Source organism: Rhizobacter sp. P5_A1 (assembly GCF_056400745.1).
Genome location: NZ_JBFUKR010000004.1, coordinates 55813 through 111646 on the forward strand (window position 1 = coordinate 55813; position 55834 = coordinate 111646).

53 protein-coding genes (2 of these 53 running past the window's edge) are annotated in these 55834 nt (G+C 68.8%); 22 read left to right on the plus strand and 31 right to left on the minus strand.

Translation table 11 applies throughout. The annotated features are described in order from the left end of the window. Positions 1-652: the 5' portion of a branched-chain amino acid ABC transporter permease gene (locus AC1DTW_RS05490; protein WP_477979975.1), read on the minus strand. It extends 272 nt beyond the left edge of the window; 652 of the gene's 924 nt are visible here — the first part of the coding sequence; the start codon lies at positions 650-652; the stop codon falls past the left edge of the window. Between the two features lie 255 nt (positions 653-907). Next, on the minus strand, positions 908-2221 hold the full coding sequence (locus AC1DTW_RS05495) for a replication-associated recombination protein A (RefSeq protein WP_477979977.1): 1314 nt from the start codon (positions 2219-2221) through the stop codon (positions 908-910). 101 nt (positions 2222-2322) lie between these two features. Between AC1DTW_RS05495 and AC1DTW_RS05500 the strand changes: the two genes are divergently transcribed. Beyond that, a complete protein-coding gene (locus tag AC1DTW_RS05500; RefSeq protein WP_477979979.1) occupies positions 2323-3531 on the plus strand; it encodes a carbohydrate porin in 1209 nt (402 codons plus the stop codon). Positions 3532-3556: 25 nt separating this feature from the next. Here AC1DTW_RS05500 and lolA read toward each other — a convergent pair whose 3' ends face one another. Genes lolA through AC1DTW_RS05515 form a run of 3 tightly spaced genes read right to left on the minus strand, consistent with a single transcriptional unit; the run spans position 3557 to position 7249 of the window. After that, positions 3557-4165 (minus strand): outer membrane lipoprotein periplasmic chaperone LolA, encoded by a 609-nt coding sequence (lolA, locus tag AC1DTW_RS05505; RefSeq protein WP_477979981.1) that lies wholly within the window; start codon positions 4163-4165, stop codon positions 3557-3559. Then, entirely contained in the window at positions 4162-6525 is a 2364-nt protein-coding gene (locus tag AC1DTW_RS05510; protein WP_477979983.1) for a DNA translocase FtsK, read from the minus strand. The genes lolA and AC1DTW_RS05510 overlap by 4 nt, the downstream gene beginning before the upstream one ends. A gap of 58 nt (positions 6526-6583) precedes the next feature. Next, positions 6584-7249, minus strand: a complete 666-nt coding sequence (locus tag AC1DTW_RS05515) for a Crp/Fnr family transcriptional regulator (RefSeq protein WP_477979985.1) — start codon at positions 7247-7249, stop codon at positions 6584-6586. 234 nt (positions 7250-7483) lie between these two features. Between AC1DTW_RS05515 and trxB the strand changes: the two genes are divergently transcribed. The 3 genes from trxB to rpmG all read left to right on the plus strand — a co-directional run bounded on the left by trxB (position 7484) and on the right by rpmG (position 8947). Then, on the plus strand, positions 7484-8449 hold the full coding sequence (gene trxB, locus AC1DTW_RS05520; protein ID WP_477979987.1) for a thioredoxin-disulfide reductase: 966 nt from the start codon (positions 7484-7486) through the stop codon (positions 8447-8449). A gap of 81 nt (positions 8450-8530) precedes the next feature. After that, positions 8531-8764, plus strand: coding sequence for a 50S ribosomal protein L28 (rpmB, locus tag AC1DTW_RS05525; RefSeq protein ID WP_056467531.1), 234 nt, complete (start codon positions 8531-8533; stop codon positions 8762-8764). A gap of 15 nt (positions 8765-8779) precedes the next feature. Further along, positions 8780-8947: a 50S ribosomal protein L33 gene (gene rpmG / locus AC1DTW_RS05530; RefSeq protein ID WP_056467528.1), complete on the plus strand. Its 168-nt coding sequence runs from the start codon at positions 8780-8782 to the stop codon at positions 8945-8947. Between the two features lie 111 nt (positions 8948-9058). Here the strand turns inward: rpmG and AC1DTW_RS05535 are convergent, their stop codons facing one another. Next, positions 9059-10282 (minus strand): DesA family fatty acid desaturase, encoded by a 1224-nt coding sequence (locus tag AC1DTW_RS05535; protein ID WP_477979990.1) that lies wholly within the window; start codon positions 10280-10282, stop codon positions 9059-9061. Between the two features lie 125 nt (positions 10283-10407). Then, the gene (locus AC1DTW_RS05540) at positions 10408-11667 is read right to left on the minus strand and encodes an RsmB/NOP family class I SAM-dependent RNA methyltransferase (RefSeq protein WP_477979992.1); all 1260 of its coding nucleotides are present in this window, start codon (positions 11665-11667) and stop codon (positions 10408-10410) included. A gap of 20 nt (positions 11668-11687) precedes the next feature. Here AC1DTW_RS05540 and AC1DTW_RS05545 point away from each other — a divergent pair, with 20 nt between their 5' ends. Beyond that, entirely contained in the window at positions 11688-11936 is a 249-nt protein-coding gene (locus AC1DTW_RS05545) for a DUF1653 domain-containing protein (protein ID WP_477979994.1), read from the plus strand. After that, complete coding sequence (locus AC1DTW_RS05550) at positions 11933-12586, plus strand: DUF1345 domain-containing protein (RefSeq protein ID WP_477979996.1); 654 nt, start codon at positions 11933-11935, stop codon at positions 12584-12586. The genes AC1DTW_RS05545 and AC1DTW_RS05550 overlap by 4 nt, the downstream gene beginning before the upstream one ends. 6 nt (positions 12587-12592) lie before the next feature. Here the strand turns inward: AC1DTW_RS05550 and purN are convergent, their stop codons facing one another. After that, positions 12593-13219 (minus strand): phosphoribosylglycinamide formyltransferase, encoded by a 627-nt coding sequence (gene purN, locus AC1DTW_RS05555; protein ID WP_477979998.1) that lies wholly within the window; start codon positions 13217-13219, stop codon positions 12593-12595. Between the two features lie 118 nt (positions 13220-13337). On the opposite strand from purN, the gene trpS reads away from it, so the two are divergent. Beyond that, on the plus strand, positions 13338-14345 hold the full coding sequence (trpS, locus tag AC1DTW_RS05560) for a tryptophan--tRNA ligase (protein ID WP_477980000.1): 1008 nt from the start codon (positions 13338-13340) through the stop codon (positions 14343-14345). Here the strand turns inward: trpS and AC1DTW_RS05565 are convergent. The 6 genes from AC1DTW_RS05565 to AC1DTW_RS05590 form a co-directional block, all read right to left on the minus strand. Further along, the gene (locus AC1DTW_RS05565; protein ID WP_477980002.1) at positions 14339-15637 is read right to left on the minus strand and encodes a tryptophan--tRNA ligase; all 1299 of its coding nucleotides are present in this window, start codon (positions 15635-15637) and stop codon (positions 14339-14341) included. The genes trpS and AC1DTW_RS05565 overlap by 7 nt on opposite strands. A 31-nt stretch (positions 15638-15668) precedes the next feature. After that, positions 15669-16040 carry a glutaredoxin family protein gene (locus AC1DTW_RS05570; RefSeq protein ID WP_477980004.1) on the minus strand — a complete coding sequence of 124 codons (372 nt, stop codon included), beginning with the start codon at positions 16038-16040 and terminating at the stop codon, positions 15669-15671. 80 nt (positions 16041-16120) lie between these two features. Next, a complete protein-coding gene (locus AC1DTW_RS05575; protein WP_477980006.1) occupies positions 16121-16474 on the minus strand; it encodes a RidA family protein in 354 nt (117 codons plus the stop codon). After that, a complete protein-coding gene (gene plsY / locus AC1DTW_RS05580) occupies positions 16471-17160 on the minus strand; it encodes a glycerol-3-phosphate 1-O-acyltransferase PlsY (protein ID WP_477980008.1) in 690 nt (229 codons plus the stop codon). The genes AC1DTW_RS05575 and plsY overlap by 4 nt, the downstream gene beginning before the upstream one ends. Before the next feature lie 58 nt (positions 17161-17218). Continuing rightward, complete coding sequence (gene ybaK / locus AC1DTW_RS05585; RefSeq protein ID WP_477980010.1) at positions 17219-17698, minus strand: Cys-tRNA(Pro) deacylase; 480 nt, start codon at positions 17696-17698, stop codon at positions 17219-17221. After that, complete coding sequence (locus AC1DTW_RS05590; protein WP_477980242.1) at positions 17695-18753, minus strand: aldo/keto reductase; 1059 nt, start codon at positions 18751-18753, stop codon at positions 17695-17697. Before AC1DTW_RS05590 ends, ybaK begins: the two co-directional genes overlap by 4 nt. Positions 18754-18882: 129 nt before the next feature. Between AC1DTW_RS05590 and AC1DTW_RS05595 the strand changes: the two genes are divergently transcribed. The 4 genes from AC1DTW_RS05595 (at position 18883) to AC1DTW_RS05610 (ending at position 22149) form a co-directional block, all read left to right on the plus strand. Continuing rightward, positions 18883-19605: a phosphatase PAP2 family protein gene (locus AC1DTW_RS05595; RefSeq protein WP_477980012.1), complete on the plus strand. Its 723-nt coding sequence runs from the start codon at positions 18883-18885 to the stop codon at positions 19603-19605. Next, positions 19602-19841: an acyl carrier protein gene (locus AC1DTW_RS05600; RefSeq protein WP_477980014.1), complete on the plus strand. Its 240-nt coding sequence runs from the start codon at positions 19602-19604 to the stop codon at positions 19839-19841. Before AC1DTW_RS05595 ends, AC1DTW_RS05600 begins: the two co-directional genes overlap by 4 nt. Next, the gene (locus AC1DTW_RS05605; RefSeq protein WP_477980016.1) at positions 19838-21049 is read left to right on the plus strand and encodes a beta-ketoacyl-[acyl-carrier-protein] synthase family protein; all 1212 of its coding nucleotides are present in this window, start codon (positions 19838-19840) and stop codon (positions 21047-21049) included. Before AC1DTW_RS05600 ends, AC1DTW_RS05605 begins: the two co-directional genes overlap by 4 nt. A 68-nt stretch (positions 21050-21117) precedes the next feature. After that, on the plus strand, positions 21118-22149 hold the full coding sequence (locus tag AC1DTW_RS05610) for an isocitrate/isopropylmalate dehydrogenase family protein (RefSeq protein WP_477980018.1): 1032 nt from the start codon (positions 21118-21120) through the stop codon (positions 22147-22149). Positions 22150-22167: 18 nt separating this feature from the next. Here the strand turns inward: AC1DTW_RS05610 and AC1DTW_RS05615 are convergent, their stop codons facing one another. After that, positions 22168-22428 (minus strand): hypothetical protein, encoded by a 261-nt coding sequence (locus AC1DTW_RS05615; RefSeq protein WP_477980020.1) that lies wholly within the window; start codon positions 22426-22428, stop codon positions 22168-22170. A 115-nt stretch (positions 22429-22543) separates the two neighbouring features. Here AC1DTW_RS05615 and AC1DTW_RS05620 point away from each other — a divergent pair, with 115 nt between their 5' ends. Both AC1DTW_RS05620 and AC1DTW_RS05625 read left to right on the plus strand, forming a co-directional pair. Further along, positions 22544-23146, plus strand: coding sequence for a rhomboid family intramembrane serine protease (locus AC1DTW_RS05620; RefSeq protein ID WP_477980022.1), 603 nt, complete (start codon positions 22544-22546; stop codon positions 23144-23146). 117 nt (positions 23147-23263) lie between these two features. Further along, positions 23264-26005 (plus strand): winged helix-turn-helix domain-containing protein, encoded by a 2742-nt coding sequence (locus AC1DTW_RS05625; RefSeq protein ID WP_477980024.1) that lies wholly within the window; start codon positions 23264-23266, stop codon positions 26003-26005. A gap of 15 nt (positions 26006-26020) precedes the next feature. On the opposite strand, the gene gshA is transcribed toward AC1DTW_RS05625, so the two are convergent. Next, complete coding sequence (gene gshA / locus AC1DTW_RS05630) at positions 26021-27574, minus strand: glutamate--cysteine ligase (protein ID WP_477980026.1); 1554 nt, start codon at positions 27572-27574, stop codon at positions 26021-26023. A 145-nt stretch (positions 27575-27719) separates the two neighbouring features. Between gshA and AC1DTW_RS05635 the strand changes: the two genes are divergently transcribed. Further along, on the plus strand, positions 27720-28274 hold the full coding sequence (locus AC1DTW_RS05635; RefSeq protein WP_477980028.1) for a GAF domain-containing protein: 555 nt from the start codon (positions 27720-27722) through the stop codon (positions 28272-28274). A 39-nt stretch (positions 28275-28313) separates the two neighbouring features. On the opposite strand, the gene oiaK is transcribed toward AC1DTW_RS05635, so the two are convergent. Genes oiaK through AC1DTW_RS05655 form a run of 4 tightly spaced genes read right to left on the minus strand, consistent with a single transcriptional unit; the run spans position 28314 to position 33108 of the window. Beyond that, a complete protein-coding gene (gene oiaK, locus AC1DTW_RS05640; RefSeq protein WP_477980030.1) occupies positions 28314-29696 on the minus strand; it encodes a 3-oxo-isoapionate kinase OiaK in 1383 nt (460 codons plus the stop codon). Continuing rightward, on the minus strand, positions 29693-30937 hold the full coding sequence (locus tag AC1DTW_RS05645) for a ribulose-bisphosphate carboxylase large subunit family protein (RefSeq protein WP_477980032.1): 1245 nt from the start codon (positions 30935-30937) through the stop codon (positions 29693-29695). Before AC1DTW_RS05645 ends, oiaK begins: the two co-directional genes overlap by 4 nt. Before the next feature lie 23 nt (positions 30938-30960). Next, complete coding sequence (locus AC1DTW_RS05650) at positions 30961-31791, minus strand: phosphogluconate dehydrogenase C-terminal domain-containing protein (RefSeq protein ID WP_477980034.1); 831 nt, start codon at positions 31789-31791, stop codon at positions 30961-30963. Positions 31792-31830: 39 nt separating this feature from the next. Next, entirely contained in the window at positions 31831-33108 is a 1278-nt protein-coding gene (locus tag AC1DTW_RS05655; protein WP_477980243.1) for an MFS transporter, read from the minus strand. A gap of 287 nt (positions 33109-33395) precedes the next feature. On the opposite strand from AC1DTW_RS05655, the gene nanR reads away from it, so the two are divergent. After that, entirely contained in the window at positions 33396-34106 is a 711-nt protein-coding gene (gene nanR, locus AC1DTW_RS05660) for a transcriptional regulator NanR (protein ID WP_477980036.1), read from the plus strand. A 54-nt stretch (positions 34107-34160) separates the two neighbouring features. On the opposite strand, the gene AC1DTW_RS05665 is transcribed toward nanR, so the two are convergent. Continuing rightward, a complete protein-coding gene (locus AC1DTW_RS05665) occupies positions 34161-36290 on the minus strand; it encodes an ATP-binding protein (RefSeq protein WP_477980244.1) in 2130 nt (709 codons plus the stop codon). 18 nt (positions 36291-36308) lie between these two features. Further along, a complete protein-coding gene (locus AC1DTW_RS05670; protein ID WP_477980038.1) occupies positions 36309-37853 on the minus strand; it encodes a methyl-accepting chemotaxis protein in 1545 nt (514 codons plus the stop codon). Positions 37854-37980: 127 nt separating this feature from the next. On the opposite strand from AC1DTW_RS05670, the gene AC1DTW_RS05675 reads away from it, so the two are divergent. Next, entirely contained in the window at positions 37981-38691 is a 711-nt protein-coding gene (locus tag AC1DTW_RS05675) for a TetR/AcrR family transcriptional regulator (RefSeq protein ID WP_477980040.1), read from the plus strand. Here AC1DTW_RS05675 and AC1DTW_RS05680 read toward each other — a convergent pair. After that, complete coding sequence (locus AC1DTW_RS05680; RefSeq protein ID WP_477980042.1) at positions 38688-39554, minus strand: sterol desaturase family protein; 867 nt, start codon at positions 39552-39554, stop codon at positions 38688-38690. The genes AC1DTW_RS05675 and AC1DTW_RS05680 overlap by 4 nt on opposite strands. A 146-nt stretch (positions 39555-39700) precedes the next feature. Between AC1DTW_RS05680 and AC1DTW_RS05685 the strand changes: the two genes are divergently transcribed. After that, positions 39701-40594: a LysR family transcriptional regulator gene (locus AC1DTW_RS05685; protein WP_477980044.1), complete on the plus strand. Its 894-nt coding sequence runs from the start codon at positions 39701-39703 to the stop codon at positions 40592-40594. Here the strand turns inward: AC1DTW_RS05685 and AC1DTW_RS05690 are convergent. Together AC1DTW_RS05690 and AC1DTW_RS05695 are read right to left on the minus strand one after the other, a co-directional pair. After that, positions 40591-41244: an ATP-dependent endonuclease gene (locus AC1DTW_RS05690; RefSeq protein ID WP_477980046.1), complete on the minus strand. Its 654-nt coding sequence runs from the start codon at positions 41242-41244 to the stop codon at positions 40591-40593. The two genes, AC1DTW_RS05685 and AC1DTW_RS05690, sit on opposite strands and share 4 nt — an antisense overlap. Further along, positions 41241-43049 carry a SulP family inorganic anion transporter gene (locus AC1DTW_RS05695; RefSeq protein ID WP_477980048.1) on the minus strand — a complete coding sequence of 603 codons (1809 nt, stop codon included), beginning with the start codon at positions 43047-43049 and terminating at the stop codon, positions 41241-41243. Before AC1DTW_RS05695 ends, AC1DTW_RS05690 begins: the two co-directional genes overlap by 4 nt. Positions 43050-43206: 157 nt before the next feature. Between AC1DTW_RS05695 and AC1DTW_RS05700 the strand changes: the two genes are divergently transcribed. Together AC1DTW_RS05700 and AC1DTW_RS05705 are read left to right on the plus strand one after the other, a co-directional pair. Next, positions 43207-43875: a class I SAM-dependent methyltransferase gene (locus AC1DTW_RS05700; protein WP_477980050.1), complete on the plus strand. Its 669-nt coding sequence runs from the start codon at positions 43207-43209 to the stop codon at positions 43873-43875. Beyond that, entirely contained in the window at positions 43872-44801 is a 930-nt protein-coding gene (locus tag AC1DTW_RS05705) for an SMP-30/gluconolactonase/LRE family protein (protein ID WP_477980052.1), read from the plus strand. Before AC1DTW_RS05700 ends, AC1DTW_RS05705 begins: the two co-directional genes overlap by 4 nt. On the opposite strand, the gene AC1DTW_RS05710 is transcribed toward AC1DTW_RS05705, so the two are convergent. The 4 genes from AC1DTW_RS05710 to AC1DTW_RS05725 all read right to left on the minus strand — a co-directional run bounded on the left by AC1DTW_RS05710 (position 44789) and on the right by AC1DTW_RS05725 (position 51295). Then, a complete protein-coding gene (locus tag AC1DTW_RS05710) occupies positions 44789-46627 on the minus strand; it encodes a glycoside hydrolase family 15 protein (protein ID WP_477980054.1) in 1839 nt (612 codons plus the stop codon). The two genes, AC1DTW_RS05705 and AC1DTW_RS05710, sit on opposite strands and share 13 nt — an antisense overlap. A 110-nt stretch (positions 46628-46737) precedes the next feature. Continuing rightward, a complete protein-coding gene (locus AC1DTW_RS05715) occupies positions 46738-47661 on the minus strand; it encodes a dimethyl sulfoxide reductase anchor subunit family protein (protein WP_477980056.1) in 924 nt (307 codons plus the stop codon). Further along, positions 47658-48377 carry a 4Fe-4S dicluster domain-containing protein gene (locus AC1DTW_RS05720; RefSeq protein ID WP_477980058.1) on the minus strand — a complete coding sequence of 240 codons (720 nt, stop codon included), beginning with the start codon at positions 48375-48377 and terminating at the stop codon, positions 47658-47660. The genes AC1DTW_RS05715 and AC1DTW_RS05720 overlap by 4 nt, the downstream gene beginning before the upstream one ends. Beyond that, complete coding sequence (locus AC1DTW_RS05725) at positions 48374-51295, minus strand: molybdopterin oxidoreductase family protein (RefSeq protein WP_477980060.1); 2922 nt, start codon at positions 51293-51295, stop codon at positions 48374-48376. Before AC1DTW_RS05725 ends, AC1DTW_RS05720 begins: the two co-directional genes overlap by 4 nt. Before the next feature lie 135 nt (positions 51296-51430). Between AC1DTW_RS05725 and AC1DTW_RS05730 the strand changes: the two genes are divergently transcribed. Together AC1DTW_RS05730 and AC1DTW_RS05735 are read left to right on the plus strand one after the other, a co-directional pair. Continuing rightward, a complete protein-coding gene (locus AC1DTW_RS05730) occupies positions 51431-52357 on the plus strand; it encodes a LysR family transcriptional regulator (RefSeq protein WP_477980062.1) in 927 nt (308 codons plus the stop codon). 107 nt (positions 52358-52464) lie between these two features. Then, positions 52465-53004 carry a DUF1697 domain-containing protein gene (locus AC1DTW_RS05735; protein ID WP_477980064.1) on the plus strand — a complete coding sequence of 180 codons (540 nt, stop codon included), beginning with the start codon at positions 52465-52467 and terminating at the stop codon, positions 53002-53004. Positions 53005-53212: 208 nt separating this feature from the next. Here the strand turns inward: AC1DTW_RS05735 and AC1DTW_RS05740 are convergent, their stop codons facing one another. Both AC1DTW_RS05740 and AC1DTW_RS05745 read right to left on the minus strand, forming a co-directional pair. Next, complete coding sequence (locus AC1DTW_RS05740) at positions 53213-54886, minus strand: acetate--CoA ligase (RefSeq protein WP_477980066.1); 1674 nt, start codon at positions 54884-54886, stop codon at positions 53213-53215. An 84-nt stretch (positions 54887-54970) separates the two neighbouring features. After that, a complete protein-coding gene (locus AC1DTW_RS05745) occupies positions 54971-55459 on the minus strand; it encodes a GNAT family N-acetyltransferase (RefSeq protein ID WP_477980067.1) in 489 nt (162 codons plus the stop codon). Between the two features lie 70 nt (positions 55460-55529). Between AC1DTW_RS05745 and AC1DTW_RS05750 the strand changes: the two genes are divergently transcribed. Beyond that, positions 55530-55834 carry the 5' portion of an alpha/beta fold hydrolase gene (locus AC1DTW_RS05750; RefSeq protein WP_477980068.1) on the plus strand. It continues 637 nt past the right edge of the window, so the window shows 305 of its 942 coding nt (coding positions 1-305); the start codon lies at positions 55530-55532; its stop codon lies beyond the right edge, outside the window.

Genomic DNA, 55834 nt, shown 5'->3' on the forward strand with positions numbered 1-55834 from the left:
AGTTCGCCGCGTACATCACGCCGGCCAGCGCGGCCAGCGCGGCACCGATCACGAAGGTGGCCGAGATCACGTGGTCGGGCCGCACGCCCATCAGGCCGGCGACACGCGGGTTCTCGGCGGTGGCGCGCATCGCGCGCCCGAGCTTGGTCTTGTTGACCAGGTACACCAGACCGCTGAGCGTGATCGTCGTGACGATCAGGATCATGATCTGCACGTTGTTGATCACCGCGCCGCCGACGTTGTAGGGCTCGCTCGGCAGCAAGATCGGGTACGACTTGTAGTTCGGCTTCCAGATGATCATCGCCAGCGTCTGCAGCAGCAGGCTCATGCCCATCGCGGTGATCAGCGGCGCCAGCCGCGGCGCATTGCGCAGCGGCCGGTAGGCGATCTTCTCGATGCTGTAGTTGAGGGCGCAGCAGACGATCACGGCGCAGATCAGCCCGATGAGCAGCAGCAGCCAGCCCGGCAGCCCCGCACCGGCCAGCGCGGTGACGACGGTCCAGCTCGTCAGCGCGCCCACCATCAGCACCTCGCCGTGCGCGAAGTTGATCAGGTTGATGATGCCGTAGACCATCGTGTAGCCCAGTGCCACCAGCGCGTAGACGCTGCCGAGCACGAGGCCGTTGATGATCTGCTGGATGAAGGTGTCCATTCTGTTCTCACTCCTGCGTTGTCGACCCCGTTTCGCCGCCTGGGTGCAGAGCGCGACGACGCAGAGCGCCCGTCGGCGTCGGGCCTGTACTTCCGTGCCTCATCCAGTAGCAATAATCCGGCCACGGCCTGGTTGCGTCGGGGGCTCGCCATGCAGCGCGAGCCGGAGCGCAGCGGATTCTAGGTTCGCGGGCAGCGGCATCCGACCCTGACTTTCCCGATACTGGTGCATCAAACGCGTACCAGGAACTGGGGGTCAGCGCGAAGTGCCGGCGTCCTCGTTCAGACGGCGCAGTTCGCGCAGCCGCTCGCCGATGCGGATTTCGAGCCCGCGCTCGACCGGCTCGTAGAACTGCGGCGCCTTCATGCCGTCCGGCCAGTAGGACTCGCCGGCCGCGAAGCCACCGGCTTCGTCGTGGGCATAGCGATAACCCTTGCCGTAGTCCAGGCCCTTCATCAGCGCGGTGGGCGCGTTGCGCAGCCGCAGCGGCACCGGGCGGGTGCCGTCCTTGCGGATGAAGTCGCGCACCGCGTTGTAGGCGCCGTAGACCGCGTTGCTCTTCGGCGCGATCGCGAGGTAGACGACCGCCTGCGCGAGCGCGAGTTCGCCCTCGGGCGAACCGAGCCGCTCGTAGGTTTCGGCGGCGTCGAGCGTCAGGCGCAGCGCGCGCGGGTCGGCCAGACCGATGTCTTCGCTGGCCATGCGCACCATGCGGCGTGCCGCGTAGCGCGGGTCGACGCCGCCGTCGAGCATGCGCACGAACCAGTAGAGAGCCGCATCGGGGTCGCTGCCGCGCACCGCCTTGTGCAGCGCCGAGATCGTGTCGTAGAACTGCTCGCCGCCCTTGTCGTAGCGGCGCAGCTGCTCGCCGAGCGAGCGTTCGAGCAGCGCCTCGTCGATGCTCGCGACCTGACCGGCCATGCCGATCAGGTTCTCGTAGGCGTTCAGCAGGCGACGCGCATCGCCGTCGGCGTAGGCGACGAGCCGGTCGCGCGCCGCATCGCTCATCGGCGGCGCGGCGAGCAATGCGGCGGCGCGGCCGAGCAGCTCGCCCAAGTCGTCTTCGGTCAACGTCTTCAGCACATGCACGGTCGCGCGCGAGAGCAGCGCCGAATTGACCTCGAACGATGGGTTCTCGGTGGTCGCGCCGATGAAGGTGAACAGGCCCGATTCGACATGCGGCAGGAATGCGTCCTGCTGCGCCTTGTTGAAGCGATGCACCTCGTCGACGAAGACGATCGTGCGGCGCGCGCTGTTGCGCGCGATCTGCGCGCGCTCGACGGCGTCGCGGATGTCCTTCACGCCGCCGAGCACCGCCGAGATCGCGATGAACTGCGCGTCGAAGCCCTGCGCGACGAGCCGCGCCAGCGTCGTCTTGCCGACGCCCGGCGGGCCCCACAGGATCATCGAATGCAGCCGGCCCGAGTCGAAGGCCGCGCGCAGCGGCTTGTCGGGGCCGAGCAGGTGCTGCTGGCCGATGACTTCGTCGAGCGTCTTCGGGCGCAGCCGCTCGGCGAGCGGGGCGTCGAGCTCGTCGTCGAAGGGCAGGCCGGGCGAATCGGTGGGCATGAAACGATTGTCGCAGCGCGCCAACGACGCGCGCTGGCGCTGCGCCAGAATGCCGACGGCACGCGGGGCTGACAGCCGCTCGCCGTACAGCGGGGTTGGCCATGAAGCGCATCAACGACAGGACGAAACAGATCGCCGCCGGCGCGCTGTGTGCCGCACTGGCCGGCTCGCCAGCCCATGCGCAGACCGAGGATCCGCCGCCACGCAGCGCGAGCGTGCCGCCGTGGAGCTGGGACGCGACCTACAAGGCCGACTGGCTGCACAGCCGCGCGGCCGGCAACCCGTGGGTCGGCAACCTGGGTCTGCGCGTCGTCGCCGACGCCGGTGCGCTGCTCGGCTGGGACGGCGTGACGCTGCATGGCGAAGCGCTGCTGAACCATGGCGGCAAGCCGAATCGGCGCATCGGCAGCATCCAGGGGGTCAGCAACCTCGAGGTCGCCGAGAGCGCCGCGCGGCTGTACGCGACCTGGCTCGAGAAGGACTTCGGCAATGGCGCGAGCCTGCTGTTCGGCCTGTACGACCTGAACTCCGAGTTCTACGCCACCCCGGCCTCCGGGCTGCTGATCCACCCGTCCTTCGGCATCGGCATCGACTTCTCGCAAACCGGGCGCAACGGGCCGTCGATCTTCCCGAACCTCGGTCTGGCGCTGCGCGGCAAGATGCAGCTGGGCGCCGACCACTATCTGCAAGTCGCGGTGATCGACGGCGTGCCCGGCGACGCCGAGCATCCGGGTCGAACCGTCGTGCGCTTGAGCCGCGACGACGGGGCGCTGCTGGTCGCCGAAGCCGGCTGGCAAGCGCGCGGCCCCGATGGCCCGATGCCGGACCGCCTCGGCCTGGGCGTGTGGGGCTACACGCGGCGCAGCGAGCGCGTCGACTCGAGCGGCGCCGAGCGGGACCGGGGCATCTACGCGCTCGCGCAGGCGGTGCTGCGCGACGCGCCCGATGCACGCACGACCGGCTTTGTCCGCGCGGGGCTCGCCAACCGGCGCGTCAACGCAGTCGCGTTCGGCTTCGACGGCGGTGTGCTGGTCGAGCGGCCTTTCGGCGACCGCGGGCCGAGCGCGCTCACTGCCGGCATCGCGGTGGCGCGATTCGGTCGGGCGCAGCGCGCTGCGCGCGCGCTCGAAGGCGTGTCGATCGCAGCCCGGGAGACCGCACTCGAGGTCGGTGCGCGCTGGCAGCCGGTGGCCGCGCTGGCGATCCAGCCGCTGGTGCAGCGGGTCTGGAACGTCGGCGGCCGGCCCGGCGCACGCGCGACCATCGCCGGCATGCGGCTCGAATGGACCTTCGAGTCGGCGCCGCGCTGAACCGCGGCCACCGCAGCAGCCGCCGCTACTGCTCGATCACATCGGCGCCGGCCGGTGGCTTGAACTGGAAGGTCTCGGCGCCGAAGCTGACACCGGCCGTGAATTGGCTGAACTGCAGCAGCGAACGCTGGTCGAAGGCGTCGACGATCTCAAGCGCGGCGAGCTCCTTGGCGCGAAAGCCGACGCGTACCGACTTGAATGCGCCGTCCTTCGCCTTCGGTGTCGCGCTGGCCCAGTCGAGGCCGTCGCGCGCGGGCAGCGCGGCGAGATCGAAGTCTTTGTCGAGCGAGCCGCCGGCAAGCAGCGCGGCGGGCGTCGCGCCGAGCGCGGCGCTGAACTTGCGCGAGCTCGCCTGGTTCAGGTCGGCATCGTAGATCCAGACCTTCTGGCCGTCGGCGACGATGACCTGCTCGAACGGCTTCGCGTAGATGAACCGAAAGCGGTTCGGGCGCGAGAACTCGAAGCTGCCGGTCGAGGTCTTTTTCTTCGCGCCGTCGGGCGAGGTCACCGTCTGCGTGAACTGCGCGCGGCCGGTCTTCACGTCGCGGATGAAATCCTTCAGCGTGTCGACGGCATCGGCGTGGGCGGCAATCGCGGCGAGGCTCAGCGACAGCGCAACGAGGAGTCGTTTCATTCGGATCGGTTCGGGGCGATGATGTCCCGGTTGCCGTTGGTAGACATGCTGGATACGAGCCCGGATTTCTCCATTTGTTCCAGCAGCCGCGCGGCGCGGTTGTAGCCGATGCGCAGGTGGCGCTGCACCAGCGAGATCGACGCGCGCTTGTGCTGCAGCACGATCGCGACCGCCTGGTCGTACATCGCGTCGCTTTCGCCGCCGCCCATCACACCGCCCTCGCCGGTCAGCACGTCGGCGCCGTCGTCGAGCACGCCGCCTTCGAGGATGCCTTCGATGTAGTTCGGTTCGCCCTGGCTCTTCAGGTAGCTGACGACGCGGTGCACCTCGTCGTCGCTGACGAACGCGCCGTGCACGCGCACCGGCAGCCCGGTGCCCGACGGCATGTACAGCATGTCGCCCATGCCGAGCAGCGCCTCGGCGCCCATCTGATCGAGGATCGTGCGCGAGTCGATCTTGCTGCTGACCTGGAAGCTCAGCCGTGTCGGGATGTTCGCCTTGATCAGCCCGGTGATCACGTCGACGCTCGGCCGCTGGGTCGCAAGGATCAGGTGGATGCCGCAGGCACGCGCCTTCTGCGCGAGGCGGGCGATCAGCTCCTCGATCTTCTTGCCGATCACCATCATCAGGTCGGCCAGTTCGTCGATCACGATCACGACGAACGGCAGGGATTCGAGCGGCTCGGGCTGTTCGGGTGTCAGGCTGAACGGGTTCGGGATCAGCTCGCCGCGCTCTTTCGCCTCGAGGATCTTCTTGTTGTAGCCCGAGAGGTTGCGCACCCCCATCTTGCTCATCAGCTTGTAGCGGCGTTCCATCTCGCCGACACCCCAGTTCAACGCGTTCGCGGCCAGCTTCATGTCGGTGACGACCGGGCACAGCAGGTGCGGGATGCCTTCGTAGACGCTCATCTCGAGCATCTTCGGATCGATCAGGATCAAGCGCACGTCGCGTGCTTCGGCCTTGTAGAGCAGGCTCAGGATCATCGCGTTGATGCCGACCGACTTGCCCGAGCCGGTCGTGCCCGCCACCAGGCAGTGCGGCATCTTCGCGAGGTCGGCGACGACCGGGTTGCCGACGATGTCCTTGCCCAGGCCCATCGTCAGCTGCGACTGCGCGTCGTTGTAGACCGTCGAGCCGAGGATCTCCGAGAGCCGGATCGTCTGGCGCTTCGGGTTCGGCAGCTCGAGCGCCATCGTCGTCTTGCCGGGGATCGTCTCGACGACACGGATGCTGACGAGGCTGAGCGAGCGCGCCAGGTCCTTCGACAGGTTCAGCACCTGCGAGCCCTTCACGCCGGTCGCCGGCTCGATCTCGTAGCGTGTGATGACCGGCCCCGGCGATGCCGCGACGACGCGCACCTCGACGCCGAAATCCTTCAGCTTCTTCTCGATCAGCCGCGAGGTCATCTCGAGCGTCTCGGGCGAGACCGTCTCGGTGCGGCCGGGCGCGGCGTCGAGCAGGTCGACCTGCGGCAGCTTGGTGTCGACGAGCTCGCTGAACAGCGGCTTCTGCCGCTCCTTGACGACGCGCGTGCTCTTCGGCACCTCGACGACCGGCGCCTCGATGACGATCGGCAGGTGATCCTCGTGCAGGCGATGTTCGACGTCGACGACGACCTCGCGCTCGCGCAGCGCCTTCGCACCGACGCGGACGTCCTCGGCGCGCTCGATGCGCTCGACGCGCTGTTCGCGCAGCGAATCGATCCGCGCACCGATGCCTTCGGCCAGGCGCAGCCACGAGAAGCGCAGCGCCAGCGCGACACCCGCGACCAGCGTCGCGATCCACAGCACGCCCGAGCCGACGAAGCCGAGCAGCTGCTGGCTCAGGCTACCCAGCGTGTAGCCGATCGCGCCGCCGGCGTGTCCGCCGGCAACGCGCCCTTCCCATTGGTACAGTCGCGTCCATTCGAGCGACGAACTGGCCGCCAGCAGCAGCGCCAGGCCGACCCAGAACAGCCACGCCGGCCGGGGCGCGGCGTCGCTCGGATGAGGTGCTGCCGGATCGCTGCGCAGCATGCGCGCCAACGCCCCGAGCCAGGCCCGCAGCGCGACCGCCACGGCCCACCAGACCGAGTAGCCGAATCCGAAGTACGCGAGGTCGGAGAACCAGGCGCCGAGCGCACCGGCCTTGTTCAGCGTGATCGAGGCGGTGCCCGAGGTCGAGAACGCCGAGTCGCCGGCGTTGTGGGTCGCCAGCGCAAGCACTGCGAGCAGCCACAGCACGCCGCCGATCAGCAGCCCGAGCTGGGCGCGCCAGCCGGCCGGATGGTGCGGCACGCCGCCGCCGAAGGGCACGCCGCCGGCCGAGAATCCGTTGGAGGCGCCGCCGTCGGAGCGGAGTGAACCGAGAGGGAATGTCATCGGCGGATTGTGGCCGATCGCGCCAGGCGTTCAGCCCGACGGCGCGCCGAGCGGAAGCTCAGGCGGTCAGCTGTTCCTTGATGATCACCGAGCCGTTTTCCTGGGTCTGGATCATGCCGCGCTCTTCGAGGTCTTTCATCACGCGGCTGACCATCTCGCGCGAGGCGCCGACGACCTTGGCCAGATCCTGGCGCGAGACCTTGTTGCGGATCAACTTGACCTCGCCTTCGAGCTCGCACATGTCGAGCAGCGTGCGAGCGACACGGCCGTAAACATCGAGCAGTGCGAGCGATTCGATCTGCCGGTCGGCGCTGCGCAGGCGCTGCACCAGCCCGCGCATGATCGCGTATGACAGGCTCGAGTTCTCGGGCAGGCAACGCGCGAACTCGGCGCGGCCGAGGATCAGCATGTCGGTCTGGACCTCGGCGCGCACGGTGGCCGAATGCGGTTCGTTGTCGATCAGGCTCATCTCGCCGACATAGTCGCCGGGCTGCAGCACCGCGAGGATCACCTCGCGCCCGCGCGCATCGGCCGTCAGCACGCGCGCGCGGCCGGTCAGCAGAATGAACAGGGCATTCGACTTCTTGTTGTGCTCCACCACGATCTCGCCGCGCCTGAAGCGCCGCTTGACGACGCTGTCGGCGATGCCCTGCGCCTGGTCGTTGGTCAGAAGTGAAAACAACGGCACGCGCCGGATCAGATCGAGATTGGAAAGCATTGCCATTCGGTTTGCCTTTCGATTTGTGTTGCTGACGACAAGCCCTGCCACGGGCCGACCGTGCGCCTTTCGTGCCACGGTCTAGCAGGAAGCGTTCCTCGCCAATTTTTTCACGCTACCTACAATTTCGCTATTGTCACCATTAACGAGCTTGGCGCCAGCCCGATCGAACCCCATGTCAGACTCGCGCGTCGTCGCTCCCGTCGAGCGGCGCCTGTCCAGCCCCGAACACTCGAAAACATGAGCAGCACTCCGACCTCACACGCCCGCGTCCTGATCCTCGGCTCCGGCCCTGCAGGCTACAGCGCCGCCATCTACGCCGCGCGCGCCAACCTGAAGCCGGTGCTGATCACCGGGATCGCGCAGGGCGGGCAGCTGATGACGACCACCGACGTCGACAACTGGCCCGCCGATGTCGATGGCGTGATGGGGCCCGACCTGATGCAGCGCTTCCAGAAGCACGCAGAACGCTTCGACACGAAGATCGTGTTCGACCACATCAACACCGTCGACCTGTCGAAGCGGCCGTTCACGCTCCAGGGCGATTCCGGCACCTACAGCTGCGACGCGCTGATCCTCGCAACCGGCGCCTCGGCCAAGTACCTCGGCCTGCCCTCCGAAGAGACTTTCATGGGCCGCGGCGTCAGCGGCTGTGCGACCTGCGACGGCTTCTTCTATCGCGACCAGGCGGTCTGCGTCGTCGGCGGCGGCAACACCGCCGTCGAAGAGGCGCTGTACCTGTCGAACATCGCGAGCAAGGTGCACCTGATCCACCGCCGCGACAAGTTCCGTGCCGAGGCGATCCTGGTCGACAAGCTGCACGCGAAGGTCGCCGAAGGCAAGATGCAGCTGCACCTGTGGAACACGCTCGACGAGGTGCTCGGTGATGCCTCCGGCGTGACCGGTGTGCGGCTGCGGTCCACCGCCGCGGGCGCGAGCGGCGGCACGAGCGAGCTGAAGGTCACCGGCTGCTTCATCGCGATCGGCCACCAGCCGAACACCGACATCTTCAAGGGCCAGCTCGAGATGAAGGACGGCTACCTGATCACGAAGAGCGGTCTCGCCGGCATGGCGACGATGACCAGCGTGCCCGGCGTGTTCGCCGCGGGCGACGTGCAGGATCACGTCTACCGCCAGGCGATCACCAGTGCGGGCACCGGCTGCATGGCGGCGCTCGACGCCCAGCGCTTTCTCGAGCAGCAGTGACCCTTCAAAATCGGTCTATAATCGCAGTCTTTGCCGAAATTCCGGCAGCCGGATCAATAGATCATAGATTGGAGAAGCGTCATGGCACGCGTCTGTCAGGTCACGGGCAAAGGCCCGATGGTGGGGAACAACGTCTCCCACGCAAACAACAAAACGAAGCGTCGCTTTCTGCCGAACCTGCAGTACCGCCGCTTCTGGGTCGAGGCCGAGAACCGCTGGGTGCGTCTGCGCATCTCGAACGCGGCGCTGCGCCTGATCGACAAGGTGGGCATCGAGAAGGTCCTCGTCGACCTGCGCGCCCGCGGTGAAATCTAAGCCAAGGAGCTGATCATGGCAAAAGGTGGACGCGAGAAAATCAAGCTGGAATCCAGCGCCGGCACCGGTCACTTCTACACGACCGACAAGAACAAGAAGACCACGCCCGAGAAGCTGGAAATGATCAAGTTCGATCCGAAGGCACGCAAGCACGTGACCTACAAGGAAACGAAGCTCAAGTAAGAGGGGAAGAAGGGGTCGCGTTGCGACCCCTTCTTTTTTGCTTTCGTCAAACAGAAAGGGCCGCATTCGCGGCCCTTTCGTTTGGACGCCTCGGACGGCGTCTCTTGTGCCCTATGCGTGGGCGGCGCGCAGCTTCAGCGCGAACTCCTGCAGCGCAGCGATGCCGCTCTCTTCGGCCTTCTTGCACCACGCCTGCAGATCGGCAACCAGCTGCTCGGCCGACACGCCGGTGCGGGTCCAGAGCGAGCGCAGTTCCTCGCGCATCGCGACCAGCTTCGCCAGCCCCGGGCTGTGTTCGACTGCCGCGGCGACACGCGCCTTCACGGCCATCGGGATCTTGTCTTCGTCGCGGTGCAGCCAGCGATTCGCGAGCCGCATGTTCTCGAGCTTGGCCGCGCTGCTCGAGCCCTCGGCCTTCAGGCGTGCGACTTCGGCGCGGCTCGCATGGCGCAGGTTGCGCGCGTACTTGGCCATCACCTCATAGCGGTTCGCGATGATCGCCTCGAGCGTCTTGTCGTCGGCAACCGGCTTGACGCTGCCCAGACGCAGCAGCGGCGCGGTCTTGCGCACCTTCGCCAGGCCCAGCATTTCCAGACCGCGGATGTAGGCCCAGCCGATGTCGAACTCGTAAGGCTTGACCGACAGCTTCGCCGACGTCGGGTACGTGTGGTGGTTGTTGTGCAGCTCTTCGCCGCCGATGATGATGCCCCACGGCGAGATGTTGGTCGACGCGTCGGGCGCCTCGAAATTGCGATAACCCCACCAGTGGCCGATGCCGTTGATGATGCCGGCCGCGGTGATCGGGATCCACGCCATCTGCAGCGCCCAGACGGCCGCGCCGATCGCGCCGAACAGCATCAGGTCGATCAGCAGCATCACGCCCACGCCCTGCCAGCTGTAGCGGGTGTAGAGATTGCGCTCGATCCAGTCGTCCGGCGTGTTGTGGCCGAACTTGGCGAGCGTTTCCTGGTTCTTCGCTTCGGCGCGGTACATCTCGCTGCCGGTCAGCAGCACCGCCCTGATGCCACGCGTCTGCGGGCTGTGCGGGTCGTCTTCGGTCTCGCACTTGGCGTGGTGCTTGCGATGGATCGCGACCCACTCCTTGGTCACCATGCCGGTCGTCAGCCACAGCCACAGCCGGAAGAAGTGCGACGGAATCGCGTGCAGTTCGAGCGCGCGGTGCGCTTGCGCGCGGTGCAGGAAGATGGTGACCGAGGCGATCGTGACGTGGGTCGCGACCAGCGCGAACAACAGCACCTGCCACCACGTCGCCCCGACCAGGCCGTCGGCCAGCCAGTTGATCAACGCGTCCCAAACCAATATCAACGAATCCATTTGTACCTTTGAGCCCGCTCGAAACGCAGGTGGCAGATTGTAAAGGAGGGCCTGGCGCCAAACCCTTTCGATTTGACGGGTTTGACACCGCCTGTTTGTCCCATGTCAAGGCGGATGGCCTGATCTCAATTGCGCTCCCAGACCGCCGCGAAGAAGCCGTCGGTTCCGTGACGGTGCGGCCACAGGCGCAGGCAGTCGCCGCGCACCAGCGTCTCGGCCTGCGCGACATGCGCCTTCGTCAGCACATCGAGCGCCGGCAGGCGCCTGAAGTCGCGTTCGCGCTCGGCGTCGAAGGCCTGCGCGATCTCTTCGTTCTCGGCATCGAGCAGGCTGCAGGTCGCGTAGACGAGCCGGCCGCCCGGCTTCAGCAGCCGGGCCGCACTCGCCAGGATCGCCGCCTGCTTGACGCGCAGCTCGTCGACCGACTGCGGTGTCTGGCGCCACTTCAGGTCGGGATTGCGGCGCAGCGTGCCCAGCCCCGAGCAGGGCGCGTCGACCAGCACGCGGTCGAGCTTGCCGGCCAGGCGCTTGATGCGCTCGTCGCGCTCGTGCGCGATCTGCACCGGGTAGACGTTCGACAGTCCGCTGCGCGCCAGCCGCGGCTTCAGCGACGCGAGGCGGTGGCCGGAGGTGTCGAACGCGTACAGCCGCCCGGTGTTGCGCATCTCGGCGCCGAGCGCGAGCGTCTTGCCGCCGGCGCCGGCGCAGAAGTCGGCGACCATCTCGCCGCGCTTCGCGCCGAGCATCAGCGCGAGCAGCTGGCTGCCTTCGTCCTGGACCTCGACGTCGCCGCGCATGAACACATCGAGCTTGTGCAGTGCCGGCTTGCCGCCGATGCGCAGACCGAGCGGCGAATACGGCGTCGGCAACGCTTCGATGCCCTCGGCCTTGAACGCGGCCTGCACGTCGTCGCGCTTGGCCTTGAAGGTGTTGACACGCAGGTCCAGCCCGGCGCTCTGGTTCATCGCCTCGACGAGCGGCCAGAACTCGTCGCCGTGCGCCGCCTGCAGCCGCTCGGCGAGCCATTCGGGCAGGTTGTGGCGCAGCTTGTCGGGAAGCGCGCTGCGATCGACGTTGCCAACCTGCGCGAGCCACTGCTGCTCGGTCTCGCTCAGTGCGGCACGCAGGAAGCCCTCGTTGCCCTGCCAGGCCAGCACCGCGAGGCGTCGTTCCATCTCGCCCTTGCCCGATTGCGCCAAATGCTGGTAGAGCAGGCGCTCGCGCAGCACGGTGTAGGTGGTTTCGGCCAGCGTGTGGCGCTCGCGGCTGCCGAGTGTGCGGTGCTGGCGGAAGAAGTCGGAGACGACGCCGTCCGCCGGGTGTTTGAGCTGAAGGACCTGGTGGATCAGTTCGGTGGCGAGTTCGAGCAAGGCGTTCGGGTGCATCGCCGGATTATCCTTGGCCGATGACCGACGCCCCTTCAGCCCTGCCCGCCTTGCCCGACACCCCGCTCGGCCGTTACCGGCACTACAAGGGCGGCGAATACGAGGTCGTCGGGGTCGCCCGCCACAGCGAGACGCACGAACCGCTGGTCGTGTACCGGCCGCTTTACAACACGAGCGGCTGGTGGGTGCGGCCGCACGCGATGTTCTTCGAGAACATCACGATCGACGGCGTGACGCAGCCGCGCTTCCGGCGCGTCGACCCTGCATGACGCGGCTGCTCGAACATGTGCGGGTGCGTCCGCGCATGGCCATCGCCACGGTCGTCGGCCTGGCGGTCGGCTTCGGGGCGCCGGGCGCGGCGCACCCGGTCACGCGAATGCTGATCGGCTGGAACGCGGGTGTCTGGCTGTTTCTCGTACTGGCCGGGCTGATGATGCTGAAGTCCGACCACGAGCGGCTGCGCCGCAATTCGATCGCCCACGCCGAGGGCGCCGCCACGGTGCTGACGCTGGTCGTCGTCGCCGCGGTGCTCAGCATCGTCGCGATCGTCGTCGAGCTGGCGGCCGTGAAGCAGCCCGGCGCGCACCACGCGCTGCCACACGTCCTGTTTGCGCTGGCGACCGTCGCCGGCTCGTGGCTGCTGTTGCCGACGCTGTTCGCGATGAACTACGCGAGCCTGTACTACGTCAGTGCGCGTGGCGGCGGGCTGCAGTTTCCGGGGCCGGACGCCACGTTCCAGCCCGACTACGGCGACTTCCTGTACTTCTCGTTCACGATCGCGGTCGCATCGCAGACCGCCGATGTGTCGATCTCGACGCGTGCGATGCGCCGCCTGGTGCTGCTGCAATCGGTGCTGTCGTTCGCGTTCAACACGACGATCCTCGCGTTCACGATCAACATCGCGGCGAGCCTGTTCTAGATCTCGTCAACGCAACAGCTGCGGTTCGCCGCGCAAATGGCTGACGATGCCGTCGGTCGTGCGCAGCAGGTCGTGCACGAGCCAGCGCACCGCACGCGGGTACAGCACGTGCTCGCGTTCGAGCACGCGCGCCGCGAGCAGTTGGGGCGTGTCGTCGGGCAGCAGCGGCACGACGGCCTGCGCGATGATCGGCCCGTGATCGAGTGTCGGGGTCACGAAGTGCACCGTTGCGCCGGCGAGCTTGCAGCCGGCATCGATCGCGCGCCGGTGCGTGTCCAGCCCGGGAAAGGCCGGCAGCAACGACGGATGCACGTTGACGAGGCGGCCCGCGAAGCGCTCGACGAAACCGTCGCTCAGGATGCGCATGAAGCCGGCGAGTGCGACCACGTCGGGCGCGAAGGCCTCGATCGCCAGCGCCAGCTCGGCGTCGAAGGCCTCGCGCGAATCGAAGGCCCGGTGTTCGACGACCGCCGTCGCGATGCCGTGCTGGCGCGCGAACGCGAGACCCTGCGCATCGGCCCGGTTGCTGATCACCGCCGCGACGCGCGCGCTCCAGCCCTCGGTGGCGCAGGCGCGCACGATGGCTTCCATGTTCGAGCCACGGCCCGAGACGAGAATGACGATTCGCTTCACAGGGCGCGCAGTGTACAGAGCACCCGGGTCTGCGAGTACGCAGACCCACCCGCCGAGCGGGTCGGGCCTTGCTTGGGGCGGCCCGGCGCGGCGGCCCGCGCGCCTACACTCACGTCGCATGAAGCAACGGGTTCTTTCCGGCATGCGCCCGACCGGCGCGCTGCACCTCGGCCACTACCACGGCGCGCTGAAGAACTGGGTCCGGCTTCAGCACGAGCATGACTGCTACTTCTTCGTCGCCGACTGGCATGCGCTGACCACGCATTACGAAGACCACGCCGACCTGGAACGCAATGTCTACGACATGGTCGTCGACTGGCTCGCCGCCGGCATCGACCCGGAGCGTGCGACGCTGTTCATCCAGAGCCGGATGCCCGAACACGCCGAGCTGTTCACCTTGCTCGCGATGGGCACGCCGCTGTCGTGGCTCGAGCGCGTGCCGAGCTACAAGGATCAGATCGAACATCTTCGCGGCCGCGATCTCGCGACCTACGGCTTCCTCGGCTACCCGTTGCTGCAGGCGGCCGACATCCTGATCTACCGGGCCGCCTTCGTGCCGGTCGGCGAAGACCAGGCGCCGCACGTCGAGATCACGCGCGAGGTCGCACGGCGCTTCAACCACCTCTACGGCCGCAAGAACGGGCAAGAGCGGACCGTGCTGACCGAGCCGGCGACCCTGCTGACCGAGACCAGCCGGCTGCCTGGCCTGGACGGCCAGAAGATGAGCAAGAGCTACGGCAACGACATCGCGATGCGCGAGGAACCGGCCGAGGTCGAGCGCAAGATCCGGCGCATGCAGACCGACCCGGACCGCGTGCGCCGTACCGACAAGGGCGACCCGAATCGCTGTCCGGTCTGGCAGTTCCACAAGGTCTACTCCGACGCCGACACGCAGGCCTGGGTCACCCAGGGCTGCACCAGCGCCGGCATCGGCTGCCTCGAATGCAAGCAGCCGGTGATCGACGCGATCCAGCGCGAGCAGGCGCCGTGGCGCGAGCGCGCCGAACGCTACCTGAGCAACCCGAAGCAGGTGCAGTGGATCGTCGAGGTCGGCACCGAGCAGGCGCGCGGCGTCGCGCGGCGGACGATGCGCGACGTGCGCACTGCGATGGGCCTGAACTACTGAGCCAGCGCGGCGAGCGCGTCGGCGACATCCTGCGCGCTGACGCCCTCGCCATGCGCCACCGGCGCATCGGGGATCGCCGCCGCGCCTTCGTTCTTCAGCCGCGCGACCCACTGGCCGGCATCGCGCCCCGAATCGAAGGCCGCGCTTTGCAGCAGCACGCGGCCATCGGCGGCCGCGAGCTTGAAATAGAACTTGCCGTCGGCCTCGCGGTACTGCTTGAAGCTCGGCAGCGCGGGCTTCGCCTTTTCCGCCGGCGCGACCTTGGCCACCGGTGCGGCGACCATTCGCCGCAGGCCGACCGCATCGCGCAGTTCGGCGAGGAACGGCGCCGCCACCGCACGCGCCTTGCGTGCGCCTTCGAGCAGCGTCTCCTCGATGCGCTCCGGGTGCGCGATCAGGTCGGCATAGCGTTCGCGCAGCGGGCCCAGGTCGCGCTCGATGCGCTCGACCACGTGCGCCTTGGCGTCGCCCCAGCCGAGGCCGGCCTTCAGTTCGCTGCGGAACGCGGCGCGCTCGGCATCGTTCGCGAACGCCTCGAAGATCGCGACCAGGTGCGAGTTGTCCGGATCCTTCGGCTCGCCCGGCTCGCGCGAATCGGTCACGACACGCGCGAGCGCCTCGCGCAAGCCCTTCGCACCGCCCTCGAACAGCGGCACCGTGTTGTCGTAGCTCTTGCTCATCTTGCGGCCATCGAGCCCCGGCAGCATCGCGACGCGCTCGTCGACGTTCGCCTCGGGCAGCACGAACAGGTCGCGCCCGGCGCCGAACAGGTGGTTGAAGCGCTGCGCAAGATCGCGCGCCATCTCGATGTGCTGGACCTGGTCGCGGCCGACCGGCACGCGGTGCGCGTTGAACATCAGGATGTCGGCGGCCATCAGGATCGGGTAGCTGAACAGGCCCATCGTGATGCCGGCATCGACATCCTCGCCGGCCGCGAGGTTCGCATCGGCCGCGGCCTTGTACGCGTGCGCCCGGTTCATCAGCCCTTTCGACGCGACGCAGGTCAGCAGCCAGGTCAGCTCCGGCACCTCGACGATGTCGCTCTGGCGGTAGAAGGTGACGCGCGACGTGTCGAGCCCGGCCGCGAGCCAGGTCGCGGCGATCTCGAGCCGCGAGCGCTCGATGCGCGCCGGCTCGTCGCACTTGATCAGCGCGTGGTAGTCGGCGAGGAAGAAGAAGCTCTCGACGCCGGCCTCGCGGCTCGCGGCGATCGCCGGCCGGATCGCGCCGACGTAGTTGCCGAGGTGCGGGGTGCCGGTCGTCGTGATGCCGGTCAGAACGCGTTGGGTCATGGGGTCGTGGATTTCGTTGTTCGAGGCATCGTCAAAGCGGTCGCGCCGCGAGCGCGTCGGCGACCGCCTGCGCGCTGAAGCCGACGAGCCGCCTGCCGCGCACCAGCAGCACCGGCGTGCCGGGCGCCATCAGCGCGTGGTAGCGCTCGGCGCAGGCCACGTCGCGCTCGATCAGGCACTCGCTGAAGGGCACGCGATTCTCGTCGAACCACGCGCGCGCCGCGGCGCAGTAGACGCAGGTCACCGAGCCGATCATCTGGATGTCGCCGGGTCGCGCAGCGGCCGCGACCTCGGCGCCGAGCCGCTCGCGCGACCACTTCGTCGCGGCCTGCATCGCCACCGCGGCGCCCAGCACCAGCGCGACGAGCGCCAGCAGCGAGCGGGGCGATGATCCGAGCTGCATCGGGGTCTCAAGCAAATGTGGCTTTGCCACTTTGCTTCACCCCTGGGGGCGGGAATGTCGAAGACATTTCCTGGGGGTGCTCAGATGGCCGCGGTCACGACCATCTCGACCTTCCAATCCGGCTTCGCGAGGTTCGCCTGCACGGTCGCGCGCGGCGGCGCGTCGCCGGGCGCGAGCCAGTCTTCCCAGACCTCGTTCAGCGTCGGAAATTCGGCCAGGTCCTTGATGAAGATCTGGCACATCAGGATGCGCGCCTTGTCGGTGCCGGCTTCGTGCAGCAGCTTGTCGATCGCCGCCAGCACCTGCTCGGTCTGGCCGCGGATGTCTTGTGACGCGTCGCCCGCGACCTGCCCGGCAAGGTAGACCGTGCCATTGTGAATCGTCATCTCCGACAGTCGATCGCCGACATGGAATCGGCGCAGCCCCTGGGTCATGATTTCGCTCCGTGCTTGTGTGAGTGTTGCGAGTGTTTGGCGTGATGCGGGTGGTGGGCCGCCGCCGGCGCGGCGACCGCCTTCTGTCCAAGCTTGCTCTCGGTGCCCTTGAGCAGCTTCTCGATGTTGGCCTGGTGGCGCCAGATCAGCAGCAGGCCCATGATCGCGACCGCCACCGCGACCGGCCCGCCGCCCCAGATCAGGATCTGATAGAAGGGCGCGAACACCGCGCTAACGATCGCCGCGAGCGACGAGTAGCGCGTGAACACCGCGATGATGACCCAGGTCGCGAGCGTCGCGAGACCGAGCCAGGGATTCAGCCCGAGCAGCACACCGGCGGCGGTCGCGACACCCTTGCCGCCCTTGAAGTGGAAGAACACCGGCCACAGGTGGCCGAGGAACGCAGCCAGGCCGACCAGCGCGACGGTGCCTTCGTCGAGCCCGTACGGGGCGCCGAATTCCTTCACCAGCGCGACCGGCACGTAGCCCTTCAGCGCGTCGAGCAGCAGGGTCGCGATCGCGGCCGACCTGTGGCCCGAGCGCAGCACGTTGGTCGCGCCGGGGTTGCCCGAGCCGTAGCTGCGCGGATCCTTCAGCCCGACCACGCGGCTGACGATGACCGCGAACGACAGCGACCCGATCAGGTAGGCGGCCAGCGTGGCGAGCGCGGGATAGAGGGTCTGCATGGAGTGGGTGTGGAGTCAGCGGCAGCCGTCATTTTGCGCCCGGCAGCAGCGCACGCATTCAGAGGGCGCAGTTCACCGGCTTGGCGCCGAGCAGCTCGACCAGCAGCTTCGGCGCGATGCCGATCAGGTAGCCGCGCCGCCCGCCGTTGATGCAGATGCGCGGCAGCGCGAGCGCGGTCTCCTCCACATAGACCGGCATCGCCTTTTTCGTGCCGAACGGCGAGGTGCCGCCGACCATGAAGCCACTGTGGCGCTGGGCGACCTCGGGCCGGCAAGGTTCGACCGACTTCGCGCCGATCTGGCGCGCGAGGTTCTTCGTGCTGACCTGCTTGTCGCCGTGCATCAGCACGATCAGCGGCTGCGCGCGTTCGTCCTGCATCACCAGCGTCTTGATGACCTGGTGCTCCGGCACGCCGAGCTGGCGCGCCGACTCGGCCGTGCCGCCGTGCTCGACGTAGTCGTAGACGTGCTCGCTGAACGCGACGCCGTGCCGGCGCAGGAACTGCGTCGCCGGGGTCTCGCTGACGTGCTTCTTCATTGGGCCGGATCGCGAATCGTCCAGCGGATCGCGTCGATCTGCGCCAGCAGCTCCGGCGCCAGCGCCGTGCCCCAGGCCTCGAGGTTCTCGTCGAGCTGCGCGACCGTGTTCGCGCCGATGACCGTGCTCGCGACGCGCCAGTTGGTGTAGCAGAACGCCAGCGCCATCTGCGTCGGCGTCAGGCCGTTCGCGCGCGCGAGCGCGTTGTACTGACGCGCGGCGGCGAGCACCTCGCGCCGACCCCAGCGCTGTTTGCGAAACGCCTCGAAGCGCGTCATGCGGTCATTGGCGCCGCCGCCGGTGAAGCCGACCTCGTCGTACTTGCCGGTCAAGGTGCCGAAACCCAGCGGCGAATACGCGAGCAGCGAAACGCCCTGGCGGTACATCACCTCGTCCAGGCCGTTGTCGACGACGCGATTCACCAGCGTGTAAGGGTTCTGCACCGTCGCGACGCGCGGCAACCCGTGCGCATCGGCGAGGCGGACGAACTCGCTCAGGCCCCAGGGCGTCTCGTTGCTCAGGCCGATGTAGCGAACCTTGCCGGCCTGCACCAGACCCGCCAGCGCGCAGAGCTGGTCGTGGATCGAGGTGTAGTCGCGCTCGTTCGCCGGCTCGAAGTAAAGCGGCCCGAACATCGGCACGTTGCGGTTCGGCCAGTGAATCTGGTACAGGTCGATCACGTCGGTGTGCAGGCGCTGCAGGCTGTCGTCGCAGGCCTGGCGGATCTCGTGCGGCGTCAGGTTCGCGCTGCCGCCGCGAATCCAGTCGGCGTTGCGCGACGGGCCGGCGACCTTGGTCGCCAGCACGACCCGGTCGCGCAGCCCCGGGGAGCGCGCGAACCAGCGGCCGATGATCCGCTCGCTCGCACCCGCGGTCTCGCGGCGCACCGGCACCGCGTACATCTCGGCGGTGTCGATGAAGTTCACGCCGCACTCGAGCGCGCGATCGAGGATCGCATGCGCGGTCGGCTCGTCGACCTGCTCGCCGAAGGTCATCGTGCCCAGGCAGATCGGCGGCACGCGCAACTCGCTGCGGCCAAGGGTGACAAGCGGCAGGGTGTTCATGGCCGCCGAGTTTATCTGCGGCGCGCGAACGGTGGCACAGTCCGGCCCGACGGGGTTGACCGTCACGGTGCGTCGCGCACCTTCTGCGAAACTCCGGGAGATGACGCCGCCGAATCCGCAATGATCCGAACCGCACCGCCGCCCTGGGCCACCGAACTCGCGCTGCGCCTGCGCCGCCATTTCCTGCTGAAGCTGTTCGGCACCACCGCGTGGGTCTGGGCCTTCTTCATCGGCTACTTCGAACTGTTGCGTCACCCGGTCCATCCGGTCACCGTGATGCCGCTGACGGCGCTCGACACGCTGATCCCGTTCCAGCCCGGCGCGCTGTTCGCGTACCTCACGCTGTGGCTGTACGTCGGCGTCGCCCCCGGTCTGCAGCTGACGTTCCGCGAGCTGCTGGTCTACGGGCTGTGGGCCGGCGCACTGTGCCTGACCGGCCTGGGCCTCTTCTACGCCTGGCCGACCGCCGTGCCGCCGCTCACGTTCGACGTCTCCGGCTTCGCCGGCTTCGCGATGCTGCAGGGCGTCGACGCGACCGGCAATGCCTGCCCGTCGATGCACGTGGCGATCGCGCTGTTCACGATGCTCTGGATCGAGCACTTGTTGCGCCGGATGCGGGCACCGCTGACGCTGCGCGGCCTGAACCTCGCCTGGTTCCTCGCGATCGCCTGGTCGACGCTGGCCATCAAGCAGCACGTGGTGCTCGACGTGCTCGCAGGTGGCCTGCTCGGCCTCGCGTTCGCGCTGCCGTCGCTGCACTGGCGTCCGGGCGCGGCGCGCGAGCGTGGGCCAGAAAGAGGAGCAGATATCATCGAACGCATGTCGACCGACACCGCCCAATGAACACGCTGAAAGACCTCCAGGCGCTGATCCACGAGAAGTTCGGCATCGATCCGGCAGAGCTCGGGCCGGACACCTCGATGCGCGAAAAGGGCTTCGATTCGCTCGCGCTGGTCGAATTCCTGTTCGCGATCGAAGATCACTTCCAGATCTCGATGCGCGACGAAGACTCCAACATCGACACGCTGGCCCAGCTGGCCGCCGCGGTCGATGCGATCCGGGCCAAGCAGGCGGCGTGAGCACCCCGGTCGCGGTCACCGGCCTGGGCGTCGTCGCCCCGCACGGCGACGACGCCCAGGCCGTTTTCACAGCGCTGATGCGCGGCGAGTCGGCGCTCCAGGCGATCTTCCCTGACTTGCCCAAACCGGCCGCCGCTGCCCGCGTCGCGTTCGACGCGGCGCGCTGGTTCACGAAACTGCAGTTGGCCGGCGTCGACCGCGTCAGCCAGCTCGCGGTCGCCGCCGCCGAGCTCGCGATGCTCGATTCAGGCGCGGCCGGCAGCGCCGACCCGGAGCGCATCGGCATCTACGCCGGCTGCGGCATGGGCGGCGCGACCGCGCTCGAAGCCGCCTATCGCAGCGGGGGCGGCGGTCGCGTGCCGCCGCTGACGATTCCCGCCTTCATGCCGAGCGCGCCGGCCGCGCACATCGCGATGCGCCAGCGCGTTCAGGGGCCGGTGCTGACCTACTCGGTGGCCTGCGCGTCATCGGCTGTCGCGATCGCCGAGGCCGCCGCAGCCGTGCAGCGCGGCGACATCGACCTGGCGATCGCCGGCGGCGCCGAGGCGCTGATCGTGCCCGGCGTGCTGCTCGCGTGGCAGGCGATGCAGACTCTCGCCGCCTTCGAGCCGGGCGCGGCAGCGCGCGCGGTGCGGCCGTTCGCCGGCGACCGCAGCGGCTTCGCGCTCGGCGAAGGCGCGGCCTTCGTCGTGCTCGAGTCGGCCGAACGGGCGCGCCGCCGCGGCGCACGCGTCCACGCCTCGCTCGCCGGCTGGGGCTTGAGCAGCGATGCGACGCACCTGACCAAGCCCGATGCGCCCGGCCAGGCGCGCGCGCTGCGCGCCGCATTGCGCCGTGCCGGCCTGCAAGCGCGCGACATCGGCTACTGCAACGCGCACGGCACCGCGACGCGCATCGGCGACGTGGTCGAACGCGACGCGCTCGCGCAGGTCTGGGGCGACGACCTCGACACGCTGCGCGTCAGCTCGACGAAGGCGCTGCATGGCCACCTGCTCGGCGCCGGCGGCGCGCTCGAGGCGGTGATCACGGTGCTCGCACTGCAGCGCCGCGAGCTGCCACCGAACGCGCACTGCGCCGAGGTCGATTCTGCTTGCCGGATGAACCTCGTGCTGCATCCCGACACCCACGCGCCGCAACTCGAGGCCGCGATCAGCAACTCCTTCGCGTTCGGCGGCACCAACGCGGTGCTGCTGTTCGCACGCGCCTGAGAGGGAGACCCGCGGCCCGCGGCGTATGCTGCGGCCTGCCCCGACAACCGTTGACGAAAGAGCTGCCGATGACGACCCCGATTCAAGCGACCCTGATCCCGGGCGACGGCATTGGCCCCGAGATCGTCGACGCGACGCTGGCCGCGCTCGACGCGCTGAAGGCCCCGTTCGAATGGGACCGCCAGATCGCCGGCCTCGGTGGCGTGCAGGCCGCCGGCGACCCGCTGCCGCAGGCCACGCTCGACAGCATCCGCCGCACGCGCCTCGCGCTGAAGGGTCCGCTCGAGACGCCGTCGGGCGGCGGCTACCGCTCGTCGAACGTGCGGCTGCGCGAGGAGTTCAAGCTCTACGCCAACCTGCGCCCGGCGCGCACCGTGATCCCCGGCGGGCGCTTCGACAACATCGATCTGATGGTCGTGCGCGAAAACCTCGAAGGCCTGTACATCGGCCACGAGCACTACGTGCAGATCGACGACGACCCGCATGCGGTGGCGATGGCCACCGGCATCAACACCCGCGCCGGCAGCCGGCGCCTGCTCGAATACGCGTTCGAGACGGCGGTCGCGACCGGCCGCAAGAAGGTCACGATCGTGCACAAGGCCAACATCATGAAGGCGCTGACCGGCATCTTCCTCGAGACCGGCCTCGATCTGTACGAGAGGAAATACAAGGGCCGGTTCGCGCTCGACACCGTGATCATCGATGCCTGTGCGATGAAGCTGGTGCTGAACCCGTGGCAGTTCGACATGCTGGTGACGACGAACCTGTTCGGCGACATCCTCTCCGACCTGGTCGCCGGGCTGGTCGGCGGCCTCGGCATGGCGCCGGGCGCGAACATCGGTGCCGACGCCGCGATCTTCGAGGCTGTGCACGGCTCGGCGCCCGACATCGCCGGCAAGGGCATCGCAAACCCGACCGCGCTGCTTCTCGCCGCCGCATTGATGCTCGACCACGTCAAGCTTCCGCAGCTCGCGACCCGTCTGCGCGAGGCGATCGATGCGACCCTGAACATCGACAAGGTGCGCACCGGCGACCTCGGCGGCACGGCGGGCACGGCGGCGTTCACGAAGGCGCTGGTGAGCCGCATCGGCGGCGGGTGAGACCCCGGATCGGTTGCGTCAGACCAGCACGACCGCCTGCAGCTGGCGCGCGATTTCCATGATCTGCGCCGTCATGTCGGCCTCGACGCCGCGCACCGGCGCAGGGCCGAGGAAGAAGGTCTCGCGCCCGCGCTGCGCGACGAGGCGATGGCCGTCGACGCCTTGCGAGCGCGCGTAGATCACGGTCTCGCAGGTGTCGGAGATCAGCGCCTTGTTGCCCGTCTGCGATTGCGCCTCATAGAAATTGCTGCCTCGTGGCGCCTCGGTCAGTATCCACATGTCTCGGTCCTCGGTGGGCTTGTGAGTCGAAACGACTAATGTGCCTGAGCGCCACGGCCGGCACGCCACGTTCCCCTCCAAACCACTCTCGCCGATGAATGATCTTCAATCCCTGTTGAACGACACCCCCGGCGCCGCGCTGCTGCTGACGGCGATGCTGGCCGCGAGCCTGGTCGGGCTGTTCAGGGCGCCGCAGATGGTCGAGCGCAATCTGTTCCGGCCGCACTGGCTCGTGCCGCGCGGCGAGTACCTGACGCTGATCACCAGCGGCTTCCTGCACGCCGACCTCGCGCACCTGCTGTTCAACGCGTTCACGTTCTGGGCCTTCGGCTTCGGCCTCGAACGCACGATCGGCACGCCGGCGTTCCTGGCGCTCTACTTTTTCGGCCTGCTGGTCAGCGACGCAGGCACCTGGCTGAAGCACCGCGACGACCCCGACTACCGCAGCCTCGGCGCGTCGGGCGCGATTCTGGCCGTGCTGTTCGCGGCCATCGTCTACCACCCGGCCAGCTCGATCTTCATCCTGCCGATTCCGGTGCCGATCCCGGCGCCGCTGTTCGCGCTCGGCTACCTCGCCTACACGTACTACGCGGCGCGTCAGGGGGGCGGCCGGATCAACCACGACGCGCACCTGGCCGGCGCGGTGGCCGGCGTCGCGTTCGTCGCGGTCACCGACTGGCCGGCGCTGATGCACGCGCTGCACAGCTTCATCGGCTGATCCGATCGTGCCGGCGCGGAACCTCGCGCGCGAGCGCGATGTCCTTCCCCGCCACCACCGGACCGGGCGAGAATCGCGACCTTGTTGTATCAACCGAGCCCTCCACCGGCCGCGACGATGGACGCCCTGCCCTTCGCCACCACCAAGATCCAGCCCCCGCGCCTGCGCGCCCTGCGCGTCGAGCGGCGCGCGCTCGACGCGGCCGTCACCGAGGCCGTGCTGACCCGTCGCGTCGTGCTGCTCCAGGCGCCGGCCGGCTTCGGCAAGACCTCGCTGCTCTCGGCGCAACTCGGCCGCCTGCCGGCGGGCACCGCGCAGGCCTGGGTTTCGCTGGACGCAGACGACGATCCGCAGCGCCTGCTGGCATGCCTGATCACGGCGCTCGAACCCCATGACCTGCCTTGGCGCACCGCGCCGGAAGCGTTGGTGGCGCAGGCGGCCGACGCCGGTCCGGGCATGCGCCGAGCGGTCGCCGAGCTGATCAACGCACTCGCCGCTTGCGACGCTCCGCGCGGCGTGATCGTGCTCGACGACCTGCACCGCGTCACGCTGGCGCAGACCGGCGCGCTGCTCGATGCGCTGATCGAGCGCTTGCCGGCGCACTGGACGCTCGTGCTCGCGAGCCGCGTCGCGCCGCCGCTGGCCCTCGCGCGCTTGCGGGTCGCCGACGAGCTCGCCGAGTTCACGCAGGACCAGCTGCGCTTCGGCGCCGCCGAGGCCCGGGCGCTCGCCGACCACGAGGCCGAGCCGGCCGCGAGGGCGCGCGTCGACGCGTGTGTCGACGAACTGCTCGCGCGCACACAAGGCTGGCCGGCCGGTCTGCAGCTCTGCCTCGCGGCGCTGCGCACACGCGGCGGCGCCACGGGCAGCCTGGGCGCGCACGCCGACATCGGTCCGCGCGCGTCGAACCTGATGGACCGGCACCTGTTCGACTACCTCGCCAGCGAAGTGCTCGACGACATGCCGACACCGCTGCACGATTTCCTGGTGCGCTGCTCGGTACTCCCGGAGCTGACGGCTGGCCGCGCCGCGGCCGTCAGCGCAGATGCTCTCGCGGCGCAGCACATGGACGAGGTCGAACGCCGCGGCCTGTTCGTCACCGCGCTCGAATCGAACGAGCGCACGCTGGTGCTGCACGACCTGTTCCGCGATGCGTTGCAGGAGCGGCTGCGGCGCCGCTTTCCCGACGAGCTGGCGGTGCTGCTGCGCCGGGCCGCGGCCGGCGAGACCGATCCGTTGCGCCGCGTCGGCTACCTGCTGCGCGCGGCGGACTGGGCCGCGGCCGAGGATGCGCTGGTCGAGTCGGCATCCGACCTGTTCCTGAACGGCGGCAGCGGCGAGGTGCAGCGCCTGATCGAGCAGTTCCCCGCGGACTGGCGCGGTGCCTCGCCGCGACTCCTGCGTCTGGCCGGCATCGGCTGCTGCCTGCGCTGGCAGTGGACCGAGATGGCGCGCTGCATGCAGGAGGCCGAGACCGCCGCGGCCGACGACGAGGACGAGCGCCTGCTCACGCAGGCCTACCTCGCGCTCGCCTGCTACCCGCTCGGCCGCGATGTGCACAGCGAGTCGCTGATCGCGCAGCTCAAGGCGCACGAGACGCGCTCCGGCCGCGCGCTCGGCCCGGCCACGCGCCGCGTGATGCTGATGGCCGATGCAAGCCAGCACTTCCGGCGCGGCGACCACGCGGCACTGCCCGCCGTGTATGGCGCGGTGCTGCAGTCGCTCGCGGCCGGCGCTTCGCTGTATGCATGGTGGGAGTGCGCGCCGGCCACCAACTGGTCGACGATACGCGGCATGCGCGTGCTGCTCTCGCGGTATGCCGACGGCGCGCTGGCGCGGCTCGGCGAGCGCGCGCTGCCGATGCGCGGCGAGGTGCAGCTGCTGCGCGCTTTCACGCGGCTCTGGGCCGGGCATCTCGACGCCGCGGCCGCCGAGGCCCGCAGCGCCGAAGCCGACATGCAGTGGCTGGCGTGCTCGGCCGAGATGGAGGTCGGCGTCGAGACGTTCCGGATGATCGAGGCCGCGATGCGCGGCGACGCCGCGACCGTCTATCGGCGGCTCGACGCGCTGTACCTGCGCGAAGACAACGCGACCGAAGAACGTCGCGCGCTGTGGCGCCATCAGATGGCGGTCTACGGCGTGCGTCTGAGCGACGTGCTCGGCGGCGACGCCGCGGCGCTGCAGCACTGGGCCGGCCGCCTGTTCGAGCGCCCGCTCGACGATCCGGCGCCGGTCAACGCGCGCGCGGTCGCGGCGCGCGCGCGCTACGCCGCCGCGCAGGGTCGGTGGCCCGACGCCGTGGCGCTGTTCGAGCACCTGCTGCCGCGGGCCGAGAACATGGACGTCAACGGCCAGGCGATCGAGCTGCAGCTGCGCTGCGCGCACGCGCGGCTGCGCTGCGATCGCTTGGCAGACGCTGCCGCAGCCGCCGCCGATGCGCTCGACCGCATGCGCCAGGAGGACGAACGCGGGCACGCGTTGATGTGCGGTACCGCGGTGCTCGAAGCGCTCGCGAGTGCGCCGTGGGGCGAGCGGCTATCGATCGAACAGCGGGCGGAGCTGCACGCCGCTGCGGCGCTGTCCCGCAACTTGCGCAGCGCCGCGCCGCCGGCCTCGAGCGATACGCTGCCGGCACCGGCAAGCGAAGCCGCCGGCGATGGCTTCGCGGTGCCGGCGCTGCTGAGCAGCCGCGAGCGCGAGGTGCTCGAGCGCATCGGCGCCGGCGACAGCAACAAGCTGATCGCCCGCGCGCTCGACATCAGCCCGCACACGGTCAAGCGCCACGTCGCCAACATCCTCGACAAGCTCGGCCTCGCCTCGCGCGGCCAGGCCGGCGCGTGGCTGCGCGAGAACGCCTGACGCGGCGGCTGGGATCTAGACGCGCGCCGGCGCGCGCTTGCCCGGAACGCCCAGACGCTCGGCCGAGACATACTGCTGGCGGTAGAGCTCGAACGGCAGGCTGTCGTTCGCCTCGAGGCGCTTCTGCGCGTCGACCGAGGCCTTCGATTCGGCCGCGAAAAGCGCCTGCGCTTCATCGGAGAACGGCAGCGCAAGCAACGCGTGGCGCGTCTGCAGCGACTGCGCGCGCGTGAAGCCGACGTACGAACTATCGAAGTCGCGCGTCATCGCCGCGAGCACGCGCGCGGAAGGCGCGATGTCGGGCTCGCGCAGCACCGCGGTGGCGGACGCGAGCGCCTCGCGGTAGCCGCTGCCGCCGTGCAGCGCATCGAGCCGGCGCGCGATCGGCGCGAGCGCGCGCAAGATCTCGCCGCCCCACTCGGTCAGCGTGACCGCGGCCGCGCCGCGTTCGAGCCGCAGGCCCGGCTCGCGCCCGCGGGCCGCGACGCGCTGCTGGTTGCGCGCCAGTGCGCCGATCTCGTCGGGCGTGTCGGGCGGGCTCTCGGCGAGCAGGCAGTGCAGCAGGAACAGGTCGAGGAAGCGCATCGTCGAAGCGTTGATGCCGACCGGCTCGAACGGATCGAGGTCCATGCAGCGCACCTCGACATACTCGACGCCGCGCTCGCGCAGCGCATGCAGCGGCCGCTCGCCAGGGAAGATCACGCGCTTCGGGCGGATCGTGCCGTAGAACTCGTTCTCGATCTGCAGCAGGCTGGTCGCGAGCTGGTTGTAGTCGCCGCCCGGGTTGCGAATGCCGACCGCCTCGTAGGCCGGATACGGCCTTGTCAGCGCCTCCTGCAGTGATGCGGCGTAGCGCTCGAGGCTGTTGTAGCTGACCGAGAGCGAGGCCTGCGCGTCGCTCTGGTAGCCCAGGCGGCCCATGCGCAGCGAGGTGCCATGCGGCATGTGCAGCGTGCCGCCATTGAGCACCTGCAACTCGTGCTCGCGTCCGGCGACAAAGCTCGAACACAGCGCCGGCGACGCACCGAACAGGTACAGCAGCAGGAACGACTCGCGCCTGAAGTTGCGGATCAGCCCGAAGTATTCCTCGGTCGAGATGCCCGGCATCGACCAGTTGTAGTGGATGCCCGAGATCGTCTGCATGCGCCGGCCGTAGCGATGCCCCAGGCCCATGCGGTAGACGCTCTTCGCGCGCCCGACGTTCGAGGTGCCGTAGCGGCCGATCGGGATGTTCTCGTCGGTCGGCAGCCCGCAGGGCATGCTCGAGACCCACAGCATCTCGTCGCCCAGTTCCTGCAGCGCGCGGTAGCTGAACTGGTGGACCTGCGTCAGCTCGGCCACGCATTCCTGCGCGCTGGCGTGAACGCCGGTGACGAACTCGAGCTGCGATTCGCTGAAATCGGTCGTGATGTGCGGATGCGTCAACGCCGAACCGAGCGCCGCGGGATGCGGCGTGAGCGCGAGCCCACCGTCCGGCAGCGCGCGCAGGCTCTCCTTCTCCACCCCCCGTCGCATGTCGCGCAGCCGTGCATCGGGCCATTCGCGCAGGCGCTGATCTGTACCGCTCATGCGGTCTCTCCTCGAAACTTGTCTGGGGCGGACGGTAGCAGACCTTGAATCTGCCTGCCCGCGTCCGGGAACCGGCGGCGCAACCCCGAGGCGGCGCGCCCGCTTGAGGGAAAATCGACGCCTGCAGCGACGACGGAGTGCCAGTGTGAGCGGCGTACCCAATTTCCACTTCCTGACGCGGGACCTGGCGCATGAGGTGGATGCGGGGCGCGTGACGGACATCGAAGCCGCCGGCAAGGTGGCCGAATACATCCAGAAGGCGCTCGGATGCATGCACGTGACCTTCTGGAGTGTCTCCGGTCAGGTCGGCCAACGGGTCATGCGCAGCGTCGCGGCCTATGACGGCGCGCGCAACCTCGCCGTCGCCGGCACCGCGGTGTTCCCCGAATCCGGCGGCGGTTTTTTCGGTGCGCTGGTCCGCGACGGATGCTATGTCTGCGGCGACACCTTCGCGGACCCCGCTCTGCAGAGCGTGAAGGAGCGGATGCTGGTGCCGTTCAACATCCGCGCCTTGTTGGCGGCCTCGTACGGCGGCCATGGCGAGGTGTGGGGGATCATCACCTGCACGAACAACGTCGCTCGGAAGTGGCGCCCCGCCGAGGTCACGGCACTGCGCAAGTGCGCGGCCGAAATCTCGACGCTGCGCGCCAGGCGCCGCAGACTCGGGAATTCGCTTTCCACCGGTGGCTTCCTGGATTGACGGCGTGGCCGTCGAGCGCTTCCGGCCGGCCGCAATGCATCAGCCTGCCAGTCGCCGAGTTCCGCCTCGAGCGAGACCGAAGAAGTCCTCTTTGCCGATCTGTCCGCCCTTCAGCACGATCTCCAGGCCATCGCGTTTCGGACTGGCCGACCAGGCGCGGCACAGCGGCGCGCCGGGCGACAGGCCGGCCGTCACCGTGAGGGCCTGGATGCCGAGCACGCTGGCGACCTCGCCGGAGCTGTCGCCCCCGGCGATGACGATGCGGGTCGGACGCGCCCGATCGAGCAGTCGCTTCGTGACTTCGGCCAGCGTCGCGCCGATGCGGCGCGCCGCTTCGGATCGCGCAAGACCCGCTTGCTGCGCGATCTGGTCGAAGCGCGTCACCGTGTCATCGTCCGGCCCTTCGGCGCTGAAGATCAGCGGGCTGGTGCCTTGCTGAAGCGCCGCCGTCGCGATCGCGACGACGCGCTCGATCTCGGCCTCGCGCATCCGTTCGTCGAGTGCGTTCGGGAGCCGCAGGCGCTCGGTGCAAAACCCGTTCGCGCGGGCCCACGCGATCTGCGACGCGGTCACCGGCGAGCAGCTGCCGCTGACCACGGCGATCGAAGCCGCCGCCGACGGCTCGGGCAGCGAAGGCTCGTTCGGCAGCAGGCCCAGCTCGCGCCAATGCGCGGCCAGCGCGTACTGCAGGCCGGAAGACGACGCGCTGAACAGCCCGTCACCGCGCCGCTGCCACACCAGCCGACCGGCCGCGGCGAGCGTCTCGTCGTCGAGCACGTCGATCAACACGATCGGCACGTCGTCCCCGGCCAGTGTCTGTGCGCGCTGCGGCGCCGTCCCATCGCGCAACTGCAGCATGTCGATCAGTTCGATGCGGCGCGTCGTTTGCGCGCCCAGGTGGCGACGCAGGTCGGACTCACCCATCGGCGTGACCGGGTGCCGCGACATCGTCGGATGCCGGTCGAGGCGGTAGCCGACGCCATCGACGGCGGCGAACAGGTTGCCGAAGACCTGGTAGCGCTTCAGGCGCGGCGCGCCGACGATCGTCGGCGACCAGCGTCCGGGCATCGCCTGCGTGCCGAGTTCGATGGCGCGGCCGATCGAACCGATCGCCGGTGACGAGTCGAAGGTGGAGCAGACCTTGTAGTGCAGGATCGGCGCCCGCAATGCGGCGAGCGCCGCGAACGCCTTCGGCAACTCGGCGTCCATCCACTCGGGACTTCGCCCGCGCGACGAGCCGGCGATACCGACGCAGCGCGCGTGCGGGAAGCGCGCCAGCAGGTCGGTGTCCGGCGTCGCGAGGAACAGCACGGTCGGCACGCCGGCGGCGGTCATCGCCTCCATCGCGTCGGTCGAGCCGGTGAAGTCGTCGCCGTAGTAGGCGAGCAGCGGGCCTTCCGGCCAGAGGGGCGCCGGGGTCATCGCCAGAACCCGAGCGCCTGGGCGAGCGCCGGAACACGCTCGGCGTGCCTGGCGAGCGGCACGCCTTCGATCGCCGCGCTCCATGACGCGCGCAGCGCCTCGACACCGGCCGGCACGCCGTTCGGGTGCCCGAAGATGCCGCCGCCGGCGGTGTGGATCAGATCCGCCGAGCCCAGCGCGGCGTAGGTGTCGTGTGCCTGCAAGCCCGTCTGCCCCGAGCTGAACACCGGCATCGCAGGCAGGGCCGCACTCGGCATCACCGGCGCCAGCACCGACCGCGCCGCAGCGATCACGCTCTCGTCCGACTCGCTGAACTTGTTGCGCAGGCCGTTGACGTGCAGGTGGTCGGCGCCGGCGAGCCGCCAGATCTTCTGCAGCGGCGCGAAGTCGAAGCCGAGCGCGGGCGACCGGTTCAGGTAGCCCCAGCCGGCACGGTGCGCGTGGATCGGCAGTTGCGAGTGGCGCCGCAGCGCCGTCAGGCCGACCAGGCCGACCGAGTTCAGACAGGCCATCACGCAGGTGCCGCCTTCGGCCAGCACCAGGTCGTGGCGGCGCCGCATCTTGTCGAGATCGCCGGTGAGGTTGAACGCGACCATCGCCTTCTTGCCGGTGCGCTGCGCCGCGTCGTTGACGACCCGCATCACCGCACGCACACGATCGTCGAACGGGCAGTTCGGACCGTCGGCCTGCAGCTCGTCGTCCTTGATGAAGTCGATGCCGCCGGCGACCAGCTCGCGAACCTGCTGTGCCGTCTCGTCCGCGGAGAGGCCGACGCTCGGCTTGATGATCGTGCCGATCAGCGGCCCGTGCGCGACGCCGGCCAGTTTGCGCGTGCCCTCGATGCCGAACGCCGGCCCGGGGTAGGCGGCCGCGAACGACGGCGGCAACTGCAGGTCGAGCAGCCGAAGCCCGGTGACCGCGCGCAGCTCGTACAGATTGCCGGCGATCGTCGCCATCAGCGTCGGCAGGCAGGGGCCGAGGTTCTCGATCGGCCACGAGAGCTCGAGCGTGCAGCGCGTGTACTTGCCGGATTGCTTCGGCGTGGGCAGGCTGGGCGTGGAGACCGTGTCGAGCACCTCGAGCCGCTCGACCCGCGCACCGGCGCGGGCCTTCAGCGCCGGCGTTTCGGTCGCGAGCGCGACGAAGGTGCCGCTCGATTGTTCGCCGGCAATCACCTCGGCGGCGCGCGCCGGATCGTCGCCGGTCTCGAGCCAGTAGGTCGCGTGGATGCGTTCGCCCATCGGTGTCTCCTCGGCCTTCCCGTTCAGGTGATGCGGCGGATGCTCTCGGCGATCTCTTCGCGATCGAATACCTTCAGCCAGTCGTCGCGCATCAGGCGCGGCTTGCCGAAGGTGATCGCCTTGTTGCAGGCGTCCGAAAACGCGCCCGGGATCTCCTTGAAGATCACGGCCGCCAGGATGTTCATGTGGCCGAGCAGGAAGTCGCGAGCGCACTGCTCGGGCACGCCGCGCCTGACGGTCTCGTCCATCGCCTCGCGCATCACGTCGAGCAGGGTCGCGCAGATGGTTTCCGACAGGCCCGGTTCGAGGATCGCCATCTGGTCGACCGTCAGCCGGTACGAGCGCAGGATCGGCGCGTAGATCACCTTCGCGACCGCCTCGCCGAGGTCGAATGCTTCGGCCGGGCCTTGCATCAGCGCGCTTGTAATCGACTGCTTCGCGGCGCCGCCGCCGAAGTGATCCTTGCGCGCATCGGCGTCCGTCTCGTCGTTGAAGATCGTCGGGTGGCAGGGGTGGGCGACGAAATAGACCAGGTCCTTGCGGTCAGGCAGGTGGCCGGCGAATGGCGCGGCGGCGTCGAGCGTCATCACCATCGTGCCGGGCTTGAGCCTGGGCGCGATCTCGTGCGAGATCTTGCCGATCAGCGTGTCGGGAATCGCGAGGATCACGACATCGACGTTGTCGAGCGCCGCGTCGACATCGACGCACTCGATGCCGAGCTCGTCTTTCAGGCGCGCGCGCCCGACCGGACTGGGTTCGATGTGGCTGACGCGATAGTCGGACTTCAGCAGGTTCTTCGACAGGCGCACGCCCATCTTGCCGCCGGCGCCGAACAGGGCGATTCTTTCATTCATGGTGCGCATCTCCAGGGTTGCGTGTGGGGATCGAGCGGGTCACTTGGCGTGAGGCGAAGGCTCGAGCGAGAAGGGTTGGTTGCCGGCGATCGTCGGCTTGGCCTTGGCCGCGGCGATCCACATCACCAGGATGGCCGACAGCAGCAGGAACCCGCCGACGACGAACATCGGGGCCTGGTAGGAGCCCGTCGCGTCCTTCACGGCGCCGGTGATGTAGGGCGCTGCGAAGCCGCCGAAGTTGCCCATCGTGTTGATCAGCGCGATCCCGGCCGCAGCGCCGGCGCCGCTGAGAAAGCGTGCCGGCAAGGCCCAGAAGTTCGGCAGCGCCGCGAAGATCGAGCAGGCCGTGATCGTGACGACGGCGACGGTCGCTGCCGGCGAGTTCATGTAGAGCGCGCACGGGATGCTCAATGCCCCGATCAGCGCGGGGATGCCGACATGCCAGTTGTGCACGCCGTGCCGGGTCGAGTGCCTGGTCCACAGGAACAGCGCCAAGGCCGCAGGCAGGTACGGGATCGCGGTGATCAGGCCCTTCTGGAACACGTTGAACTTGGCGCCGAACTGAGCTTCGAAGCCGCCGATGATGGTCGGCAGGAAGAAGGCGAGCGCGTACAGGCCGTAGACCAGGCCGAAGTAGATCAGCGCGAAGGTCCAGACGCGCGGATCGCGCAGCGCGGCGCCGGCGTGCCGGCCGTGATCGCTGGCCTTCGAGCGGTCTTCCTTCGCGAGTTCGGTGGTGAGCCAGTCGCGTTCGGCGGGGCTGAGCCACTTCGCGTCGGCCGGCTTGTCGGTCAGGTAGAACCATGCGACCAGGCCGACCACGATCGCCGGGATCGCGACGCCGAAGAACATGATGCGCCAGCCTGCCAGGCCGAACGCGCCGTCCGCGCCGATCAGCAGCGCCGCGACCGGGGCACCGATCACGATCGTCAGCGGTTGCGCGAGGTAGAACAGGCCGAGCACATGGCTGCGGTGTCTTGCAGGCACCCACAGGCTGAGGAACAGGATCGCCCCCGGGAAGAAGCCCGCCTCGGCGACGCCGAGCAGGAAACGCAGCCAGTACAGGCCCGTGATGCTGCTCACCCAGGTGAACAGCAGCGCGACGACCCCCCAGGTCACCATGATCCGCGCCATCCAGCGGCGCGCGCCGAACTTGTGCAGCGCCAGGTTGCTCGGGATCTCGAGCAGGATGTAGCCGACGAAGAAGACGCCGGCCGCGAAACCGAATTGCGCGGCACTCAGCCCAAGATCCTTGGTCAGGCCGTTCGGGCCGGCGAACGAGATGGCGGTGCGGTCGAGGAAGTTGATGAAGAACATCGATGCCACGAACGGCACGAGCCGCAGCGAGACCTTGCGTATGGCGGACTTTTCGAGGGCGGGCGTCGACGGGTTTTCCACGTTGTCTCCGGAAGGATTGGGGGTCGCCGTGCAGGGCAGGCAGGACAGCCTCTTGTTTGGCGCAACGAGCTGGTATGCTGAGTACACCATATGGTGTGATCTCATTGCATTCGGGTTTGCCCGCATGGCCTCGTCATCGCTTTTTCGGGGGCGCGGAGCCCGTGGTAATGTCATCACACCAGTAAAGCGCCTTCGACAGGCAGACCATGGCCGAAACAATTCAGCGCCGAAAGCTCTATCAGGAAGTCCTGGATCGCCTGATGGAGCGGATCAGCTCGGGCGCGATTCCACCCAATTCGCATCTGCCCTCGGAACGCGAGCTGATGGAGGAATTCGGCGTCGGTCGACCCGCCGTGCGCGAGGCGCTGCAGTCCCTGGAGCGCTCCGGCATCGTCGAAATTGCGCACGGCGAGCGCGCCCGCGTCGTCGTGCCGACCGCACAGCGGCTCATCTCGCAGTTCGCCGGTGGTGCGATGCACATGCTGCGCACCCAGCCCGGCACGCTCGAACACCTAAAGGAAGTGCGCGTCTTTCTGGAAACGGGAACGGCGCGCATGGCCGCCGAGCGTGCCACCGAAGAGGACGTCGCGCGCCTGCGGCTGGCGATCGCAAGGCACCGCGCGTCGATGGTCGACCTGAACCGGTTCATCGAACTCGACATGGCGTTCCACCGCGAGATCGCCGCGATCAGTCGCAACCCGATCTTCCCGTCGATCGTCGAGGCGCTGTTCGGCTGGGCGCGCGAGTACTACCAGTCGCTCGTCCGCGCGCCGGGGGCGGAAGAGCTGACGCTTGCCGAGCACGCACGCATCGTCGATGCGATCGCGGCGCGCGATCCCGATGCTGCGGCGGCAGCGATGCACGCGCACCTGACGCGAGCGAACACGCTGTATCGACAGCTGCTTCGGCCGCTGTGAAGACGGCTCGGCGGCTTGAAAGCGGCGCGCCTCAGACCCTCTGAATTCGATCGATCAGTGGGGCGCACCTTCTCGCCGCATCGTCGACTCGATCGCTCGGCGAAGGTCCGCCAGGCCGAACGGCTTCGTCAGGCAGTTGTCCATCCCGGCGGCACGGCAAGCGGACAGCTCGTTGCTGTCCATGGTGGCCGTGGTGGCCAGGATGCTCAGCCGCGAACCGCCGGCTTCCGCCTCTGAGGCGCGCAGTTCGCGCGTCGCCGCCAGGCCATCCATCACAGGCATGTTCACGTCCATCAAGAGGACGTCGAACGGTTCTCCCGCCACGCAATCGATCGCCTCGCGGCCGTTGCTCGCGACCACGGAGGTGGCGCCCAGTTCCGCAAGCATCGCCTGCACGACCACCTGGTTCACCGGGTTGTCGTCGGCGACGAGTATGTTCAGACCTGCCAGTGGCTTCGCGGATGTCGAAGCGGTCGTCGCCATCCGAGTGCGTCCTTGCGGAGCGACGACGGCCTCCAGCGCCTCGCGGCGCACAGGCTTGTAGAGGAGCTGTCCGGAAGCGGGCACGCCCACGACGGCATCCGCACCGAGCGGTGTGAGGATTGCGATCTGACGCCCCGAGTTCGATGGGTCCGAAAGCCACTTCTTGACGTCCGGCATCTGCAGCAGCGGCGCATCGACCAAGAGCAGCTTGCAGTGCTTCAATTCCTCCGGGTCCGGCAGCCGACGGACGATCACCGGATCGACCTTGAGTTCATGCAGCAAGGTCTTCAGATGCCGCTCCAGCCCAGGGTTCGATGTCGCCAGCAAGACATCGGCGCGGTACGACGCCGCGGGCAACACCATCTCTTCCGAGTCCTGCGTCAGCGGGACCACCAACGAGAAACGGCTGCCCTCACCCACCACGCTGCGGACCTCGATTCTGCCGCCCATCAACCTGCACAGTTCTTGAGCGATGCTCAATCCCAGGCCGGTGCCCCCGGAGCGCCGCGTCACGCTCAGGTCCGCCTGGACGAACGCGTTGAAAAGTGCCTTCAGCTGGTCGTCCGGAATGCCCGGCCCCGAGTCGACCACTTCAATCCGAACCCAACGGCTTCCCGCTGGGCGGCTCACCGGATCGGCCTCGAGCGAGTCCATCGACAGGTGAATGTGCACGCCCCCTCGTTCGGTGAACTTGACTGCATTGCTCACCAGGTTGTTGACCACCTGCCTGAGCCGCAGCGGGTCGCCCAGGAAGGACCGGGGAACATCGGGGTTGCAGCTGGAGGTGATCTCGATCCCTTTCGCAAACGCCTGCATGGAATAGAGCTCGTTGGATTCAAAAATGATCCCGCGCAGAAAGGCAGGCCGGACCTCCAGACGAACCTTTCCCGCGTCCAGCTTCGCAAAGTCCAGCACGTCGTTGACAAGTGCGAGCAATGTCTTCGCACTCTGGCGTTGCATGCTCAACAGCTGGAGCCGTTGGGCCTCCGAGAGTCCCCTGGAGTCCAGGACTTCCGCAGCGCCGATGATCCCGGTCAGCGGTGTCCGGATTTCGTGGCTCATGTTGGCCAGAAAGCGAGCCTTCAGCTCGGCCGCTTCGCTTGCCGCGCGGCGCGCCGTTTCGAGCGCTTCGGCAACGCGTACGCGACTTCGCATCGCGACGATGATCATCCACAGCGCCAGCAACTCGGATCCGATGACAGCGGCATACCTTCTCCAGGGCTCGACCACGTCGCGGGTCACCGGAGTCGGGAACCACACCGGTTGAAAGTACAACACCGAGACCGTGCCAGCAAACGCGAACACAGCCCCGATCGCCAAATAGTGCAGACCAGCCCCGGCCAGGATGAACGGAACGATCGACAACCACCACGCGGCCGCCGGAAAGTCCGAGCCCTGCTTGAGCGTCGTCCATGTCAACCAGGAAAAGACCGAGATGGACAGGACGCGGAGCGGCCACACATGCGATCTCGCACGCAGGCTGAGGCCGACGCCTGCGGCCGCGGCGAGCGCCGCCACCAGCGACTCGAGCGCGAACGCCCGGGTTCCGCGCACCCAGAAGACCACCGCGTAGACGGCGAGAACGGCAATCGCGAAGCCGCCGAACGCGAAGAAGATTCGCTTCTGCGTCGTGTCGTCGAGATCCGTCGCCGACGGAAACTGGATGGGGGTCAGGAGCACGTCCTTGAACCGCTGCGACATAGACACGCTTCGGACTCCCTACACCCTGAAGACCGCGATCGTCCCGGACAAGCGAGTGGCCTGCACCTTCATGCTCTCTGCGGCGGCCGCCGATTCCTCGACCAGAGCGGCGTTCTGTTGCGTGACCTGGTCCAGCTGCGACACGGCATGGCTGACCTGCTCGATCCCTTCGGATTGTTCGACGCTCGCCGAGGAGATCTCCCCCACGAGATCGTGGACCCGACTGACCTGTTGCACGATCTCGGTCATGGTCTGGCCCGCCTCGGCCACGAGCCTGGCCCCGTCATCGACCCGGCCCACACTGAGCTGAATCAACGACTTGATTTCGCGGGCGGCGTCGGCACTGCGGTGAGCGAGCGATCGCACTTCGGCAGCGACGACCGCGAAACCGCGCCCTTGCTCTCCTGCCCGGGCCGCTTCGACCGCGGCGTTCAGGGCCAGGATGTTCGTCTGGAATGCGATGCCATCGATGACCCCGATGATGTCGCTGATTCGGTTCGAACTCTCGGAGATCGACGCCATGGTGGCGACGACGTTGCCGACGGCCTGGCCGCCTCGCGCGGCGACCTCCGTGGCACCGGCCGCCAATTGCGATGCCGCCTTCGCGTTGTCGGCATTCTGTCTTACCGTCGACGTCAGCTGCTCCATGGAGGCAGCGGTCTGCTGCAGGTTCGAGGCCTGCTCCTCGGTTCTCTGGCTGAGGTCCAGGTTGCCGGTCGCGATCTGCGCCGACGCGGTACCGACCGACTCGACACCGTTGCGCACGTCGGCGACGACCGAACGCAGCTTTGTCACCATCACGCCCAATGCCCTGGTGAGTTGCGCGACCTCGTCCCGGCCGTCGGATGTCGGCGCCTGGGTCAGGTCCCCGTCCGAGACCGCTTCGGCAAGCTTGACCGCCGCCGCGAGAGGGACCGAGATGGCCCGGCCGATGGCCCATCCGAGACCCATCGCCATCGCAATCGCGACGAGTACGCCGACCCCGACGCCGATGCGACTGTTCTGGTAGATCGCCTTGGCGACGCCGGCGTCCGCAGTGGCCTGCTGGTCGTTGTACGCGGCGAGCTTCTTGATCGCGGTAAGCGCTTCGTCGAAACGCTTGGACGCGCCCGGCGGAGTGATCAACTCGACGGCCTCGTCACGATGTCCCGCTTGTGCGGCCGCGACTGCCTTGGCGGAGACCTCCGCATACGCGGCCCACGAGCGCATCGCCTGCTCATAAAGGTCTTTCTCGACAGCGTCGGCAATCGAGTTGGCGTAATCCGCCCGGGCGGCCTCGAACTCCGCCTTCGACGTTTCCAGCTTGGCGACCGCCGCAGGCATTGCCGCCGGATCCGTGACCAGCAGACGGAATTCCCTCTGGCGGAGGAAAATCGCCGCGCCATACATGCGCAGGCTGTCTCGCACGCCGGGCAGGCGCGACGCCAGTACCGATTCGGTCTGCGCGTTGACCCGCCCCAACTGCCACACGGAAAGCCCGCCGAGCACGATCAGCAGGAACAGCACGCAGGAAAAGGCAAACGCCAGTTTGCCGCGGATCGACAGGGCATTCAAAAGCTTCACGGAGCACTCCAGGATTCGTTTCGGACTCTCCGGAAGTCTTCGGCAAAGCGCTCGACAACTGAAGCTAATTAGTCATGTACGTTTACACGTACATATACATTCTATCGGGCCGCTACACTTTGTGTCAATGACCACCAAGCGCAAAACGAATCCGGTTCGCAAATCAGTCCACGCCCGTGTTCGACGGGGCAACCTCGAGGACGCCGAGCGTACGCGGGTGGAGTTGTTGTCGGCGGCCGCGCAACTGTTTTCGGAACGCGGACTCGCGGGCGTGACGATCCGCGCGGTCGCGACCCTGGCCGGCGTATCCGCGATGACGCCCTACCGCTACTTTGCCAACAAGGCGGAACTGCTCGCGGGTCTTTGGCAGACCGTCATCGCCGAGGTCTACGAGCGCATGAAACGTGCCGTCGAACTGCAGTCGGGCGGAAGAGCCCGGCAGCGCGCATCGATCGACGCCTTCCTGTCGTACTGGGAAGAGAACCCGGATCACTATCGCCTCGTCTACATGACTGAACAGACAACGCGCGCCGGACGTCGAGGCGACGATCGGCCGATGTTGGCGGAGACACCGGTCTACCGCGACATTCTTGCGCTCGTGCTGGACGTGACCGCGGCGATGGCAGAAGAGATCGGCGCCCCGATGACCCATGCGAAGCTGGCGGGCGACATCAGATTCATGATGCAGCTCGGCTATCTGAACGCTCAATTGGTCAACAGACGCTACCCCTGGTCGGATGCTCGACGATTGCGCGCGGCTTACATCGAGCAGATCGTCGTCGCGGTGGAGCACTGCCTGCTTTTCGGAGGGTCCACCGCAAAACGACGACCGCGCTAGCGGCCATCGACCTCCACCTCGGCAAAGGCGCGACCGCCGCGCGCCAATACCGAGTGGACCCGCCGGGACCGAAGCAGCGGATAGAACATCTCGACGAACCATCGCTCCTTGCCATGGACCAGGTCGTCCTGCAGGCCGACCTGCGCCGGATAGCGGCGGGTGATCTTTGCCGTACCGAACAACATGTCCCAGATGAACAGCAGGTTGCCGAAGTTTCCCTTGTAGTGACCGATGCCGTCGTCATTGGTCAGCGCGTGGTGCGCCCAATGTGTTGCCGGCGTGGAGATCGTCCGTTCGACGATCCACGCGAGCGGATGCAGCCACTTGGTGCGGTAAAGGGGCTCGTCCCAGCGCACAGCACTGTGAGCGCCGAGGATCACGGTCAACTTGACGACGATGTAGACGAGGTACACGGTCCCGAACCCCAGGTAGATCAGCACGCCCGAGACCCACAGGCCCGGCATCATCAGGTAGTAGAAGAAGTTGTTGCGGTACGTGATGCGGATGCTCATGTAATGAGCGGTGTGATGCGCCCGATGCAGCGGCCACATCAGCGGCGTGTGCGAAAGCCGATGCCACGCGTACTGTGTCAGGTCGTCGCCGATCAGCAGCAGCGCGGCCATTGCCCACCACGGCCATTGCGCCCAGGCGCCGCGCTGTGTTGGCATGACCACTGCGCAAAGCTTGCCCGTGATCGCGAAGACCAGCGGCTGCGACACCGCGATCAAGGCCAGGAACATGAACAGCTCGAGCTGCGTGTCGTCGCGCGTCGCGCGAAAGTGCCGGTGCCGGCCGGAGCGGATTTCGATCAACGCAAAGGTCAGGATGATCGCGGCCAGGACGATGTTCTGTACGAGGTTCACTTCGAGTCTCCCTGGGTCGTTGTCGCGCGACCCGCAATCGCGGAAGCGATCTGTGCCGTGCCGCATTCTTGCGACGATCGCCGATTGAGTCCAATGCATTGGAAGACTAATATCAATGCAGTGAGTGCAATCATCGGGGGTGAACCATGGACATCAAGCGCTGGAACCATGTCGTTGCAGTGGCTGACCGGCGCAGCTTCGCGCGCGCGGCCGAACAGGTCCATCTCAGCCAGCCGGCCCTGACGCGCAGCATTCAGGCGGCCGAATCCGAACTGGGTCTGCGCCTGTTCGATCGCGGCACGCAAGAGGTCGTGCCGACGCCGGCCGGCGAGTTCGTCGTCGCACGGGCTCGCCAGCTGATCTTCAACAGCCGCTGCCTCGAGCGGGACGTGGCGTTGTATGTGAATCGCGATCTGGGTGACACGGCATTCGGCTGCGGGCCGTTCCCGGCCGCGACGTTTCTCCCCCCGTTGCTCGCCGGACTGCGACGCGATTTCCCCGGCATCAACTTGAGGGTCGAGATCGGCAACTGGGAATTGCTGCTGACGAGGTTGCGCGACGAGGACATCGAGTTCTTTGTCGCCGACGCGCGGGACCTGCCGTCGGACCCGCAGCTGCAGGTTCGCCCGATGCGCAGGGAGCCCGGTGGCTTCTACGTTCGTTCCGGACATCCTCTGTCGTCGAAGAGGTCAGTCACCTTGGCTCAGGTCTGGCGCTACGGCGTCGCGACGGTGCGGCTGCCACAGGATGTGCGGGCGGCGCTGGCCCGCCTGCTCGAGCTGGCTTCGCCCGCCGAGGTGCCGCTGGCGCTGGAGTGCGACCACCTGGAAGTGCTGAAGGGAGTCGCGCTCGGATGCGACACGGTCCTGGCCGCGCCGCACGCTGCCCTCGCCGAGGAGATCTCTGCGGGCACCCTGCACGCGCTGTCGGTCTCGGGCCTTCCACCGCTCGCTTCGCACATGGGCGTGGTCAGCTTGAGGGGACGGACGCCGTCGCCGATGGCCGATCTGATCATCAGGCGCTTGCCGACGGCGCGCTAGAAGTACCTCACCATGTCGGGAGCAAGACGCCTCAGCAACTGCGACAACGGCGACGGGATGTTGCCGAGATCGAGTGCCGCTGCCAGCAGGGCCCCGTAGCGAATCTTGCGCCCCGCCCTCGTCCCCATGAAGCGCCGCAGATGTGCGTCGGCCGGGCGACCCTGCTGTGCCGGCTGCACCTGGAAGCGCCGGAACGCACCGATCTCGCCCTCGGCAGCGATGACCTGCTCGACCGCTTCTGGCCCGAGCGCACGGATCATTTCGTCTTCAAGGTCCTCGCTGCAAGCATAGAACCCGAGGCTCTCGGCGTCGGTTCGATCCTGAGCCGGGGTCGCCATGCCTGCACATAGGGCGCGCAGAAAGTGCCGTTCTTCGGGCAGGTCGTACAAGCCGGCCAACCGCAGCCGAAGCCCTTGCATGCCAAAGCGCAGGGCAAACGGGTATGCGTTCGTGGCGCCGCCGATCGGAAGAACGACGATGCCCGTGGCTCCGAGGTCAAGGCCAACGCGACGGGCCAGCGTTTCAACGGCGGCCTGATCGCTCCAGCCTTCGACGAGCACGACGGTGTCGGCGTTGGCTTCGGTGACGACGCGCTGCGCGGCATCGAGGCTCAGCGGCGGGCGTGGCCCCTTTTTGAGGTCATCGGTCAAGCGGTGACCTCCGCCCCACCTGGCACCGGCGGCGGCAGCGTCTTGCACTCTTCGAACACGCGCACGGTGCAGCGCGCGCAGATGCCGCGGTCGAGCCGGTCGAAGATCGTCGCGATCGCGATGCGCTTGGTCGCGAAGATGTGGTCGGCACCGAGCTGCTGCGTGTAGCCGACGCGCTGCCAGAGCTCGAGCACCGGCGGGCGCGGTCGATGGAAGTACAGGTCGCCGCCCTCGGCGCGGCGCTTGAGCATCTCGTCGCGCCACAGGTCGGCGGCCGGCAGGTCGATGAAGTTCATGCTCTTGGCCATCACCAGCAGGTGTTTTGCCGCACCGGGCGGCGTGCGCAGTTCGCGCAGCTGGTCGGCCACGTAAGGCACCGCGCCGAAGTAGACCTCGCCTTCCATCCGGATCATCTTCAGCTGCGGGCATTCGGCCAGCGGCGCCGGCACGTCGGCGCGCACGACGAACGGGCGATCCGGCTCGGTGCTGTCGAAGCCCATCACGCGCATGAACGGTCGTGAGGTCCGGTACAGGTAGGTCACCAGCGACAGGATCGTGCCGAGCAGGATCGCCATCTCGATGCGGATCGTCATCGTCGCGACCGCCGTCACCGCGGCGATCGCAAAATCCTGCCGGCTGTGCCGCCACAGGCGGCGCCAGCCGGGGATGTCGAACAGCGACCACGCGATGACGAGCAGCAGCGCGGCGATCGCCGGCAGCGGGATCAGCGCCAGCAGCGGCGCCGTGAACGCGATCAGCAGCAGCAGCCAGATCGACGCGAACACCGCCGCCAGCGGCGTGCGCGCACCGGCCTCGAGGTTCGGCATCGAGCGGTTCAGCGAGCCGCACGAGACGTACGACGAGAAGAAGCCGCCGACGATGTTCGACAAACCCTGGCCGCGGAACTCGCGATTCGCGTCGATCGCCTGGCCGGAGCGGGCCGAGACCGCCTTCGCGATCGAGATCGACTGGCCGAGTGCGACGATCGTCAGCGCGAACGCGATCGAGAGCAGGTCCGGCAGGCTGCCCAGCGCGACCGCCGGCCAGTGGAAGCGCGGCACGATCGCCGGGATGCGGCCGACGACCGCGACCGGGCCGCTCTGCAGCCACTGCGGCCACTGCGGCCAGGCCGCGACGCCGTTCAACAGCATCGCGAGCGCCGTGCCGGCCGCCAGCCCGATCAGCATGACCGGCCAGCGCGGCAGCACGCGCCGCAGCAGCAGCACGGCCGCGAGTGTCACGCCGCCGACGGTCAGCGCGGCAGGCCGCAGCGCGCCGAGCTGCTCGCCGAGGTACACGAGCAGCGCGCCGGTACCGTGCCTTTCGGGCGCCGGCAGGCCGAGCAGATCGGTCAGCGAATGCAGCGCGATCAGCGCCGCGGCACCGGTCATGAAGCCGCGCAGCGCCGACGGCGAGATGAAGTTCGCGAGGCCGCCGAGCCGCAGCGCGCCGATCAGCCACTGCATCACGCCGACCAGCACCGTGACCGCGAGCGCGAGCTGGATGTAGGCCGGCGAGCCGACCGCCGCGAGCGGCGCCAGCGCCGCGAACAGCGCGAGCGAGTTCGCGTTCGTCGGCCCCGAGACCACGTGCCGGCTCGAGCCGAACAGCGCCGCGACCACGCAGGGCACGATCGCGGTGTACAGGCCGTATTCGGGCGGCAGGCCGGCGAGCGTCGCGAACGCGAAACCCTGCGGCAGCACCAGCAGCGCGCCGAGGATGCCGGCGATCGCATCCGCCCGCAGGCTGCGCCGATCGACATGTTGGACCCAGGGGCCGAAGGCGCGCGACAGAAGCTCGGTCATGGGCCGCTATTGTGCTTGCGTGTCAGGCACGGATACGGTCCATCCCGACACCCAGGAGCGGGCCGCCGACCGCTTCGACGCGCGGGTGATTCGATCGCGCGCGCCGACCGGCACCGGCGTAGCATCGGCACGCTCCAGACCTGCCCACTGGACGCCCATGACCGCCCCGTCGAACCCGCATCGCGCTGCGCTCGCGCAGTACCGCCGCCGCGCGCCTGTGTACGACGTCGAGCTCGCGGTGTTCGAGCCGATCCGCCGCGCCGCGATCGCGCGCCTGGCGCTGCGGCCCGGCGACACCGTGCTCGACGTCGGCTGCGGCACCGGCCTGAGCGTGCCGCTGCTGCGCGAGGCGGTCGGCTCGCGCGGCCGCGTCGTCGGCATCGATCAGTGCCCCGAGATGCTGGCGCGAGCGCGCGAGTGCGTGCGCCAGCACCGCTGGCGCAACGTGACGCTGATCGGGGCCCCGGCCGAAGACGCCGTGGTCGAGTGCCGCGCCGATGCCGCGCTGTTCCACTTCACGCACGACATCCTGCGTGCGCCGGCGGCGCTGGCCAACATCGCGCGGGCGCTGCGGCCCGGCAGCGCGGTCGTCGCGTCGGGCCTGCAGTGGGCCGCGTTGTGGGCCTGGCCGGTGAACCTGTTCGTGCTCGGTGCGGCGCTGCATTCGGTGAGTTCGCTGGACGGGCTCGCGCGACCGTGGAGCCTGCTCGCCGAGCGGCTCGACGAACTCCAGGTCGACTCGGCAGCAGCCGGTGCGGTGTTCGTCGCGCGCGGCCGGCTTCGCGCAGAATCGGCGCCCATCGAACACCAGGAGACGTCGCGATGAAGATCCGCGAGATGGCCACCGGCCTGCAGTTCCCCGAGGGCCCGATCGCGATGGACGACGGCTCGGTGCTGCTGGTCGAGATCGCGCGCGGCACCTTGAGCCGCGTGCTGCCCGACGGGCGCGTGCAGGTCGTCGCCGATCTGGGCGGCGGCCCGAACGGCGCCGCGATCGGGCCCGACGGCGCGGTCTACGTCTGCAACAACGGCGGCTTTCGCTGGGGCACCGAGATCGACGGCACGCACCGGCCGATCGGCCAGGCCGAGGACTATTCCGGCGGTCGCATCGAGCGCGTCGACCTGACGAGCGGCCGCTTCGAGCGGCTCTACGACGCGGTCGAGGGTCTCGGCCTGCGCGGCCCGAACGACATCGTGTTCGACGCGCACGGCGGCTTCTACTTCACCGACCTCGGCAAGGTCCGCGAGACCGAGATCGATCGCGGCGGTGTGTTCTACGGGCAACCCGACGGCAGCGCCGCGCACGTGATCGCGCGCCCGGTGATGACGCCGAACGGCATCGCGCTTTCGCCCGACGGCAACACGCTGTACTACGCCGAGACCGAGGGCGCGCGCGTCTGGGCCTTCGACATCAGCGCGCCCGGCCAGGTGCGCAAGGCGACCTGGCCCTCGCCGCATGGCGGCCGGATGCTCGCCGCCTCGCCCGGCGACCACTGGCAGCGCTTCGACTCGATGGCGGTCGACGCGTTCGGCAACCTGTGCGTCGCGACGCTGATGCATGGCGGCATCACGATCGTCGCGCCCGATGGCAGGAGCCAGGGCCACGTGCCGCTGCCCGACCGCTTCACGACCAACCTCTGCTTCGGCGGCAAGGACCGGCGCACCGCGTATGTCACGCTCTCCGGCAGCGGCCGGCTCATTGCGATCGATGACTGGCCGGTGCCGGGTCTGAAGCTGAACTACGAGGGCTGAGCAACCGCGTTGGGGCGCGCCGCCGCGGGCCGCCCGCCCTGCGCACACGACGCGCGGATCGCTTCCGGCGACATCGACAACAGGCGGGCCGTGTTGACCAGCGCCATGTGCGTCAGCGCCTGCGGAAAGTTGCCGAGCATGCGGCCGGTGCGCGGATCGAACTCCTCGGAGAGCAGCCCAACATCGTTGCGCACGCGCAGCAGGCGCTCCATCACGGCCTCGGCCTCGTCGCGCCGGCCGGTCACCGCCAGCGCATCGGCGAGCCAGAACGTGCACGGCAGGAACGTGCCCTCACCGGGCGGCAGGCCGTCGACGCCGGTGGCGGTCGGATAGCGGATCACCAGCCCGTTGACGACCAGCTCGCGCCGGATCGCATCGATCGTCGAATGCACCCGCGGGTCGTCGGGCGGCAGAAAGCCCACCATCGGGATCAGCAGCAGGCTCGCATCGAGCGCCGAGGTTTCGTAGTGCTGCACGAAGCAGTTGCGCCGCGCATCGAAGCCGGCCTCGCAGACCTGGGCGTGGATCTCGTCGCGCGTGCGCCGCCACGCCTCGACCGGCCCCTTCAGCCCGAAGCGCTCGACCGCCTTGACGCCGCGATCGAACGCCACCCACGCCATGATCTTCGAGTGCGTGAAGTGGCAGCGCGGTCCGCGGATCTCCCAGAGGCCCTCGTCCGGCTCGCGCCAGCAGGTCTCCAGAAACGCGAGCAAGGCCTTCTGGATCTGCCAGATGTGCGGCTGCGGGTGCAGCCCGACGCTGCGCGCCAGGTGCAACGTGTCCATCACCTCGCCGTAGACATCGAGCTGGAATTGCTCGCTGGCGGCATTGCCGACCCGCACCGGCGCGGCGCCCTGGTACCCGGGCAGCCAGCCGAGCTCGATCTCGGCGAGCCGGCGCTCGCCGGTCACGCTGTACAGCATCTGCAGGTCCTTGGGGCTGCCGGCGACCGTGCGCAGCAGCCACTCGCACCATGCAGCGGACTCGTCGGCGTAGCCGGCGAGCAGCATCGTGTTGAGCGTGAAGGTCGCATCGCGCAGCCAGCAGAACCGGTAGTCCCAGTTGCGCACGCCGCCCTCCTGCTCGGGCAGCGACGTGGTCGGCGCCGCGACGATGCCGCCGGTCGGTGCGTAGATCAACGCCTTCAGCGTGATCAGCGAACGCATCACCGCGTCGTGCCAGCGGCCCTCGTAGCGGCTGCGGCCCGACCACGCGAGCCAGGCGCGCTCGGTCTCGATCAGCGCCTGCTCGGCATCGAGCGGTTCCGCCGCCGGCTCGTGCGAGGCGCGGCAGTTCAGCATGAACGGCACGCGTTCGTGCGCGGCGATCTCGAACTCGGCCACGGTCTTCATCTGCTCGCCGTGGGTGTGCACCGGCGTGCGCAGCTCCAGCGTGTCGGGGCCAGCGGTCGCGAGCACGGCACCGTCGAACTTGCGCACCCAGGGCACGACCCTGCCATAGTCGAGCCGGATCACGAGCTCCATGCGCATCGGCACCCGGCCGCGCAGGCCCTCGACGATGCGCACGACGTCCCGCCGGCCCGCCGACAGCGGCATCAGGTCGATGATGCGCACCGCGCCTTCGTCGGTCTCGAAATCGGTCTCGAGGATCAGGCTCGCTTCGCGGTAGCGGCGCCGCACCGCGCGCACCTCGGCGCTCGGGGCGATGGCCCATCGGCCGTGCTGCGGATCGCCGAGCAGCGCGGCAAAGCAGGCGCCCGAATCGAAACGCGGCAGACACAGCCAGTCGATCGAGCCGTCGCGCCCGACCAGCGCGGCGGTGTGGCCGTCGCCGATCAGTGCGTAGTCTGCGATGGGCAGTGGCATGAGGATCGCTCGGTTGTCCGGGATCCGCGTCGCGCGATCCCGCGTCCAGCCGCAAGGTTCGCACAATTCGCCGGCGCGCGCGACAGGGCGTCGCCTGCCCACGCGCGACGTCAGGACACGACCTGGTAGTACAGGTTCTGCGGGTGCTTCGCCTGCGCGAAGAAGAACCAGCGCTCGGCGAGCAGCCCGGGCGCCTGGCAGGCGACTGCGAGCAGCCAGGGCAGCGCGGCGCCGCTCGCCACGCCCCACAGCGCGAACAGCGCCGGCAGCGCGAAGCCGAGCACGAGGAAGCCGAGCCGGACGCGCTGCAGCAGCGCGAGCGTGCGGCCATGGAAGAACTCGCGCGTGTTGAACGAGCCGGCCGACATGCCCATCGATTTCTGCTGCAGGTTCGGCGCCTGGATGCCGGTCGCCGATTGCAGCGTCGACCGGTGCGTCAGCGCAGCGTTGCGGCGCAGCGCGAGCACGCGCGTCGCCCAGGCGACCGAGGTGACGACCAACGCAGCCGGCCCGGTCGCCCGCAGCAGCGCGGCCTCGCCAGCGAACGCGGCCAGCGCGCTCGCGAGGACCAGGCCGGAGGACAGCCCGATCAGCGTGAAGTTCACCAGGGTCAGCGGCTGTGCCCACTCCTGGATGAAGCGCAGGCCGGCATAGATCATCGCGGTGCAATACCAGAGCGCCGCGGCAACGACGATCGCCGCGATCGGCAGCAACAGCGTGTGCATGCCCGCGCGCAGCGCCAGCCACCATAGCGCGATCGCCGCGATCAAGGCGGGCAGCACGATCACCTCGCGCGAGAGCCACGACGTGCGCCACATCAGCACCGCGCGCCAGGCGCGCTCGGGCCGGCCGAGGTGAGCGAACGAGGCGCCGAGGCCGATCAGCAGCATCACGTCGGCGAGGATCAGCGCAGCGCTGGCGAAACCCGATGCCAGCGGGACGCCGGCGAGGATCGCGAGCGCGAGCGTCACGACCAGCCCCTGCGCGGCGCCGGCGATCGTCGTGAAGATCACCACCGAAAATGCCGGGTTCACGGCAGCCCTTCCTCGGCAGGCTTCGTGATGCGCCGCGGCAGGTACTGGTTCGCCGGCTGCGTCTGCCATTCGGGCATCAGCGCGTAGCCGCCGCGCTCGCGGATCGCCTTCGAGACTTCGGAGTCGGGGTCCTTCACGTCGCCGAACAGGCGCGCGCCGGTCGGGCAGGCCTTGACGCAGGCCGGCTTGCGGTCTTCCTTCGGCAGCTGCTCGTCGTAGACGCGGTCGACGCACAGCGTGCACTTGGTCATCACCTGGCGCTCCTCGTCGAGCTCGCGCGCGCCGTACGGACAGGCCCAGGCGCAGTACTTGCAGCCGATGCACTTGTCGTAGTCGACCAGCACGATGCCGTCCTCCTTGCGCTTGTAGCTCGCGCCGGTCGGGCACACCGGCACGCAGGGCGGATCTTCGCAATGCAGGCAGCTCTTCGGAAAATGGATCGTGTCGGTGCCGGGGAAGATGCCGGCCTCGTAGGTCTGCACGCGGTTGAAGAAGGTGCCGGTCGGATCGGCGCCGTAGGGCCGCTCGTCGGCCAGCGGGCCGGCGCTGCCCGAGGCGTTCCATTGCTTGCACGAGGTCACGCAGGCATGGCAGCCGACGCAGACGTTCAGGTCGATCACGAGCGCAAGCTGCTTTGCGAGCGTGTCGCCGGGTTCCCAGCGCGCGCTGTCGTCGTGCGCCTTGCCGCCCAGCAGATCCTTCAGCCAGCGCATCATGGCTTGCGCCCCGCGAAGTAGGTCAGCACGCTCGCGACCGTGCCGCGCACGCCGGGCGCGGCCGGCATCGTTGCGATCTGCGGGAAGGTCTCTTCAGGTTCCTCGGGTGCCGCAGGTCGGATGCGCACCCGCACGTCGTACCAGCCGGCCTGCCCCGTGATCGGGTCCGAGTTGCTGATGGTCTTTCCATCGAACGGCAGCTCCTCGCTGATCAGGTGGTTCAGCAGAAAACCCTTGCGCGCTTCGTCGGCCCCGGGCGCGAGTTGCCAGGCGCCGTCGGCCTTGCCGATCGCGTTCCAGGTCCACACGGTGCCGGGCTCGACCGCCTCGCTGTAGCGCAGCATGCAACGCACCTTGCCCCATTGGCTCTCGACCCAGCACCAGCCGCCGTCTGCGATGCCGGCGGCCTGCGCGGTCAGCGGGTTGACCTGCAGGTAGTTGTGGCTGTGGATCTGGCGCAGCCACGCGTTCTGCGAGTCCCACGAGTGGTACATCGCCATCGGGCGCTGCGTGATCGCGTTCAGTGGATAGGCCGCGAGATCGGTCGCGGCCTCTTCGAGCGGCGCGTACCAGAACGGCAGCGGATCGAAGTAGGTGTCGATCCGCTCGCGCAGCGCGTCGGGCGGCTGGCGGCCCGCGCTCTTGCCCTGCGCAGCGAGACGGAAGCTCTGCAGGGTGTCGCTGTAGATCGCCAGCTGCACCGCGTCGTTCTTCTGGCGCCAGCCCTTGTCCTTCGCGAAGTCGAGGTACGCGCGGTTCCAGTTGCGCATGTAGTGCATCGTCTGGGGCAGGTGGTATTGGAAGACGCAGTCGTTCTTCGCGTACATCGCCCACTGGTTCGGGTTGGGCTCGCCGCGCAGGTGGCTTTCACCGTCCTTGCCGCGCCAGCCCATCAGGAAGCCGATGCCGGGCTGCGGCTGGAAGTTCACGATGAATTCCGGGTAGTCCTTGAACTTGCGCGCGCCCTGCTCGGTCGTGAACGCCGGGAATTTCAGCCGCGAGGCGAGTTCGATCAGCACCTCCTGGAACGGCCTGCATTCGCCGAGCGGCGCCACGACCGGCACACGCACCGAATCGACCGGCCCGTCGAACTCGGAAATCGGACGGTCCAGCATGCTCATCACGTCGTGGCGTTCGAGGTACGTCGTGTCGGGCAGCACCAGATCCGCGAACGCGACCGTCTCGCTCTGGAACGCATCGCAGACGACGAGGAACGGGATCATGTGTTCGCCGTGCTCGTCCTTGCGGTTCAGCATCTCGCGCACGGCCATCGTGTTCATGCTGCTGTTCCAGGCCATGTTGGCCATGAAGATCAGCAGCGTGTCGATGCGGTACGGGTCGCCCTTGACCGCGTTCGTGATGACGTTGTGCATCAGCCCATGCGCAGAGAGCGGGTGCTCCCACGAGAACGCATGGTCGATGCGGATCGGCGAGCCGTCGGGGTTGATCGCGAGCTCGTCCGGGTTCGCCGGGAAGCCCAGCGGCGCTGCGTTCAGCGGCGTGTTCGGCTGGATCATCTCGGGCGAATTGAACGCGCGGTAGTTCGGCACGATGTGGCGCGGGTACGGCGCCTTGTGGCGAAAGCCGCCGGGCGCGTCGATCGTGCCGAGCACGCTCATCAGCACCGCGAGCGCCCGCACGGTCTGGAAGCCGTTCGAGTGCGCCGCGAGGCCGCGCATCGCATGGAACGCGACCGGTCGTGCCTGCGTGCTCGGGTGCACCTTGCCCCAGGCATCGGTCCAGGGGATCGGCAGCTCGAACGCCTGCTTCAGCGCGGTGTCGCCGAGCTCGCGCGCGAGCCGGCGGATGCGCTGCGCGTCGATCCCCGTGATGCCTGCGGCCCATTCCGGCGTGCAGGTCGCGACGCGCTCGCGCAGCAGCTGGAACGACGGTGCGACCTGCGTGCCGTCGGCCAATGTGTAGTGGCCCTCGAGCGCCGGATCGCAGCCCTCTGCGATGCCTTCCGGGTACGCGTTGCGGACGCTGCCGCTCGCCTGGTCCCAGACCAGCTTGTTGTGCGGATGCCGGCCGTCGCCCGGCGGCCCCTTCTCGGGGTTCGGATCGAACGCGAACAAGCCTTGTCGCGCGCAATCATCGAGCACCACCAGCTGCGGCGCGTTCGTGAAGCGCTTCAGGAACGCGTGGTCGACGGCGTCGCTCGCGATCAGCTCGTGCAGCAGCGCCATCAGCAGCGCGCCGTCGGTGCCCGGCTTGATCGGGATCCACTCGTCGGCGATTGCCGAGTAGCCGGTGCGCACCGGGTTGATCGAGATGAAGCGCCCGCCGGATCGCTTGAACTTGGCGAGCGCGATCTTCATCGGGTTGCTGTGATGGTCTTCGGCGGTGCCGAGCATCACGAACAGCTTCGCGCGGTCGAGATCCGGCCCGCCGAACTCCCAGAAGCTGCCGCCGATCGTGTAGATCATCCCGGCAGCCATGTTGACCGAGCAGAAGCCGCCGTGCGCCGCGTAGTTCGGCGTGCCGAACTGGCGCGCGAACAGGCCGGTCAGCGCCTGCATCTGGTCGCGGCCGGTGAAGAGCGCGAACTTCTTCGGGTCGCTGGCGCGGATCTTCGCGAGCCGCTCGGTCAGCATCTCGAATGCGCGCTCCCACGAGATCGGCTCGAACTCGCCGGCGCCGCGCTCGCTGCCCGGCTTGCGCAGCAGCGGCTGCGTGAGCCGTGCCGGCGAGACCTGCTTCATGATCCCCGACGCGCCCTTCGCGCAGATCACGCCCTGGTTCAGCGGGTGGTTCGGGTTGCCGTCGATGTAGCGCAGTTCGCCGTCGCGCAAATGCACGCGGATGCCGCAGCGGCATGCGCACATGTAGCAGGTGGTGGTCCTGACCTCGGTCGAGGCCAGCGGCGCGGGCGATGCCAGCGGATCGTGCAGCGGCTCGCGGGACAGGAACTTGAACACCGCTACTCCTCGGCGCGACAGCGCGACCCGGTGAATGGTAGTGCGCGGCGCTGAATGGCGAAAGCGCACAATCATGGTCAGATCGATCGATAGATCCGATCAGTCGGATCAGCCCGATCGACACCGGAGTCGCGCATGCCCACCGCCCCACCCCGCCATGCCGCCGCCGCACCGCATCCGGAGCATGCACGGCTGCGCATGAACCTGCGCCAGCTCGAGGTGTTCGTCGCAACCGCGCACGGCGGCTCGACCCGGGCCGGGGCCGAACGCGTCGCGCGCTCGCAGTCGGCCGCGAGCACCGCAATCGCCGACCTCGAAGCGGCGCTCGGCGCCCCGCTGTTCGACCGCCTGGGCCGGCGCCTGGTGCTCAACGAGAACGGCCGCGCGCTGTTGCCGCGCGCCGCGGCGCTGCTGGCCGATGCGGGCGAGGTGCAGCACCTGTTCGGCGCCGAGCACGCGGTGCCGCTGCGCGTGGCCGCGAGCTTCACGATCGGCGAATACCTGCTGCCCGAGCGGGTCGCCGAGTGGAAGGTCGCCCACCCCGGCAGCCACCTGCGCATGCGCGTCTCGAACACCAACGACGTGATCGATGCCGTGGCCCGTCACGAGGCGGACATCGGCTTCGTCGAAGGCGCCCGCACGCATCCCGATCTGCTGGTGCGCCCCTGGCTCAGCGACGAGCTCGTCGTCTTCGCCGCGCCGACCCACCCGCTGGCCCGGCGCACGCTCGGCATCGACCAGCTGCGCAGCGCGTCGTGGGTGGTGCGCGAACCCGGCTCCGGCACGCGCGAGGCCACCGACCGCTGGCTGCTCGAACACCTCGGCGCGATCGACATCGAGTACGAGCTCGGCAGCACCGAAGCGATCAAGCGCCTCGTCGGCTTCGGCGCGGGCATCGGCTGCGTCTCGCGCTACGCGGTCGCGCAGGCGTTCGACGAAGGCTGGCTCGTCGCGCTGCGCACGCGCCTGCCGAAAGCCGTACGGCGGCTCGCGACGGTGGTGCATCGCGGGCGACCCCTGGGCGGCGCAGCGGCGGCGTTCATGCGCCATTGCCGGGGATGATGGGACCATGCGACCCGTGACCTCCACATGCCGAGGTGCGCGCCTTCGACGCAGCCGTCAGGCCAGCGCCGCCGTGTGCCACCGGCCGCGCGGATATGCTCGCGGCCATGACCCGCTGCATCGCCTTCCTGCGTGCCGTCAACGTCGGCGGCCGCCTCGTCAAGATGGACGCGCTGCGCGCCGCGTTCGAGGAACTCGGCCTGGCCGACGTGAGCACCTTCATCGCGAGCGGCAACGTGATCTTCGAGACGCGGGCGCGGGCGCTCGGCGCACTCGAGCGCAAGCTCGAGGCGCAGCTCGCGACGGCCTTCGGCTTCGAGATCGACACCTTCATCCGCACCGCGGCCGACCTGGCCGCCGCCGCCGCGCATGCGCCGTTCGAGGCGGCGCTCAGCGACGGTGTGCAGACCCGCGTCGTCGGCTTCCTGCGCGAGCCGCCCGGCGCGGACGCGCGCGCGACCCTGGCCGCGATGAACAGCGAGGTCGATCGCTTCTCGCTGAACGGCCGCGAGCTGTACTGGTGGAGCCGCCTGAAGCAGAGCGAATCGACCTTCTCGAACGCCGCGTTCGAGAAGGCGCTGCGCATGCGCGCGACCTTTCGCGGGCTGAACACGCTGCAGCGGATCGTCGCGCTGCGGACGGTATAGCCGAGCCGAGCCGCGGTTCGCCACCGCCGTGAAAGCAGCCGGGCACCCGAACTGTCTGGGTCCCGACGCGCTCAACCACGACCCGCCGACGATCGCCGGCATCCCTCTCGGAGGGCTGCTGGCGCTGCCGTTTCTGCCGCACGCCGCATTGACGGGGAAGTGCATGCCGTGACCGAAGCAGTTCGAGACGCCGGCCGCCGCGCGCCGCTCAGCGCGCGACCGCCGCGGCCCGCGCCTCCTCCTGCAGGCGCAGCACGCGCCGCTGCACCTTGCCGGTCGTCGTCATCGGCAGGGCCGCGATGAACTCGATCTCCTTCGGGTACTCGTAGGGCGCGAGCTTGCCGCGCACGTGCCGCTGCAGTTCCGCGACCAGCTCCGGCGTGCCCTCGAAACCCGGCGCGAGCACGACGTAGGCCTTGACCAGCGCGCCGCGTTCGGGGTCGGGTTTCGGCACGACGGCGGCGTTCGCGACCGCGGCGTGCTTGACCAGGCAGTTCTCGATCTCGCTCGGGCCGATGCGGTAGCCGGCGGCCTTGAACACGTCGTCACCGCGGCCCTGGTACCAGAGGTAGCCATCGGCATCCATCACCGCGAGGTCGCCGGTACGGCACCAGCTGCTCGCCGGGTCGCCGCTGAACTTGCCCCGTGTCGCGGTCTCGTTCTTCCAGTAGCCGAGGAAGAAGACCGGGTCGAGATCGCCGTGCACATCGCGCCGGTGCAGCGCGACATCGCCCGGCGTGCCGCGCGGGCATTCGCGGCCTTCGTCGTCGATCACCGCGACCCGATGGCCGGGATAGGGGCGGCCCATGCTGCCGGCGCGCGCCGGCCAGCGCGCATGCGAGTTGCCGACGATGTAGTTCATCTCGGTCTGGCCGAACATCTCGTTGACCGGCACGCCGAGCGCCTGCTGGCACCACGCGAACACCGCGTCGCCGACCGCCTCGCCGGCGCTCATGATCGCGCGCAGCCGCAGCGCGTAGCGCTCGCGCGGCGCCGGCACCGCCTTCATCATCGCCTTCAGCGCGGTCGGGAACAGGAAGGTGTGCGTGACGCGGTGGCGCTGCATCAGCTCGAACGCGGTCTCGGGCGCAAAGCGACCCTGGTAGCCGACGATGCCGCGGCCGAAGTACAGCGTCGGCAGCAGCGCATCCATCAGCCCGCCGGTCCACGCCCAGTCCGCGGGCGACCAGAACACCGCGTCGTCCTGCGCAAACCAGTTCTGGCTCGCGACGAAGCCGGGGAGATTGCCGATCAACGCGCGATGCGGGATCAATGCGCCCTTCGGCGGCCCGGTCGTGCCGCTGGTGTAGATCAGCACCGCCCCGTCGTCGCAGCGCGTCTCGACCGGCACGAACGTGGCGGGCTCACGGGCGCAGAGCTCGGACCAGTCCAGATCGCCCTGCCCCTGCGCAGCGCCGACCGCGAGCAGCGTCTCTAGCTTCGGGCACGCGGGCCGTGCCTCGCGCAGGTTCGCGATGCCGCTCTCGTCGACGATCGCGACGCGCGCATCGCTGTCGACCAGCCGGTACTCGAGCGCCTCGGGCCCGAACAGCATCGACAGCGGCACGCCGATCGCGCCGAGCTGGTACAGCGCGATGTGCGCGACCGCGGTCTCGAAGCGCTGCGGCATCACGATCGCGACCCGGTCGCCGCGCGCGACACCGAGGCGCCGCAACGCATGCGACAAGCGGTTCGCCGCGCGTTGCAGATCGGCATAGGTGTGCATCGCGATGCGGCCGTCTTCATGCTCGCAGCGCAGCGCGATTCGCTGCGGCGTGTCGCGGGCCCAGCGCGCGCAGCAGGCTTGCGCGATGTTGAAATCGGGCGGCACGTGCCAGCGGAAGCTCCGATGGAGGGCGGCCCAGTCGTCGATCGGTGGCATGTTCGCTCTCATTGTTGGCGGCCCGACATCACCTGCTGCATGCCGTCGGCGCCGCGCGACCCTGAGTTGCCACGCCGGTGGTCGTCAGGTGCCCAGAGCTTGCAGCGCCTCGCCGGTGACGCGGCAGATGCGCCACTCCGGCATCACGGTCGCGCCCATGCGCTCGTAGAAGCGGATCGCGTTCTCGTTCCAGTCGAGCACGCTCCACTCGAATCGCCCGTAGTCGCGCTCGACCGCGATCGCCGCGAGCCGGGTCAGCAGTGCCTCGCCGATGCCGGCGCCGCGCTGCTCGGGCTTCACGTACAGGTCTTCGAGGTACAGGCCCGGCTGCGCCAGGAAGGTCGAGAAGTTCGTGAAGAACAGCGCGAACGCGACGACCTCGCCGCCCCGCTCCGCGACCAGCGCCTCGGCCGCCGGGCGCTCGCCGAACAGCTGCGGGCGCAGCTTCTCGGGCGTCACCTGGAGCAGGTGCGTCAGCTGCTCGAACTCGGCCAGGTCGCGGATCAGCTGGACGATCGCGCCGATGTCGCGCAGCTCGGCGTTGCGCAAGGTGAAGGGTGTGGCTGGGTTCATCCGTGCATTCTCGCATCGGCTGTCGCGGCGCCGACAGCACGCTCGGCGCGCGCCGCGTACAGTGCCGCGCATGAGTTCATCCGCCGCCGCCGACGACACGTACCCGATCCGGCGCCCGAGCCGCAGCCGCTTCATCACCGTGCGCGGCCTGCGCCACCACGTGCTCGAATGGGGCGATGCCTCGATGGTCACGGCCGATCGCCCGCCGCTGCTGATGCAGCACGGCTGGATGGACGTGGCCGCGTCGTTCCAGTTCGTCGTCGATGCGCTGCCGACCGACCGCCACGTGCTCGCGTTCGACTGGCGCGGCTTCGGCCTGACCGACACGCCGGCCGCCGACACCTACTGGCTGCCCGACTACCTCGGCGACCTCGA

What these genes read in the sequence shown, in the direction of transcription:
- AC1DTW_RS05495 (WP_477979977.1), bottom strand. Translation starts at nt 2,221, where the DNA reads ATGCCCACCGATTCGCCCGGCCTGCCCTTCGACGACGAGCTCGACGCC.
- AC1DTW_RS05500 (WP_477979979.1), top strand. Translation starts at nt 2,323, where the DNA reads ATGAAGCGCATCAACGACAGGACGAAACAGATCGCCGCCGGCGCGCTG.
- lolA (WP_477979981.1), bottom strand. Translation starts at nt 4,165, where the DNA reads ATGAAACGACTCCTCGTTGCGCTGTCGCTGAGCCTCGCCGCGATTGCC.
- AC1DTW_RS05510 (WP_477979983.1), bottom strand. Translation starts at nt 6,525, where the DNA reads ATGACATTCCCTCTCGGTTCACTCCGCTCCGACGGCGGCGCCTCCAAC.
- AC1DTW_RS05515 (WP_477979985.1), bottom strand. Translation starts at nt 7,249, where the DNA reads ATGGCAATGCTTTCCAATCTCGATCTGATCCGGCGCGTGCCGTTGTTT.
- trxB (WP_477979987.1), top strand. Translation starts at nt 7,484, where the DNA reads ATGAGCAGCACTCCGACCTCACACGCCCGCGTCCTGATCCTCGGCTCC.
- rpmB (WP_056467531.1), top strand. Translation starts at nt 8,531, where the DNA reads ATGGCACGCGTCTGTCAGGTCACGGGCAAAGGCCCGATGGTGGGGAAC.
- rpmG (WP_056467528.1), top strand. Translation starts at nt 8,780, where the DNA reads ATGGCAAAAGGTGGACGCGAGAAAATCAAGCTGGAATCCAGCGCCGGC.
- AC1DTW_RS05535 (WP_477979990.1), bottom strand. Translation starts at nt 10,282, where the DNA reads ATGGATTCGTTGATATTGGTTTGGGACGCGTTGATCAACTGGCTGGCC.
- AC1DTW_RS05540 (WP_477979992.1), bottom strand. Translation starts at nt 11,667, where the DNA reads ATGCACCCGAACGCCTTGCTCGAACTCGCCACCGAACTGATCCACCAG.
- AC1DTW_RS05545 (WP_477979994.1), top strand. Translation starts at nt 11,688, where the DNA reads ATGACCGACGCCCCTTCAGCCCTGCCCGCCTTGCCCGACACCCCGCTC.
- AC1DTW_RS05550 (WP_477979996.1), top strand. Translation starts at nt 11,933, where the DNA reads ATGACGCGGCTGCTCGAACATGTGCGGGTGCGTCCGCGCATGGCCATC.
- trpS (WP_477980000.1), top strand. Translation starts at nt 13,338, where the DNA reads ATGAAGCAACGGGTTCTTTCCGGCATGCGCCCGACCGGCGCGCTGCAC.
- AC1DTW_RS05565 (WP_477980002.1), bottom strand. Translation starts at nt 15,637, where the DNA reads ATGACCCAACGCGTTCTGACCGGCATCACGACGACCGGCACCCCGCAC.
- AC1DTW_RS05570 (WP_477980004.1), bottom strand. Translation starts at nt 16,040, where the DNA reads ATGCAGCTCGGATCATCGCCCCGCTCGCTGCTGGCGCTCGTCGCGCTG.
- AC1DTW_RS05575 (WP_477980006.1), bottom strand. Translation starts at nt 16,474, where the DNA reads ATGACCCAGGGGCTGCGCCGATTCCATGTCGGCGATCGACTGTCGGAG.
- plsY (WP_477980008.1), bottom strand. Translation starts at nt 17,160, where the DNA reads ATGCAGACCCTCTATCCCGCGCTCGCCACGCTGGCCGCCTACCTGATC.
- ybaK (WP_477980010.1), bottom strand. Translation starts at nt 17,698, where the DNA reads ATGAAGAAGCACGTCAGCGAGACCCCGGCGACGCAGTTCCTGCGCCGG.
- AC1DTW_RS05595 (WP_477980012.1), top strand. Translation starts at nt 18,883, where the DNA reads ATGATCCGAACCGCACCGCCGCCCTGGGCCACCGAACTCGCGCTGCGC.
- AC1DTW_RS05600 (WP_477980014.1), top strand. Translation starts at nt 19,602, where the DNA reads ATGAACACGCTGAAAGACCTCCAGGCGCTGATCCACGAGAAGTTCGGC.
- AC1DTW_RS05610 (WP_477980018.1), top strand. Translation starts at nt 21,118, where the DNA reads ATGACGACCCCGATTCAAGCGACCCTGATCCCGGGCGACGGCATTGGC.
- AC1DTW_RS05615 (WP_477980020.1), bottom strand. Translation starts at nt 22,428, where the DNA reads ATGTGGATACTGACCGAGGCGCCACGAGGCAGCAATTTCTATGAGGCG.
- AC1DTW_RS05625 (WP_477980024.1), top strand. Translation starts at nt 23,264, where the DNA reads ATGGACGCCCTGCCCTTCGCCACCACCAAGATCCAGCCCCCGCGCCTG.
- gshA (WP_477980026.1), bottom strand. Translation starts at nt 27,574, where the DNA reads ATGAGCGGTACAGATCAGCGCCTGCGCGAATGGCCCGATGCACGGCTG.
- oiaK (WP_477980030.1), bottom strand. Translation starts at nt 29,696, where the DNA reads ATGACCCCGGCGCCCCTCTGGCCGGAAGGCCCGCTGCTCGCCTACTAC.
- AC1DTW_RS05645 (WP_477980032.1), bottom strand. Translation starts at nt 30,937, where the DNA reads ATGGGCGAACGCATCCACGCGACCTACTGGCTCGAGACCGGCGACGAT.
- AC1DTW_RS05650 (WP_477980034.1), bottom strand. Translation starts at nt 31,791, where the DNA reads ATGAATGAAAGAATCGCCCTGTTCGGCGCCGGCGGCAAGATGGGCGTG.
- AC1DTW_RS05655 (WP_477980243.1), bottom strand. Translation starts at nt 33,108, where the DNA reads ATGTTCTTCATCAACTTCCTCGACCGCACCGCCATCTCGTTCGCCGGC.
- nanR (WP_477980036.1), top strand. Translation starts at nt 33,396, where the DNA reads ATGGCCGAAACAATTCAGCGCCGAAAGCTCTATCAGGAAGTCCTGGAT.
- AC1DTW_RS05665 (WP_477980244.1), bottom strand. Translation starts at nt 36,290, where the DNA reads ATGTCGCAGCGGTTCAAGGACGTGCTCCTGACCCCCATCCAGTTTCCG.
- AC1DTW_RS05675 (WP_477980040.1), top strand. Translation starts at nt 37,981, where the DNA reads ATGACCACCAAGCGCAAAACGAATCCGGTTCGCAAATCAGTCCACGCC.
- AC1DTW_RS05685 (WP_477980044.1), top strand. Translation starts at nt 39,701, where the DNA reads ATGGACATCAAGCGCTGGAACCATGTCGTTGCAGTGGCTGACCGGCGC.
- AC1DTW_RS05695 (WP_477980048.1), bottom strand. Translation starts at nt 43,049, where the DNA reads ATGACCGAGCTTCTGTCGCGCGCCTTCGGCCCCTGGGTCCAACATGTC.
- AC1DTW_RS05700 (WP_477980050.1), top strand. Translation starts at nt 43,207, where the DNA reads ATGACCGCCCCGTCGAACCCGCATCGCGCTGCGCTCGCGCAGTACCGC.
- AC1DTW_RS05705 (WP_477980052.1), top strand. Translation starts at nt 43,872, where the DNA reads ATGAAGATCCGCGAGATGGCCACCGGCCTGCAGTTCCCCGAGGGCCCG.
- AC1DTW_RS05710 (WP_477980054.1), bottom strand. Translation starts at nt 46,627, where the DNA reads ATGCCACTGCCCATCGCAGACTACGCACTGATCGGCGACGGCCACACC.
- AC1DTW_RS05720 (WP_477980058.1), bottom strand. Translation starts at nt 48,377, where the DNA reads ATGATGCGCTGGCTGAAGGATCTGCTGGGCGGCAAGGCGCACGACGAC.
- AC1DTW_RS05730 (WP_477980062.1), top strand. Translation starts at nt 51,431, where the DNA reads ATGCCCACCGCCCCACCCCGCCATGCCGCCGCCGCACCGCATCCGGAG.
- AC1DTW_RS05735 (WP_477980064.1), top strand. Translation starts at nt 52,465, where the DNA reads ATGACCCGCTGCATCGCCTTCCTGCGTGCCGTCAACGTCGGCGGCCGC.
- AC1DTW_RS05740 (WP_477980066.1), bottom strand. Translation starts at nt 54,886, where the DNA reads ATGCCACCGATCGACGACTGGGCCGCCCTCCATCGGAGCTTCCGCTGG.
- AC1DTW_RS05745 (WP_477980067.1), bottom strand. Translation starts at nt 55,459, where the DNA reads ATGAACCCAGCCACACCCTTCACCTTGCGCAACGCCGAGCTGCGCGAC.